Annotated in this window: 52 protein-coding genes; 16 read left to right on the forward strand and 36 right to left on the reverse strand. The window is 63.5% G+C overall.

Features of this window, described 5'->3' with window-relative positions:
- Positions 1-76: 76 nt before the first annotated feature.
- Positions 77-595 carry a hypothetical protein gene (locus I6F38_RS08295; protein WP_225159917.1) on the reverse strand — a complete coding sequence of 173 codons (519 nt, stop codon included), beginning with the start codon at positions 593-595 and terminating at the stop codon, positions 77-79.
- Between the two features lie 610 nt (positions 596-1205).
- On the opposite strand from I6F38_RS08295, the gene I6F38_RS08300 reads away from it, so the two are divergent.
- Positions 1206-2570: an MFS transporter gene (locus I6F38_RS08300; protein WP_225159919.1), complete on the forward strand. Its 1365-nt coding sequence runs from the start codon at positions 1206-1208 to the stop codon at positions 2568-2570.
- A 22-nt stretch (positions 2571-2592) separates the two neighbouring features.
- Here I6F38_RS08300 and I6F38_RS08305 read toward each other — a convergent pair whose 3' ends face one another.
- The 8 genes from I6F38_RS08305 to I6F38_RS08340 all read right to left on the reverse strand — a co-directional run bounded on the left by I6F38_RS08305 (position 2593) and on the right by I6F38_RS08340 (position 8955).
- On the reverse strand, positions 2593-3138 hold the full coding sequence (locus I6F38_RS08305) for a DUF1993 family protein (protein WP_225159921.1): 546 nt from the start codon (positions 3136-3138) through the stop codon (positions 2593-2595).
- Between the two features lie 165 nt (positions 3139-3303).
- The gene (locus I6F38_RS08310) at positions 3304-3879 is read right to left on the reverse strand and encodes a cytochrome P460 family protein (RefSeq protein WP_225159922.1); all 576 of its coding nucleotides are present in this window, start codon (positions 3877-3879) and stop codon (positions 3304-3306) included.
- Positions 3880-4183: 304 nt separating this feature from the next.
- Complete coding sequence (locus I6F38_RS08315) at positions 4184-4921, reverse strand: peroxiredoxin-like family protein (RefSeq protein ID WP_225159923.1); 738 nt, start codon at positions 4919-4921, stop codon at positions 4184-4186.
- The gene (locus tag I6F38_RS08320; protein WP_225159924.1) at positions 4918-5853 is read right to left on the reverse strand and encodes a LysR family transcriptional regulator; all 936 of its coding nucleotides are present in this window, start codon (positions 5851-5853) and stop codon (positions 4918-4920) included. Before I6F38_RS08320 ends, I6F38_RS08315 begins: the two co-directional genes overlap by 4 nt.
- A 419-nt stretch (positions 5854-6272) precedes the next feature.
- The gene (locus I6F38_RS08325; protein ID WP_225159925.1) at positions 6273-6959 is read right to left on the reverse strand and encodes an antibiotic biosynthesis monooxygenase; all 687 of its coding nucleotides are present in this window, start codon (positions 6957-6959) and stop codon (positions 6273-6275) included.
- Positions 6960-7083: 124 nt separating this feature from the next.
- The gene (locus I6F38_RS08330) at positions 7084-7830 is read right to left on the reverse strand and encodes a ferredoxin reductase (RefSeq protein WP_225159926.1); all 747 of its coding nucleotides are present in this window, start codon (positions 7828-7830) and stop codon (positions 7084-7086) included.
- Positions 7823-8428 carry a sulfite oxidase-like oxidoreductase gene (locus I6F38_RS08335; RefSeq protein ID WP_225159927.1) on the reverse strand — a complete coding sequence of 202 codons (606 nt, stop codon included), beginning with the start codon at positions 8426-8428 and terminating at the stop codon, positions 7823-7825. Before I6F38_RS08335 ends, I6F38_RS08330 begins: the two co-directional genes overlap by 8 nt.
- Before the next feature lie 113 nt (positions 8429-8541).
- The gene (locus tag I6F38_RS08340; protein WP_225159928.1) at positions 8542-8955 is read right to left on the reverse strand and encodes a cupin domain-containing protein; all 414 of its coding nucleotides are present in this window, start codon (positions 8953-8955) and stop codon (positions 8542-8544) included.
- 402 nt (positions 8956-9357) lie between these two features.
- Between I6F38_RS08340 and I6F38_RS08345 the strand changes: the two genes are divergently transcribed.
- From I6F38_RS08345 to I6F38_RS08355, 3 genes are read left to right on the forward strand one after another with little or no spacing between them, the layout of a single operon-like run.
- The gene (locus tag I6F38_RS08345) at positions 9358-10425 is read left to right on the forward strand and encodes an ATP-binding protein (protein ID WP_225159929.1); all 1068 of its coding nucleotides are present in this window, start codon (positions 9358-9360) and stop codon (positions 10423-10425) included.
- Positions 10426-10456: 31 nt separating this feature from the next.
- Positions 10457-12325: a Na+/H+ antiporter NhaA gene (gene nhaA, locus I6F38_RS08350; protein WP_225159930.1), complete on the forward strand. Its 1869-nt coding sequence runs from the start codon at positions 10457-10459 to the stop codon at positions 12323-12325.
- A gap of 40 nt (positions 12326-12365) precedes the next feature.
- A complete protein-coding gene (locus I6F38_RS08355) occupies positions 12366-12770 on the forward strand; it encodes a host attachment protein (RefSeq protein ID WP_225159932.1) in 405 nt (134 codons plus the stop codon).
- Positions 12771-13205: 435 nt separating this feature from the next.
- Here the strand turns inward: I6F38_RS08355 and I6F38_RS08360 are convergent, their stop codons facing one another.
- A complete protein-coding gene (locus tag I6F38_RS08360; RefSeq protein WP_225159935.1) occupies positions 13206-14003 on the reverse strand; it encodes a helix-turn-helix transcriptional regulator in 798 nt (265 codons plus the stop codon).
- 162 nt (positions 14004-14165) lie between these two features.
- Here I6F38_RS08360 and I6F38_RS08365 point away from each other — a divergent pair, with 162 nt between their 5' ends.
- On the forward strand, positions 14166-14357 hold the full coding sequence (locus tag I6F38_RS08365) for a hypothetical protein (protein WP_225159937.1): 192 nt from the start codon (positions 14166-14168) through the stop codon (positions 14355-14357).
- Positions 14358-14402: 45 nt separating this feature from the next.
- Positions 14403-14573, forward strand: a complete 171-nt coding sequence (locus I6F38_RS08370; RefSeq protein ID WP_225159940.1) for a hypothetical protein — start codon at positions 14403-14405, stop codon at positions 14571-14573.
- A gap of 116 nt (positions 14574-14689) precedes the next feature.
- On the opposite strand, the gene I6F38_RS08375 is transcribed toward I6F38_RS08370, so the two are convergent.
- From I6F38_RS08375 to I6F38_RS08445, 15 genes are all read right to left on the reverse strand, one after another.
- Entirely contained in the window at positions 14690-14875 is a 186-nt protein-coding gene (locus I6F38_RS08375) for a hypothetical protein (protein ID WP_225159942.1), read from the reverse strand.
- A gap of 334 nt (positions 14876-15209) precedes the next feature.
- Entirely contained in the window at positions 15210-16193 is a 984-nt protein-coding gene (dhaK, locus tag I6F38_RS08380; protein WP_225159944.1) for a dihydroxyacetone kinase subunit DhaK, read from the reverse strand.
- Between the two features lie 36 nt (positions 16194-16229).
- Positions 16230-16652: a hypothetical protein gene (locus tag I6F38_RS08385; RefSeq protein ID WP_225159946.1), complete on the reverse strand. Its 423-nt coding sequence runs from the start codon at positions 16650-16652 to the stop codon at positions 16230-16232.
- Positions 16645-18279 (reverse strand): phosphoenolpyruvate--protein phosphotransferase, encoded by a 1635-nt coding sequence (gene ptsP / locus I6F38_RS08390; RefSeq protein WP_225159947.1) that lies wholly within the window; start codon positions 18277-18279, stop codon positions 16645-16647. Before ptsP ends, I6F38_RS08385 begins: the two co-directional genes overlap by 8 nt.
- On the reverse strand, positions 18266-18568 hold the full coding sequence (locus I6F38_RS08395) for an HPr family phosphocarrier protein (protein WP_225159948.1): 303 nt from the start codon (positions 18566-18568) through the stop codon (positions 18266-18268). Before I6F38_RS08395 ends, ptsP begins: the two co-directional genes overlap by 14 nt.
- A gap of 31 nt (positions 18569-18599) precedes the next feature.
- A complete protein-coding gene (gene dhaM, locus I6F38_RS08400; protein WP_028163196.1) occupies positions 18600-18992 on the reverse strand; it encodes a dihydroxyacetone kinase phosphoryl donor subunit DhaM in 393 nt (130 codons plus the stop codon).
- A complete protein-coding gene (gene dhaL / locus I6F38_RS08405; RefSeq protein WP_057021013.1) occupies positions 18989-19612 on the reverse strand; it encodes a dihydroxyacetone kinase subunit DhaL in 624 nt (207 codons plus the stop codon). Before dhaL ends, dhaM begins: the two co-directional genes overlap by 4 nt.
- Before the next feature lie 21 nt (positions 19613-19633).
- On the reverse strand, positions 19634-20659 hold the full coding sequence (locus I6F38_RS08410) for an ABC transporter ATP-binding protein (protein WP_225159949.1): 1026 nt from the start codon (positions 20657-20659) through the stop codon (positions 19634-19636).
- Positions 20652-21749, reverse strand: coding sequence for an ABC transporter ATP-binding protein (locus tag I6F38_RS08415; RefSeq protein WP_225159950.1), 1098 nt, complete (start codon positions 21747-21749; stop codon positions 20652-20654). Before I6F38_RS08415 ends, I6F38_RS08410 begins: the two co-directional genes overlap by 8 nt.
- Positions 21750-21753: 4 nt before the next feature.
- Complete coding sequence (locus I6F38_RS08420; protein WP_225159951.1) at positions 21754-21972, reverse strand: hypothetical protein; 219 nt, start codon at positions 21970-21972, stop codon at positions 21754-21756.
- The gene (locus I6F38_RS08425; protein ID WP_225159952.1) at positions 21969-22946 is read right to left on the reverse strand and encodes a carbohydrate ABC transporter permease; all 978 of its coding nucleotides are present in this window, start codon (positions 22944-22946) and stop codon (positions 21969-21971) included. The genes I6F38_RS08420 and I6F38_RS08425 overlap by 4 nt, the downstream gene beginning before the upstream one ends.
- Positions 22943-23917: a sugar ABC transporter permease gene (locus tag I6F38_RS08430; RefSeq protein WP_225159953.1), complete on the reverse strand. Its 975-nt coding sequence runs from the start codon at positions 23915-23917 to the stop codon at positions 22943-22945. Before I6F38_RS08430 ends, I6F38_RS08425 begins: the two co-directional genes overlap by 4 nt.
- 66 nt (positions 23918-23983) lie before the next feature.
- Complete coding sequence (locus tag I6F38_RS08435) at positions 23984-25342, reverse strand: extracellular solute-binding protein (protein WP_225159959.1); 1359 nt, start codon at positions 25340-25342, stop codon at positions 23984-23986.
- 523 nt (positions 25343-25865) lie between these two features.
- Positions 25866-27083, reverse strand: a complete 1218-nt coding sequence (locus tag I6F38_RS08440; protein WP_225159960.1) for an MFS transporter — start codon at positions 27081-27083, stop codon at positions 25866-25868.
- 109 nt (positions 27084-27192) lie between these two features.
- Positions 27193-27684 (reverse strand): cupin domain-containing protein, encoded by a 492-nt coding sequence (locus I6F38_RS08445; RefSeq protein WP_225159961.1) that lies wholly within the window; start codon positions 27682-27684, stop codon positions 27193-27195.
- 510 nt (positions 27685-28194) lie between these two features.
- Here I6F38_RS08445 and I6F38_RS08450 point away from each other — a divergent pair.
- A complete protein-coding gene (locus I6F38_RS08450; protein ID WP_225159962.1) occupies positions 28195-28902 on the forward strand; it encodes a peroxiredoxin-like family protein in 708 nt (235 codons plus the stop codon).
- 33 nt (positions 28903-28935) lie between these two features.
- On the opposite strand, the gene I6F38_RS08455 is transcribed toward I6F38_RS08450, so the two are convergent.
- The gene (locus I6F38_RS08455) at positions 28936-29835 is read right to left on the reverse strand and encodes a LysR family transcriptional regulator (RefSeq protein ID WP_092086010.1); all 900 of its coding nucleotides are present in this window, start codon (positions 29833-29835) and stop codon (positions 28936-28938) included.
- Positions 29836-30002: 167 nt separating this feature from the next.
- On the opposite strand from I6F38_RS08455, the gene I6F38_RS08460 reads away from it, so the two are divergent.
- Together I6F38_RS08460 and I6F38_RS08465 are read left to right on the forward strand one after the other, a co-directional pair.
- A complete protein-coding gene (locus I6F38_RS08460) occupies positions 30003-30827 on the forward strand; it encodes a 3-hydroxybutyrate dehydrogenase (protein ID WP_092086013.1) in 825 nt (274 codons plus the stop codon).
- A 66-nt stretch (positions 30828-30893) separates the two neighbouring features.
- Positions 30894-32048, forward strand: coding sequence for a patatin-like phospholipase family protein (locus I6F38_RS08465; protein WP_225159963.1), 1155 nt, complete (start codon positions 30894-30896; stop codon positions 32046-32048).
- Positions 32049-32323: 275 nt separating this feature from the next.
- Here the strand turns inward: I6F38_RS08465 and I6F38_RS08470 are convergent, their stop codons facing one another.
- The gene (locus tag I6F38_RS08470) at positions 32324-34369 is read right to left on the reverse strand and encodes an adenylate/guanylate cyclase domain-containing protein (protein WP_225159998.1); all 2046 of its coding nucleotides are present in this window, start codon (positions 34367-34369) and stop codon (positions 32324-32326) included.
- A 390-nt stretch (positions 34370-34759) separates the two neighbouring features.
- Between I6F38_RS08470 and I6F38_RS08475 the strand changes: the two genes are divergently transcribed.
- From I6F38_RS08475 to I6F38_RS08490, 4 genes are read left to right on the forward strand one after another with little or no spacing between them, the layout of a single operon-like run.
- Complete coding sequence (locus I6F38_RS08475; RefSeq protein ID WP_038377692.1) at positions 34760-35059, forward strand: DUF2282 domain-containing protein; 300 nt, start codon at positions 34760-34762, stop codon at positions 35057-35059.
- A 50-nt stretch (positions 35060-35109) separates the two neighbouring features.
- Positions 35110-36021 carry a DUF692 domain-containing protein gene (locus I6F38_RS08480; RefSeq protein ID WP_225159964.1) on the forward strand — a complete coding sequence of 304 codons (912 nt, stop codon included), beginning with the start codon at positions 35110-35112 and terminating at the stop codon, positions 36019-36021.
- On the forward strand, positions 36008-36793 hold the full coding sequence (locus I6F38_RS08485) for a DNA-binding domain-containing protein (RefSeq protein WP_225159967.1): 786 nt from the start codon (positions 36008-36010) through the stop codon (positions 36791-36793). The genes I6F38_RS08480 and I6F38_RS08485 overlap by 14 nt, the downstream gene beginning before the upstream one ends.
- The gene (locus tag I6F38_RS08490) at positions 36790-37299 is read left to right on the forward strand and encodes a DoxX family protein (protein WP_225159969.1); all 510 of its coding nucleotides are present in this window, start codon (positions 36790-36792) and stop codon (positions 37297-37299) included. The genes I6F38_RS08485 and I6F38_RS08490 overlap by 4 nt, the downstream gene beginning before the upstream one ends.
- Positions 37300-37404: 105 nt before the next feature.
- On the opposite strand, the gene I6F38_RS08495 is transcribed toward I6F38_RS08490, so the two are convergent.
- The 7 genes from I6F38_RS08495 to I6F38_RS08525 form a co-directional block, all read right to left on the reverse strand.
- Positions 37405-38442: a tagatose 1,6-diphosphate aldolase gene (locus I6F38_RS08495; RefSeq protein WP_225159971.1), complete on the reverse strand. Its 1038-nt coding sequence runs from the start codon at positions 38440-38442 to the stop codon at positions 37405-37407.
- The gene (locus I6F38_RS08500; RefSeq protein ID WP_225159973.1) at positions 38439-39326 is read right to left on the reverse strand and encodes a sugar kinase; all 888 of its coding nucleotides are present in this window, start codon (positions 39324-39326) and stop codon (positions 38439-38441) included. Before I6F38_RS08500 ends, I6F38_RS08495 begins: the two co-directional genes overlap by 4 nt.
- A gap of 68 nt (positions 39327-39394) precedes the next feature.
- Complete coding sequence (gene ugpC, locus I6F38_RS08505) at positions 39395-40468, reverse strand: sn-glycerol-3-phosphate ABC transporter ATP-binding protein UgpC (protein WP_225159975.1); 1074 nt, start codon at positions 40466-40468, stop codon at positions 39395-39397.
- Between the two features lie 6 nt (positions 40469-40474).
- Complete coding sequence (locus I6F38_RS08510) at positions 40475-41479, reverse strand: zinc-binding dehydrogenase (RefSeq protein WP_225159977.1); 1005 nt, start codon at positions 41477-41479, stop codon at positions 40475-40477.
- Between the two features lie 7 nt (positions 41480-41486).
- Complete coding sequence (locus I6F38_RS08515; RefSeq protein WP_028335651.1) at positions 41487-42314, reverse strand: carbohydrate ABC transporter permease; 828 nt, start codon at positions 42312-42314, stop codon at positions 41487-41489.
- 4 nt (positions 42315-42318) lie between these two features.
- Positions 42319-43206 carry a sugar ABC transporter permease gene (locus I6F38_RS08520; protein WP_225159979.1) on the reverse strand — a complete coding sequence of 296 codons (888 nt, stop codon included), beginning with the start codon at positions 43204-43206 and terminating at the stop codon, positions 42319-42321.
- Positions 43207-43264: 58 nt separating this feature from the next.
- Positions 43265-44566 carry a sugar ABC transporter substrate-binding protein gene (locus I6F38_RS08525; RefSeq protein WP_225159981.1) on the reverse strand — a complete coding sequence of 434 codons (1302 nt, stop codon included), beginning with the start codon at positions 44564-44566 and terminating at the stop codon, positions 43265-43267.
- Between the two features lie 182 nt (positions 44567-44748).
- Between I6F38_RS08525 and I6F38_RS08530 the strand changes: the two genes are divergently transcribed.
- The 3 genes from I6F38_RS08530 to I6F38_RS08545 all read left to right on the forward strand — a co-directional run bounded on the left by I6F38_RS08530 (position 44749) and on the right by I6F38_RS08545 (position 48580).
- Positions 44749-45783 (forward strand): LacI family DNA-binding transcriptional regulator, encoded by a 1035-nt coding sequence (locus I6F38_RS08530; protein ID WP_057021071.1) that lies wholly within the window; start codon positions 44749-44751, stop codon positions 45781-45783.
- 15 nt (positions 45784-45798) lie between these two features.
- On the forward strand, positions 45799-46533 hold the full coding sequence (locus I6F38_RS08535; protein WP_225159983.1) for an SDR family oxidoreductase: 735 nt from the start codon (positions 45799-45801) through the stop codon (positions 46531-46533).
- 256 nt (positions 46534-46789) lie between these two features.
- Positions 46790-48580 (forward strand): chloride channel protein, encoded by a 1791-nt coding sequence (locus I6F38_RS08545; protein WP_225159988.1) that lies wholly within the window; start codon positions 46790-46792, stop codon positions 48578-48580.
- A gap of 10 nt (positions 48581-48590) precedes the next feature.
- On the opposite strand, the gene I6F38_RS08550 is transcribed toward I6F38_RS08545, so the two are convergent.
- Entirely contained in the window at positions 48591-49313 is a 723-nt protein-coding gene (locus tag I6F38_RS08550) for a GntR family transcriptional regulator (protein WP_028335658.1), read from the reverse strand.
- A 28-nt stretch (positions 49314-49341) separates the two neighbouring features.
- The coding region (locus I6F38_RS08555; protein WP_249794107.1) for a GMC oxidoreductase at positions 49342-49913 on the reverse strand (572 nt) is incomplete at its 5' end.

Genomic DNA, 49913 nt, shown 5'->3' on the forward strand with positions numbered 1-49913 from the left:
GCCCGCTCGACATCACGCCAGTGGTTATGGGTCGCTTCCAAAAGCGAAGATGGAAGAGCGCTTTGCCAGTGGAGCATCATAGTAAGGAGTCGACGGTCCATCGATTCGAGCCGGCGAGACCCAGAAACAGGGCGCAGCACATCGCAGCGAATACCGAGTAGTCGAATGGCGACTTGATCCCAAACGAGATCGCCATGGCTGAACCGAACAGGAAGAGCAGACCCGCGCTACCGAAAGCCGCCCACCGCAGCGCTAGTCCGAGTACCAGCGTAACGCCAAACAGGAACTCCAACACCGTCGCGGCCGTGCCGAGAAAGAGCACCATCCATGCTGGTGCGAACGCATTTACCTTGGCCGCGTAGTCCAAAAATCGCTCGAATGTCCCCCAGGAAACTCCGCGCTCGCCTGGATTGCCGTAGAACCCGAGCCGGTCGCTGACCGACAACAGGAACGAGGCCCCCAGTGCCGCGCGGCTTCCCAGCGAAAGAAGATCGAGGGCAAGAGGAGCTCGTTGGTCCGCGGATTCCAGCTTGAGGATGGGTTGGCTACGCGAAGTGCGCAGGACGCTGCGAAGCGTTTCGGTTGTTGCCATCATGGTGCAATCCTACGGATGGGTGGGAGCAGGAATCCCGGGGATCGATACTGTAAGCGCTCCGTCGTCGACATTGTCGGCAGTGATGGGCCAATCACAAACAATCGTGCCAAGGCAATGCCCAAGACAGCGACGATCCTCATGGCACTGCTCCCTGTGTTGGTGAACCGGTAGCGTTCTTGACTATTCACTTGTCCAGCAGTGGATAGAACTGGGTCCAGACATCGTCTTTCATTGATCGCAGCGCGGGGCTAAATTTTCCAATAGCCGGCATATATAGTTTCCATAGCGGCGGGGAATATTGCTGCGACGCTCCAAGTTGCGCAGGCCGCTACTGCATCAAGCCGCGCAGCGAGCCGATAACGATCGCCTATCGATTCTATGGCAAGACGTGATTTCCCTCGCCGGGATTCGACCGCCACAGTGTGGGACCGCTTTCAGAAGCACCTTCAAACCTGAAGCGAGACTGCAGATGACCACTCCTGCAAATCAGAGACGGCGAGCTTGTCGCCACGAGGCGCGGCTGCTTCTAGAGCCGTGCGGCCGCGGCGTTATCGATGCAGAACCCTGCCCGCGAGAGCTCGGGCGGGAAGCGTCGCCTCGGTGCCGGCGCATGGTGCTCACGGCCTGCGTGCTCGCGTCCTCGATGGCTTTCATCGATGGGACAGCGCTGCCCGTTGCCTTACCGAGATTGCGCGCTGATTTCGGAGCGGACCTCGCCTCCGTTCAATGGGTTCTCAACGGGTATATGCTGGCGCTCGCCTCGCTGACATTGATCGGCGGCGCGCTCGCGGATGTTTACGGCAAAGCGCGCATGCTGGCGATCGGTTGCGTCCTGTTCGGTCTGACGTCCGCGGCTTGCGCGCTGGCGCCTTCGCCCGCCTGGCTGATCGCTGCGCGCGTCGCACAGGGAGCGGCCGCGGCGATTGTCACCCCGGCCAGCCTCGCCCTGATCGGTGCCACCTATCCGCGCGCTGAACGGAACCGGGCGATCGGCGTATGGGCCGCGGCATCGGCTCTCACCACCGCCGGAGGTCCCGTCCTCGGCGGCTGGCTGACCGAGACCTTTGGCTGGCCATCGGTGTTCTGGATCAACCCGCCGCTCGCGCTGGTAACAGTGGGAGTCCTGCTGGTCTTCGCCCCGAAAGATAGCCGCATCCAGCTCAGGTTCGACGTGGTTGGCGCCGCGATCCTCGCTTCGGCGATCGGGGCTCTCACCTGGGCGCTCAGCCAGGTCGGCCCCCGTGAAGCTCAGGCCGGTGCGGGCACACCAGCCCAGCCGGACATGGTGCTCGCGATCGCCGCCGGGCTTGGTGTTGTCGGGCTCGCCGTCTACGCGTTGTGGGAACTCAGAAGCGAACACCCGATGACGCCACCCCGCCTGGTGGAGAACCGCGCCTTCCTCGGGCTGAACGTGGCCACCCTGATGGTCTATGCGGGGGTCTCGATCATGTCCTTTCTGCTACCCTTTGACCTCCTCGATCGCCGCGCCCTGTCGCCGACCGATGCCGGGCTGTCATTCCTGCCCTTCACGCTCGGCGTGGGGCTCTTGTCGAATCTCTTCGGCGGGTTGGCGGACAAGATTGGCGCGCGGACCATGCTCATCGCGGGACCGGCGGGTGCGGCGCTCGCGTATGTCTTGATGGCGCTCGGCCGGGAAGAATCCCTGATGCTCGGCGTGATCGGACCCATGACCCTTCTGGGCCTGTCCTTCGCTGTGCTTGTGGCGCCGCTCACTGCGTCGGTCATGTCGAGTGTGGATCAGGCCGACGAAGGACTCGCCTCCGGCATCAACAATGCGGCGAGCCGGATCGCACAGCTTGCCGGGGTGGCACTGGCCGCCGGCGTCGCGTCCTTCGCGTCCGGCTACGAACTCGGCCTCGCCATAGCCGCCGCGACCTCGATCGCTGGCGCCCTTACAGCCTCGATGACCTTGACGCCGGCCGCGGCGAAGGCGGACGGCTCGGGAGCGGCTTAGACTGCAGCAGCGCGTCCGCCGCTCACGAGTAGTCACCGCCGCTCTGCTGACTGAGGTTGCCGAGGTAATCGCGCTTCCCGATCTTCGCTCCGAGGTGCCGAAGGATCGCGTGCGCAATCGATATGTGAAAGAAGAAGTCGGGCAGCACCAGGTGCCGAATGTAATCGCCGCCGCCGAACCACCCGCGCACGATTGGCGGTGTCAGCTCGTATGTGTGGGACTGCGCGCCGGCAATCTCGTCCGGCCGCACGTTTTGCAAGAAGTCGCGCGTCTCGAGGAGCCGCCCCTTCAATGCAGGGTACATCATCGGGGTATTGTGCGGTGCTGGCGCGTCGCGCTGCATCAGCTTCGCCATGTGTGCGTAGACCTTGTTGCAGCTCACGGAAAACTGTTCTCCGAAAGTCAGCATGTCGGGCGCGAGCCGCTCGCTAAGGATCCTCCCAGGCTCAATCCCCCTGATCCGCTCGAGGGCTTGAGCGTGATCGAGATAGTCGTCCATCACGTTCAGTCCGTGCACAATGAGAGGAACCGTGATGTCATAGACCGAAAAGGACACGTCGAACTCCATGCGCTCGTTTGTACTCTGAACGACGATCGGACCTGCAAGGCCGATAGCCGAAACGAATGGTCACAACGGGCTCTTCAATCTTCCAGCTTGCCGCACGAGCTTGCGGGATTCGACATTACCTCCGCGAAACTGCGGCAAAAGGAGAGCGCCCACGCATACGGTCGCCTAGTGACGCAGGACGGGGTATCCATTCACATAAATCCAGTCCGTGGCCTGGGCCGGCACGTGGCAACCCTGGCAATCGGAATGGTAGTCCGTCGAGGTGGTCTTGAGCGGCTTGTCCACGTCGAACCACGACCATCCCCACCCGTCGCCCCACAGCGGGTTGCCGGGATGCGTTCCCTTGCTGTCTTTCACCATGACGAACCAGCCCTTGAGCTTGTCGGCGTGGCTTACTGTGCCGGTGGTCATCTCGTTCGTCGAGGTTTCGAAGACCTCCTTCACCAGAACGGCGCCGTCCGGGAAGTGTCCCGTCTTCCGGTAGGCGTCGATCGCCCCCGGGGATGCGTAGACGGCGTGGATTTCTTTCGAGCCCTGGCCGCTGTCGGCGGCGATCGCCCAGTTGCCGAGTGCCTGGTAGAGGGTTCGGTAGTCTGCCGGCACGCGCAGGTGCCCGGCGGCGTCCACCACGTTCGCGGTCGGACCGGCTGGAGCCGCTCCGCTGATCTGCGCGAGTGCGGCCACGGTGGCGGCGACCAGCGAGACGGCGACAGCCAGGCCGACAGTGCTCGATAATTTCATGGGGGGTCTCCTTTGCTGCCCGCGCACGGCACGGCGGCTCGGCGCAATCGTTTTGATCCTTGTCGAGGCGACCGCGTGTGCTCGGCCGGCCCAGTGGACCTCAGGATCGGACGCAGCCGACGAAATTAGAAATTCCCTTTGGACATGCATTCGATAGGCATGGGGTATCGTCTAGAAGCGTTGTGTGCGCGTGCGTCCCGTCGGTCTGCGGCCAGCCATCGAGGAGCGCGCTGTCGCCTCGGGGCATTTCAACCCGGCTTATTGCCGGATTATCCCGGATGTCGCTCTCCACCTCCTGCCTTCCTCAGTAGGACGTGGAAGCGGCCCGGCGCAGCGAGGCCAAGATCTGCGCGGGCTCCTCCCGTATCGTGAAGTCGGGCTCGACGGACGCGCTGCGGATCCGGCCTTCTGCGTCGATCACGTAGGTCGCGGGAATGGGCAACATCCACACCGGTGACCCGTGCCGGGCGCCGAAGTCAAAGCCTAGCCTGGAATAGTGCGCTTTGGTCTCATCGGGCACCCGGAACAGCACGCCATACGACATGGCAACGCCGTAGTCGACGTCGGAGAGAACCTTCAGGTTCAAGCCCAGGTCTCGCATGAGCTGCCGCGGGAAGTCCCTCGTCTCGGGTGTCACGACTGCGAGGGTCGCGCCGACGCTCTCGAACTCATCCTTCGCGGCCTGGAGGGCGCAGAGCTCAGCGGTGCAGAACGGGCACCAGCCGCCTCGGAAGAAACTCAGGACGAGGGGTCCGTTGCGGCGCAGCTGTTCGGAGGAATGGAGACGGCCGTCAGCGTCCGGCAGGAGGAAGTCCGGCGCTTCGTCTCCGACCTTCAACGCGTGCGATGCCACGTCTGTATCCCGCAGCCAGCCCACGAGGTGGTTGTATGACTCCCAGTCCGCGGCGCTGAACGTCGTGAACAGCTCGGTGCGAATCCGGGCGAGTGTCTTGTCGGTCTGGTTTGGCATCGGTGAGGCGTCATCAGGCTGAGGATCGATTGGCTGGAAGCGGTCGGCCGCCGGCGTGCGTGTCGTGGTCATGCGGGCGCCTTCGCCATCTCCGGCACCGCGGCGCGCGGTACACGCCGGTCGGGGACTTCGAACGACCAGTCGCGAAGCCGCGCGACCTTGACGAAAGCGTCCAGCGCCGGTGAGTAGCGGCGCCCCTGCACAGCCAGTAGCCGCACCTCGCGCGAAACCGGGTCGCCTTCGAGCGGAATGGTCTTGAGCGTCGGAAGGCGCGGCATGTGCTCGGGCGCCAATATCACGCCGAAGCCGGCGGCGGCCATGTGCTGCAGGTGTGAGTCGTGACCGCTGCAGTGGCCGAGGTTAGGCGGTTCCTCGGGGAAGTACGACCGCTGGATCTTCGGGGCGACGTCGCATCCAGCGCGCTCCAGCAAGACGGTCTCACGGAGGTCGTCGATGCCGATGGAAGGACGGTTGGCGAGGTGGTGTGTCGGCGCGAGAACCGCGACATAGCGCTCCTCAAACAGCAACCAGTCGTCGATGCGGTCGGGCATGTCCCCCACGTCCCCGACCATTGCGGCGTTGATCTCGCCCTCAAGCAAGAGGTCGACGAGCTTCTCCGCCGCGCCCTCGCGCAGTTCGACGTGAAGTCCAGGGACGAACTTTGCGATCTCCGCGATCGGATCGAGGACGAGCGACGCCGAGATGGATGGGGCGAGGCCGATTTTCAGTGGCGCGACGTCCTTGCGTTGGAACTCCTGGGCCCGGCGACGCACCGCCTCTGCCGAGGCCAGGGTGCGCTCCAGCATCGGAAGGACTTCCTTTCCAAGGTCGGTGAGTTGAGTCAGCTGGCGTTCGCGGTAGATCAACTGGCCGCCGAGCTCCTGCTCGAGCTTCTGCACCCCCTTGGTCAGGGCGGGCTGCGTGACATTGCAATGTTCGGCGGCGCGGGTGAAGTTGAGCGTGGACGCGACGGCGAGGAAGTAGCGAACCTGATGAAGCTCCATGGGTTGTTCTGTTCTCCGTCAAGGTGCGGCTGTCGATACTGACGAGCCTTCACTCGACGACGTGTCGGGCACGTCGCAATCATGGGACGTAGATGTAACTTGCGTGCACGGGTTGGAACGGCTCGGCCTATTGATTTGGACGCACGGACACGTTTTCAGGAACTTCTGAGAGCCGGGCCAGTGCGCTGCGAGGTGGGCGAGAACCGCACGGGCCGCCGCGCCGCGTGTACGCGATCGCAAGGCATGATCGTCAGCGCTGAGATCAATCGTTCGACAACAAGCGGAGCAAGCCCCAACGACAATTCGTCAACCGCCAATACGTCTGGGCGAGCCATGATCCGAAGAACCTACTTTAGGCGGGTTGGCGCCATCCGCTGGAAGGGACCACGATTTGGCTGGCTCTTCCCGAAGGCGCGGTGTCAGCCGTGGATGGTCTCGCCGCCCCCGGCATCTGCGTAGTACTGAGGCGCCTCGCGACGGTCGTATTTCCCGTAGTCGCGGACGATCCGTACTCTCCGGATCCTCGCCTTGTCATTCGGCGCGGAAGCATCCTCGTAGGCCTGCGCCGCAGCAGCGTCCTTCCAAGATATGAGCAAAATCAGGTCGCCAGGCGCCAGCATGGCGTCGAAGATGTCCCAGGACGTGCTGTCGGCAGCCCACGGATTCAGGCCGAGCCACTCGGCGCAATCGTAGGGGTTGTTGGTCTGCTTCCACTCCGCGGGGCGCGTCGCGTTGATCAGCGTGACCGTCGTTCCCTCCCCTACTTCGGTCTCGTCGAGCCGCTGCTCCGTGAGTGCGTACCCCGCGGGCACCTGGTTGTCGGCAGTGATCTGGCCTACGCGGAGGTGATAATCTGCGAGGATTTCGTCGCGGCCCTTCTGCTGGGCCTCGTGATGGCGCATGCGGGTGCGCCAGCGGACGAGCGACTTCTCATCCCGCCAGTTCGAAACCGAAAGGATCCAACCCTCGCGGATCAGGCTCTTGTAGCGGATATTGTCGACGAAGCCCTCGACCTGCTCCAGCTCGGGGCGCAGCATCTTGGCGTTGTCGAAGTAATCATCCCAGTTCTCTTTATTGAGGAGAGCTTCGAAAATCACTGAAAACATGGTCGTATCCCGCTTCTGGAGTGCTGCGTATCCTTGCATTCATCGCCGCCGTGATCGCCGCAGGCCGCACGAATAATCTGGCGCTTGCGAAATTACCCTCGCGCGAAGTGAGAGGGATCATCTCTCAAGCGCCGTAGCGTTCGGTCTTGATCGCCCCGGCTTCCAGTCCCAAGGCGAGCGCAGCGTCCGCCGCGATGTCGACGAAGGCGTTCGACCCGCACACGAAGGCGCAGCCGGGGGACACAGGCAGCCGCCCCGCGACATCAGCGACCATCCTGCCGTCGATCCGCCTGCTGAAGTCGGTGCGGCGCAGCGCCGGCTCGCGTGTCAGAGCCAAGGCGAGCACGAAATCGGGAAGCGAGCTCTCGAGCTCGAGGAGTTCGTCCCTGAACAGCACGTCACCCCAGGTCCTGGAGGAGAGCAACAGCGCGACAGGCACTGGCTCTCCGCGAGCCTTCCGATGCCGGATCATCGCCATGAGCGGCACGACGCCGGAGCCAGCACCGATCAAGAGAACTGCTTTGTTGGAAGGCCCCGGCCAGAGAAAGTGTCCGCCAAGCGGCCCGCGAAGCTCGATCATGTCGCCTACTTGGGCGACGTCGTGGAAGAACGGGGAGACCTCGCCGTCCGGGAGGCGCTCGATCGCCAGCTCGATCACCTTGGACTCGTTCGGGACCGAGGCGATCGAGTAGCTACGCATGGCAGTGTAGCCGTTGGGCGCAGTCAGCCGCACGTCAACGTGCTGTCCGGCCGTATAGTCGAACGTTTCGGAGAGGCGGAGAAAGTAGCTCTTGATAGCCGGCGTTCTCGCCGCGATCTCAACAATCGCACAGCTCTGCCATCGCGCGGTTGCGGCAATCGCTTCAGTCATTCGTGTATCGCTGCTCATTCCACGGATCGCCGTACATGTGGTATCCGCGCAGCTCCCAGAAGCCGGCCTCGTCGCGCTCCGTGAACTGAAGCCCGTTGACCCACTTCGCCGACTTCCAGAAGTAGAGATGCGGCACGAGGAGACGCGCCGGCCCCCCGTGGTCGCGCGGCAGCGGCTGACCTTCGTACTTGAGCGCAACCATCGCCTTCCCCGTTGCGAGGTCGGCGAGCGGCACGTTGGTGGAGTATCCGTCGTAGCAATGTGCGAGTGCAAACGGAGTGGGTGCGCCAAGGCCAGCCTCGGCGAGGATGTCGTCGACGGCCACGCCCTCCCAGACGGTGTTGAGCTTCGACCACGAGGTGACGCAGTGGATGTCTCGCGTCATCTTGGTTCGTGGGAGCTCGTTGAACTCCGACCAGCTCCACGCTTTGACCGGACGAGGTCCGACCTTCAGTGTGAAAGTCCAGTCCGCGGGCTCGATTCGCGGCGTGGGGCCGGCGGTAAGCACCGGGAAATTGTCGACGAGGTGCTGTCCCGGAGGAATCCGGTCCGATAGTTCTGATCCGGATTGGCGGCCTGCGAAACCACGAGTGACCATAGCGGACTTCCTCCGTTGACGAGTGAAAGGAACATTTGGCGCGGTCGCGCGCGGCCGGCGCCCGGGCCCGCGCGGGCGCACGGTCACGAACGCCACGCGCAGCGGTCCCCGCCCTAGGGAAACGTCAGGCCGAAAGCGGCCGGATCGGGCTGCTCGCCTTTCCGGGGGACCAGGAAGCGCTCCAGCCCACCCGGCACGAAGCTGAGCAGCAGGGTGGCCTGGTCGCCGACCACCTCGATCGTATGCGGCACACCGCGGGGAAGAGCCGCGTAGGCGCCCGGCCCCACCTCGACACGGGCATCGCCGACCCGCGCGATTAGCTTCCCCTGCACCACATAGAGCAGTTCGTCCTCGCGCGTGTGGGTGTGCAGCGGCGGCTCCTCCCCGGCCCGCACGGTCCACAGGACAGTGCCATATTCGCCTCCGGACTGGTTGCTCTCCACTTTCATCTCGACGCTCGAGCCCCCGCTCGAGGTCACCGTCTCGCCGCCGCGCGGCGCCGTGAGAACCGGCTGCTTCACTGACATTTGTAGCCTCCTGATTGTGGACCCTTGTTCGGGTGTCGGAGTGGCGACGAAAGGTTGCCGCTCACGCTCGTCAACATGGAATTGCGCGCGGCGAATGGGAAATGACGTCACGCCATGAACTCGATAGCCGCGCGTTATGATGGGTAGGCGCGTGAACATCTCTTCGCGGTCACCGAGAGTTCCGCTCGGGCGAGTGCTCGCAGACGGAAGCGCCGCACTCCTTCCGCAGCGGCGCCAAGCATCTCTCAGCCATTCCCGATAACGGTCGGCTATCGACTCCATGGCGAGAGGTGATTTTCCTTCAGACCGTCATGGACTCAATCTTCGAGCTGTAGTCGCCCGCCCTCATGTGCGGGCCGAAGTCGGCGTTCCGTTGAACGATCGCAAGCCAGGAGATCCGACATGCAGATCAAAGAGACACCCCACGTTTCCTTCCCCGGCCTGGTCGAGGGCCCTTCGCTGGAGGATGTCGTCGTGCTCGCGGACAGCGCCGGCGTCGCGCTTGGCGTACCGCGCGCATTCGGTGCGAGGGTGCGGAGCGTCCGCAATGACCGCAGCGGCTTCATCGCGTCCAGGTGCGTGGAGATTCCGCTCGTCGGGCGTGACGGCGAGATCTCCGGGGTCCTGTACCGGACCGCCCCACGGTCCGACACGCGCGGCGTGTTCTCCTCCCGCGGGCCGCAGGGGGCGGGGGCGAACGGGGACGTGGCGCAGTTCGTGGTCCACGACATCAACAACCTTCTCGCTGTGATCGGCAGCGGCCTGCGGCTACTTGAGTGCCAGAGCGACGCCGCATACCGAAAGGCCATCGTCAGCAAGATGCAGCACGCGATCACGCAAGCAGCCTTGCTCAGCCGTCAGTTCCTAGACGCTGCGCGACCACGCGCCGATTCGATCGGCGGGTTCGTCGCAGGCGTCCGACTTGCAGCGCTGGCGGGCGCGCTGGACCAGGCGTCGCGCCTCGACATCACAGTCCGCACCGATATCGCTTCTGATTTGTGGGATTTCGACGCTGGCCCGGAGGAGCTGTACTTCGCGCTGCTGAACCTCTACCGAAACGCGGCCGATGCGATCCCGGACGGCGGCGCGATTACCGTCGCGGCGCGGAACGTCGAACCGTCCGCCGGCGCGGCCCGCGGATTCGTCGAGATCGTCGTCGCCGACGACGGGGAGGGCATGACCGAGCAGGTCCTCTCGCAGGCGTTCACCCCTTACTTCACGACAAAAGCCGCTGGCAGCGGCACGGGCCTCGGACTCGCCCAGGTCCAGCGCTTCGCCGAAGGGCGAGGCGGCGCGGTCGGTATAGAGAGCAGGCTGGGTGCCGGCACACTCGTGCGCCTCTTTCTCCCGCGCGTCGGCGACGCGGCAGTCCCGAGCAACCTCGCCGGCAGGGAGATCACCTACACGCCGTCACCCAGCGGCGGCGCATTCCACATCGTCAACCCAGCGAAGGCTGCGCCGACGTCGTAGCCAGCGCGAACACCTGGAGACCGATTCAGCGATGGAGCTCATGATTCCGCCCGGCCGCCTCGACCGTCCGGTCGACCACCAGACGGACCACGTGCTCGGCCCCACCGATGCCGAGATTACGCTCGTCGAGTACGGCAGCTACGCGTGCCCGCACTGCAGGGCCGCCAACGAGCGCATCGCGCAAGCGCGCGACCAACTCGGCGATCGCGTCTGCTACGCCTTCCGGCACAGGCCGCTCCCGGACAACAGCCTTGCCTTTCGGGCTGCCGAGCTCGCTGAGCTTGCCCAGACGCCCGAGGCGTTCTGGTCCGCGCACATCAAGCTCATGACGAGGTCGATGCAGCTCACAGAGGACGACCTCGTCGCGGTAGCCTGCGACCTCGGCGTGGACGCCGATTTCGCACTCAGCGACAACGATGCCGTGCGGCACGCGAGGGCGAGGGTGGAGGCGGACATCGCAAGCTCGCGCGCAAGCGGCGTGAGGTTCACGCCGACCTTCTACATCAACCGCCGGCGCTACGACGGGCCCTGGGACGAGAGCTCTCTCGTCGACGCGATGCTTGGCACACTCGGGCACCGTGTCCGCACGGCGGCCCTGGACTTCGCGAGCTGGGGACCATCCGCTGGCATTTTGCTGGTCCTCGCGACCGCGGCAGCGATCGTCCTGACGAACTCTCCGATCGGGCCGGCGTTCGAAGCGCTCTGGCGCCAGGAGTTCGGTGTGAGCTTGGGCGATGCAGCCTTTCGGATGCCCATCCTCCATTGGGTCAACGACGGCCTGCTGACGGTGTTCTTCCTCGTCGTGGGGTTGGAAGTGAAGCGCGAGATGACGGTCGGCCACCTCGCAAGCCGCCGCTCCGCCGCGCTTCCGATCGCGGCCGCGCTCGGCGGCATGGTCGTGCCGGCGCTTATGTATGCGCTGGTCATCCCTGCGGGACCGTGGTCGCACGGGTGGGGCGTTCCGATGGCGACCGACACCGCGTTCGCGATCGCCCTGATCGCCGTGATGGGCGCTCGCGTCCCCGTCGAGATGCGCATCTTCCTCACCGCCGCGGCCATCGTCGACGACATCGGTGCGATCGTGGTCGTCGCTGTGTTTTACCCCGGCGATATCCATCCGGGCTACCTGGCCGCGGCTGCGGCGGTGGTCGTTGCGCTGGCGCTGCTGAGCCGGTCGAGGGTCTACCTTCTCTCGCCTTACATCCTGCTGGGCATCGCGTTGTGGGCGTTCGTCTACGCGGGCGGTCTCCACGCGACGCTGGCCGGTGTGGCGCTTGCGCTCTTTATTCCGACGCGGCCGCCTGCCGACCTGGCCGCCCTGATGACGCAGGCCAGCACCATCATCGCCTCCGAGGCCCGGCACGAGGGCGAGGTTCTCAGGCACGGCCCCTCCACTCCGGCGCTGCACGCGCTCGACGCAATCTATGACAGAATTGAATCGCCCGCCGACCGGCTGCTGCGGCACGCCGGCGCGCGGTCGAGCTACGCTGTCCTCCCTATCTTTGCACTGGCAAATGCGGGTATGGCGATCAACCCGGGTGTCTTCGTTGGGCATGGCTGGCTCATGGCCGCGATCATCGCCGGCCTCGCCATAGGAAAGCCGCTCGGCGTGTTCCTCGCGGCCGCCGCGGCCGTGCGCGCAGGCATTGCTGTCAAGCCGGCGGAATACACGTGGCGGCAGTTGGCCGGGGCGGGTGCCCTCGCCGGCATCGGCTTCACGATGTCGCTCTTCATCGCCGGGCAGGCGTTTCCAAGCGCCGCCGACTTCTCGGCCGCCAAGATCGCCGTGTTTGCCGCGTCGATTCTTTCGGCCGTCGTTGGGACTGCCCTGCTCTGGGGAGCTTCGCGCCAGGAACCGATCGAAGAGGCGCCGCAGAGCGCCGGCATGCAAGTATCATAGGCCGCCGGGGTTTGTGCGGATCGTGAATGGAGGGCTTTCGATGATTCTACCTACCGGTACGACAGTAGCAGTCGCTGACGGCGAGACGATGCGCCTGTTCCACAATACAGGCGTGAAGCCTGGCGTGCATTTGGTCGAGATCACGGCGGCTCTGCCTGCGCCCGCGCACTCAAGCTCGGGTGCGCGTCATCACACCGGCTCTGCCAACCCCGACGGCAGGCGGCTCATCGAGGACGACTTCGCGGCAGCGACGGCCGCGTTCCTGAACAAGCTCAGCCTGGACGGGACCATAGAACACCTGGTCGTTGTCTCCGATCCCAGGACCCTGGGGGAGATGCGCAAGCACTACCACCGCGACCTGAGAGGCAAGATCATAGGCGAACTCGCGAAGGACTTCAGCCGGCGTCCGCTCGAGGACATTGCCTCACTGATCGCCGACGCCTGACGCGCCTCTCGAAACGGCTCCCGGCGCAGGCCTGTTTAGTCATAACCTGCGAATAGCGGCTGCGACCGATACTGAAGACAGCCCCCTTAGAAGCGAACGAGCCGGTCGTTGCTCATTCGCCACCCTCGCGACAACCGCTACCAGCAAGCGCACGAAAATCGTAGAAAATCGTAGTTCGGCGTACAAAATCGTGCAAATGGCGGAGAGAGTGGAAGTCGAACCTACGAGCCAGGCCGTTCGGCGGTCGGGATCGGAAGCTCGGCCAACCGCACCAGTTTCGCACCAGAAACGATCCCTCCAAGAGCGATAAACGCGGCCAACCATCACAAAAAATGCTGAAAAATCAACGGCCGCATCCCTTGTCCTGCCGCTCATAACGGTCTGGTTGCAGGTTCGAGTCCTGCCGGGCCCACCAGCAAATCAACTGTAAGTTCGTTATCGCAGCTTGCCGAGCCACAGCGCGGTGAGCGCCGAGCGATTGCGCACGCCGAACTTGGCGTAGATCGACTTGACGTGGAAATGCGTGGTGTTGGGACTTTGGTCAAGCTTCTGCGCGATCTGCTTTTCCGTGTGCCCGTCGAGCAGTGCGAGCAACACCCTGCGTTCAGCAGGTGTCAGGGGTGCATTGGCGATGAGCAGGCCGTGGCTGAGCAGTTGCTGACGGTGAAACCATCTCAACCCGCGCATCACGAAGCCCAGACGCTGGCCGTCCTGTGCCGAGAAGCGAGGGGCCTCCGCATCGCGAAATACGAACAGGCGAATCCTCACGTCGTCATTGAGCGCAATGCGCACGGAAATGCTGTCGGCGAAGCCGACGTCCAAATAGTGCCGCCGATAGTGCTCGCCCTCGAACCATTCCGGCGGCAGCGCTTCGAACAGCAGGCGGACGCGGAACGGCTCATCTCCTGACATGGAAAGGATCTGAGACAGGTCGACGTCGCGGGACCAGAGCGTATCGAACTGCTTCTGCACGGATGCTGCCACCGCCGGTATCGGGTCCAGCACCCGGACGAGGCGCGGACGCCAACCGAGCAAGGGATCGGCCCGCTTCGGCGAAGGCAATCGCACGACCACACCCCATAGCACATTGCGTGCCGACAACATGGTACGCAGTGCGGCTAGCAGATGTGTCAGTGCGGCGTCGCCGTCGCCGACGGAGAACTCGGCCAGCCGATCCCAGAGTGCATAGACATCTTGATTCTGCGGATTGGTGGAATCCGTGGATAGATACATGTCCCCCCCGAAACGAGTGCGCAGGTCACCGACCTTCGAGCAAGCATAGGAGACACCGGACCACCTTTCTAGGTAGTTCCCAGACGCATCAAGTGGCGAGATATTCAGTGCGGGTGTTGGGAAGACTGGCCTTCTCACCGTCACGATATTCGGAGATTAACGATGCGCACAGCAACGGGCGCGCGCCGGCTTGACACGCCAGACGACGGCCGGACGGAGCGGCGGTGGCGTCTCGGCTTTTTCATCGCCCTATTATGCGCCGTTTTGATTGCACTCGCGGCCTTCGCGCAGGAGCAACCTGCTAAAGCGTTGATCCGACCCACTGGCCCGCTGCCGGCGATCAACATTCCCTGATCGAGGCGCTGTTGGCGCACCATTTGCCAACTCCTGGAGATCATCATGCGCGCCGCTGCAGTTGCTGCGATTGCAAACGCTTTTGTCCGGGTATTCCCCGCATCGTCATTGCAGGCAAACGTCCTCAAGCAGACCGGGTTGTTCTGTGGAGCCGCCCTCTTGGTGTGGCTGCTGTCGGTGAGTTATGGGCTGGATCTCAGTGCCGGATTCTTCTAGCCGATCAGCATCTGATTTTTGCGTTTGCTTCGGTATCCAGGCCCGTTGAGCCACAGGTGCAGGCGTCGTCGCGCTCTTCACGGGCAAGTTCATAGAAAGACGCGGAAATGCGCTGCTCAGACGTTTTGCTCTGCGGCTCGAAGTCCTGGGTTGAAGCCGCCGGCTATCTCGCATCTCTTCTCGTCTTCGCCACGTTTTGCATGAAGACGATGCTCCAGCTCAGGATCACGGCCATCTTGAGCAATGTCGCGTTCATCGCATACGCGTTCTTCGACGGCTTGTATCCAATCCTCATCCTTCACTCGGTTCTGCTGCCTCTTAACGCCGTCCGAACAGTCCAAATGCTCCGCGTCAGGCGAATTGTGGAGCAAGCATCCAAGGGCAAATTCACAACCGAACCGCTATGCCCGTTCATGGTTGCAGGTTCGAGTCCTGCCGGGCCCAGCAATAAATCAATGGCTTGGCACTCACGATCGCCGGATATCCTGTCTACTCCACGCAAAAAAGATGCCGCGCCCGAAGGACACGGCAAGTTTCAGGGAGGGTGAACCGGCAGACTTCCGGTGCATGCCTGAGACCCCGGCCCATCGTCGGTCAGGGCGCAATCTGAAAATCAGCGGCCGCCCGCCACGGCGGTCACCATTTCAATGCGGCCGTGCGCACGGGATGATCCCAGAGCGCGGTGAACTCGCTGTCGAGCAGGCTCACGGTGAGCGAGCAGCCCGCCATGTCCAGCGATGTGACGTAGCTGCCGACCAGCGAACGGGCGATGCGCAGGCCTCGCTCCTCGAGCATCCGGCGCGCCGCGTTGTACATCAGATAGAGCTCGATTGTCGGCGTGCCGCCGAAACCGTTGACGAGCAGCAGCGCCTCGGAGCCCGCGGGCGCCGCGAGATCGCCGGCGATCGCTGCCGTCATTTCCGATGCGATCGCATCGGCCTCCGCGAGCTTGACGCGGCGGCGGCCCGGCTCGCCGTGAATGCCGACCCCCATCTCTATCTCGTCCGCGCCGAGCGCGAAGGTCGGCGTGCCCGCGGCCGGAACGGTGCAGCTGGTCAGCGCCACGCCCATCGAGCGCGTCTGTGCGTTGACGCGCTCGCCGAGCGCCACGCAGGAGGCGAGATCAGCGCCCTTCTCGGCCGCGGCGCCGACGATCTTCTCGACAATCAACGTGCCGGCGACGCCGCGCCGCCCGATACTGTAGGTAGACTTCTCGACCGCGACATCGTCATCGGTCACGATGGTGGCGATACGACCCTCGGCGATCTCGGCTGCCATCTCGAAGTTCATGCAGTCGCCGGCATAGTTCTTGACGATGAAGAGAACGCCGGCATCGCCCGCGACCGCCTGTGCGGCCTCGACGATCTGGTCCGGCGTCGGCGAAGTGAACACCTGGCCGGGACAGGCGGCATCCAGCATGCCGTAGCCAACGAAGCCGGCATGCAGCGGCTCGTGCCCGCTGCCGCCGCCCGAGACCAGAGCGACCTTTCTGCCGTTCAGCTCGCGACGTCGAACGAATTTGCGCTCAGCACCGAGCACGACCAGATCGGCATGTGCAGCCGCGAAACCATCGAGGCTTTCGCCGAGCAAGTTGTCGACCGCATTGATGAATTTCTTCATGATGTCCTCCCCGCTTGGTCCGTTCGGCGTTTTCGCCTATTTCTCCCGCATGATGCCAATCAGGCGCCGCGTGAACTCCTGGAGCAGCGTGTCGAGCTCGGCATTGCGCTTGGCGCTGCCGAGATCCGGCAGATGCAGCGTCAGCGTCCGCTCATGCGATCCTTCGCTCAGCCGGCCGACGCGGCGCGGATGCGCGCGCGCATAGGCGCGCAAGAAGGCAGCCTTCGCCTGTGGCGGGAAGTGGCAGACATCGAAGATCGTGTTGAGATGCTGCACCGGGATCGGCACGGGATAGGCGGGATTGCTGATCTGGCTGACGAAGCTGCGGTTCTTTCCCATGGCATGGGCCAGCCGCAGCCGCATGCCGGACGGGCGGCTCTCAAGGACTTCCTTGAAGATGCGCTTGTAGACTGCGACCGCGCCGGCTTCGGGCGCGTCATCGGCCGCCGTGTCAGCCAAGGCCGCCTCCGCTGCTCAGCCGGTCGATGGTGTGCTTGATCTGCGCCAGCGCCGATGCATTGACGGAGAGTTCGCGCAGGCCACAATTCAGCAGGGCCGGCAGGCAGCGCGGATCACCGGCCATGTCGCCGCACAGGCTGACGCTGATGCCGGCGCGGCGGCCGTGCTCCGCGGTCCGCGCGATCAGTTCGAGCACTGCGGGATGCAGAGGGTCCACCAATGGGGCGAGAGCTCCGTTGGAACGATCGCAAGCCAGGACATATTGCGCGAGATCGTTCGAGCCGATCGAGAAGAAGGCGGCCTTGAAGCTAGATACCGCAAGGGCCGCCGCCGGGACTTCGACCATGATTCCCAGCTCGGGAAGCATCGCGGCAATACCGTCCGCCTGCAAGCGCTGCACGACATCGGCGAACAGCTTCCGTCCCGCCTCGAGCTCGTCCGCCGATGTGACCATCGGGAACATGACCTTGAGATTGCCGCGCACCGCGGCCCGCGCCAGCGCGCGGAGCTGAACCGCAAAGATCTCGGGCCGGGCGAGGCACAGGCGCAGGCCGCGCACCCCGAGGAACGGATTGGCTTCGCCGTCCACCGTGAAGCCCGGCACCGGCTTGTCGCCGCCCGCGTCAAACGTGCGAATGGTGACCGGTCGCCGGTCTGCCCAACGCAACACCGCATCGTAAGCCTGAAACTGTGTCTCTTCGTCGGGCAGACTACCGCGCTCCGTCAGCAGGAACTCGGTGCGCATCAGGCCGATGCCGTCGGCATATTGCGCGTCGGCATGCTCGAGATCTTCGACGCGCTGGATATTGATGAAGAGCTTGATCCGCTCGCCGCGCCAGGAGGCTGTCGGCCGCCGCAGGATTGCGCGCGCGGATGCCCTGCTCTTGAGATGGCTGTCGCGCCGCTTCTCGAAAGTACGGATCTGTTCGGCATTGGGATCGAGTTCCAGCGTCGCGCCTTCGCCGTCGAGCAACGCCATGGTGCCGATGTCTGGAATTGAACCGAGCTGCACCACCATCGGGATGCCGCGCGCGCGCGCCAGCATCGCGACATGGCTGGTCGGGCTGCCGCGCAACAGCGCCAGGCCGCCGCCGCCGGACCAGTCAATCTCGAGGAATCGTGATGGCGGCAGATCGTCAGCGCAGACCACGCCCCCGCTCGGGACCTTCAGCGGCTGCCCCTGGTCGCCGCGCAGAATGTGGACCACGCGGTCGCGCAAATCCGCAAGATCGGAGGAACGCGCTTTCAGATAGTCGTCCGGTGCGGAATTGTAGTCGGCGATGTGCGCGTCGAGCGTCGAACGCCATGCGATATCGGCTGGACGTCCCTCGCCGATCGACGCGAAGATCGTCTCGATCAAATCCTCGTCCTCCAGCAGCGCAACCTGGAATTCGAGAATCTGCGCAGCTTCGCCGCCGGCGCTGGCGGCAAGATCCGCGATCTGGCCACTCGCGACGTCGATCGCATTGCGCAAGGCCAGCGCCTCCTCGACCAGTGTGCCGGCCACACGCTCGCCGGCCGCGCCCGCATCGACACGGACGAACGGGCCATGGGCAAAGCCGATCGAGGCGGTCCTGCCGCGGTAGGCCAGCCCTGCAGCGCCGCCCTGCATGCTATGGTGCTCCATCCGGAAAATCGCTCGCGATCAGATCGACCAGCGCCGCGACCGCGATCTCGGCATCGCTTCCAGAGGCCTTGATATCGATCGTGCTGCCATGTGCCGCGCGCATTGCCATGATCTTGGCCACGCTCTTGGCATTGATCCATTCCGGCGCGCCCGCGACCCGCACGGAGATCTGAGCCTGGAACTTCTTGGCGAGCTTGGTCAGCTTGACCGCGGGGCGCGCATGCATGCCAACTGCGTGCACCAACCGCACATTGCCGGTGAAGATCTGTTCGTCCGCTTTATCAAGCATGCTCATCATCCATCGTCGCTTCGCCGCTGCCTCAATCGGCAGAGAGTTCCTCGGCCACGGCCCTGACCTGGGCCAGCGAGCTGCCGCCCGCAGCTTCCGTCGCCGCCATGACGGCGCCCTCGACGATCGGCGCGTTGCAGACGACAACGAGATCACGCCGCGCCGGCTCCAGCATTTCGACCGCCATTTCGCTGTTCGTCTCGGCGCCGCCGAGGTCGACAAGCACAGCAACGCCTTTCGACGACCAGGCATCGTTGATGGCGTCGATGATCAGCGGCACGCTGGTGCCGAGACCACCATCGGGATTGCCGCCGCAGAAGGCGACCTTGACCTCGCTGCCGACCATCTGCCGCACCATGTCCGCGGTTCCCTTGGCGATATCCCGGGAATGCGAGACGATCACGATCCCTACAGTATCGGTCATTGCCGCGCCTCCAGGCCAGCGCACACAGCGTGCAGCAGAACGCAGCTCGATCGTGCCCCGGGATCGACATGACCGACGCTGCGCGCACCGAGGAACGACGCCCGGCCCTTGGTGGCTTGCATCGGCACTGTGCGCTCAACCGCTTCAGCCGCGGTGATGCGCACCCGCTCGATCAGATCGGGCTGGCCGGCGCCCGCTTTCAGTGTCTCCAGCACCGGAACGAGCACATCGAGCATCGTCTTCTCGCCGGCCTGCGAGCGGCCGCGCGCGCTCACCGCGTCCACTCCGCTACCGAACACGTCGGCGAGATCGTCGGGCAGGTGTTTGTCTTGCGACAGCGCCTCGCCCGCGGCGAGAAAGAAACTGCCATAAAGCGGGCCGGAGGCGCCGCCGACCGTCATAACAAGGGTCTTGCCAATCGCCTTGAATGCCTCGTTGAGCGGCTGCGCCGAGATGGCATCGAGCTTGCCGAGCACGGCTTCGAAGCCGCGCTTCATGTTGGTCCCGTGGTCGCCGTCGCCGATCGCCTGGTCCAGGCTCGTGAGCTCCGGCGCGCTGGCGATAACCTGCTCGGCGGCCGCCTTGAGCAGCGACTTGAATGTCTCCGGTTGCACAGACATCTATCTGAACCTCTCGCTCCCCTATTGGACCATCGCGCCGATGCGTTGCCCCGCCCGGTCGAAACACAGCGGACGCACCAGTTGCAATTCAACCTCCTGGCCGGCCCGCAGCGGTTGGTGCGGATCCGCCAGCGTCACCAGCGTTTCGCCCTTATAGTCGAGGTGAACGTGATTCTGCTCGCCGAGATGCTCGACGCGATGCACCCGGCCGACCATCTGCCCGCCGTTGCGCGCGGCGATCTGAAGGTGCTCGGTGCGGATGCCGACCGTCTCCGTTTCCGGCGGTATCGCCACATCGGACAGCAGCCGTGCGAGCACGAAATTGATCTGGGGCGTCCCGAGCCGCGACGCGACGTAGCTGCTGGATGGATTTTCGTAGATCTCCCTCGGCGTGCCGAGCTGAAGCAGCCGGCCGTCCTTGATCACGCCGATCCTTGACGCCATCGTCATGGCTTCGACCTGGTCGTGGGTCACATACAGGATGGTCGCGCCGAGCTCGAGCTGGATCCGCTTCAGCTCGAGGCGAAGCTCGGCGCGAAGCTTTGCATCCAGCGACGATAGCGGCTCGTCCATCAGATAGATCGAGGGATCGCGCACCAGCGCGCGGCCGATCGCGACCCGCTGCATCTCACCTCCCGACAGGCGGGTGGCGCGATTATTCAGCTTGCTGGCGATATGCAGGAGCTCCGCGGTCTGCTCGACGCGCTTGCGGATCTGTGGCTCCGGAACGCGCCGCGCCGGAGAGCGCAGCGGGAACGCGAGGTTGTCATAGACCGACAGATGCGGATACAGCGAATATTGCTGGAACACGAATGCGATGTCCCGTGCACCCGGCGGATCATGCGTCACGTCGCGCCCGCCGATCATGACCGAACCGGCGTCGGGGCTCTCGAGCCCGGTGATCAGCCGCAGCGTCGTGGTCTTGCCGGCACCGCTCGGCCCGAGCAGGACGAGGAACTCACCGTCGTTCACCGTCAGTGAGAGGTCGCGCACCGCCTCCACCGCGCCGAAGCGCTTGCTGATGTTGCGCAAGCTGACGTCAACCATGGCGCCCTCCCTCCTCGCCGGCGGTCCTGATTGCAAGGCCGCTGCCGGCATCGAACAATGAGAGTCGACCGGAGTTGAATTCGAGGCCGACGGTCTCTCCGATCCGCACCGAGGCGCTCGACGGCAGCCGCGCCGCAACCCGTCCATAGGCGGTGTCGATTGTGACGATCTGCGTCGTGCCGAGATATTCCGCGCCGAACACCTCGCCGCGAACGGATCCGGCGTCGGTGAATCGAATATGTTCTGGACGAATCCCGAGGGCCAGCGCGGCGCTGGCGCGGTCCTCGCGGATCTCGGGCACCACGAGCCTGGTGTCGTGAAAATTGATCGCCCGGTCACCAAATCGCAGCCCGCCCTCGAAGCGCAGGAAGTTCATCGGCGGCGAGCCGATGAAGTCCGCGACGAACATGCTGGCGGGCCGGTCATAAACCTCCTGCGGCGTGCCGATCTGTTCCACGCGCCCCTTGTTCATGATCGCGATCTGGTCGGCCATCGACATTGCTTCGAGCTGGTCGTGAGTGACATAGACCGTGGTCGCCTTGATGCGATCGTGCAAATCGCGCAGCTCGCCGCACATCAGATGACGAAACTCGGCGTCGAGCGCGCCCAGCGGCTCGTCCATCAGGAAGGCCTTCGGGCGCCGCACCATGGCTCGCCCGAGCGCGACACGCTGGCGGTCGCCGCCCGAGAGCTTCGATGTCTTGCTCGACAGCAGATGCTCGATCCGCAGCATCCGCGCGGTCTCCTGCACCCGCTCGCGAATCTCGTGCCGCGCCATGCCCTGGCACTTCAGCGGGAAGCCGATATTCTGCCCGACATTCATGTGCGGATAGAGCGCGAACAGCTGGAACACGAACGCGATATCGCGGGCGGCGGCGCGGTGGAACGTGACGTCCTCCCCGTCGAGCAGGATCTTGCCCTCGGTCGGCAGCTCGAGGCCGGCAATCATGCGTAAGGTGGTGGTCTTGCCGCAGCCGGAAGGGCCGAGCAACGCAAAGAAAGTACCGTCGTCGATGGTGAAGGTCGACCCTTCCACCGCGGTGAACTGATCGAACGACTTGCGAAGATTTTCGATGCGGATCTGAGCCATGTCCCTATTCCGGAAAGTGGCTGACGACGACGAAGCCTACCGTGCCGGCCAGAATCGTCACGAATGAATAGCTGTAGAGATCGATCGAGAAGGGCTGCACCAGCATGAAGATGCCGCCCCCGATCAGGGTCATCGCAACGGCCTCCCAGCGCCCGCGACTGAAGAAGCGATGCAATGCCCCCTTGGTTCCCTTGGCCCCCTTAACAACAGCAGAACCGTTCATTTGCGCACCGCTCCGAAGGTGATGCCACGCAACAGATGCTTGCGCAGCAGCACGGTGAACATGACGATCGGGACGACGAACAGCGTGGTCGCGGCGGCAACCGCCGGCCAGTCCTGCCCGCCCTCACCGATGATGAAAGGGATGAAGGGCGGCATGGTCTGCGCCTCGCCGCTGGTCAGCAGAACCGCGAAGGCGTATTCATTCCAGGAGAAGATCAGGCAGAAGATCGCGGTCGCCGCAATTCCGGTGACGGCCTGCGGCAGCACCACCTTGCGCAGCGCCTGCAGCCGCGTGTAGCCGTCGACGAGGGCCGCCTCCTCGTACTCGCGTGGGATCTCGTCGATGAACCCCTTGAGCAGCCAGACCGCGAGCGAGACGTTCACGGCGGTATAGAGCAGGATCATTCCGAGCCTGGTGTCGGTCAGGTTGAGCTGCCGGTACATCAGATAGATCGGGATCGCGACCGCGACCGGCGGCATCATCCGCGTCGACAGAATAAAGAACAAGAGATCGTCGGCCAACGGAATGCGGAAGCGCGAGAAGGCGTAGGCCGCGAGCGTACCGAGGAAGACGGCGAGGAAAGTCGAACCGAACCCGATGATCAGTGAGTTGACGAAGCGCGGGACGACTTTGGACGGTCCGGCAATAACCATGTCATGCTTGCGGACCAGCTTGTCGTACCAGGTCTCCGGGCGCGGCAACTTGGCGATGAAATCAGGTGTCTGGCGGGTGCGCACCGTGAACAGGTTGACATAACCTTCGAGCGTCGGCTCGAAGATCACCTTGGGCGGATAGGCGATCGCATCGCTTTGCGACTTGAAGGCGGTGGCAACGATCCAGACTAGCGGCAGGATCGTGATCAACGCATAGAGGATGACGAGAGCACCAGCGAATGCCTTGGTGCGCGGCGAGGCCTCGACGATCGAGTGTGCGCTGGATCTGGCCAGGACCGATTTGGCTACGGCAGCGGTCATCGTTGCTTCACCTTGTTGAGCGCTTTGACGTAGATGTTGGCGGCCCCGAACACGGTCACGAACAGGATGATGGCGAGCGCGGACGAATAGCCGGTGCGCCACTTCTCGAATGCCGCACGCTTCAGGGTGATCGATACGAGCTCGGTGGTCGACCCCGGCCCTCCCGAGGTCAGCAGGTTGACCATGTCGAACATCTTGAAGTTTTCGATCGCGCGAAACAGCACCGCCAGCATCAGGAACGGCACCGTCATCGGCAGCGTGATCGACCAGAACTGCCGCCAGGCCGAGGCACGATCGACTTCGGCGGCCTCGTAGATGTAATCCGGGATCGAGCGCAGCCCGGCGAGGCAGATCAGCATCACGTAGGGCGCCCACATCCAGGTGTCGACGAGCACGATTGTCCATGGCGCGAGCGCGACTTGCCCTGTCATGCTGAAAGAGCTCGGCGGCACACCGGTGAACAAGCTGATCAGATAGTTGAACGGGCCGATCTGCGGCTGCAGCAGCAGCGTCCAGAAATTGCCGACAACCGCCGGCGACAGCATCATCGGCAGCAGGATGATCGTGGTCCAGAAACTGTGGCCGCGGAACTGACGGTTGATCAGAAGCGCGAGCCCAAAGCCGACCACGACCTGCAAGGCGACCGAGCAGATCACGAATTGCGCGGTGGTCTGGAGCCGGAACCAGACGTCCTCGTCGTTGAGTATGTCGCTGAAATTGTCGAGCCCGACAAACCGCAGCGGCAGATAGGACATGCTGAGGTTGAGGCTGGTGAAGGACAGCCGGATCATCCAGACCAGCGGGAAGATGTTGATCGCGAGCAGCAGCGCAATCGTCGGCGCGACGAACAGCCACGCGATGGTCCGGTCGGACAGACCATGGCCGCGGCGCACGGCGCGGGATTTGGCTGGCTCGCTCACGCCCGGGATCGTAGCATGCTCGGGTTGCAGGATCGTCGTCATCTTGTCCATCGGCTGGTTCGGCTTCCCCGAGGCTGACCTCGGGGAAGCCAGTTCAGTTGGGACGCGGCGTTCGGGCTATTGCGAGGCGACTTGCTTGCCCTGTTCCTTGAACACCTTGGTCCAGTCCTTGACCAGGAGATCGAGCGCCTGCTGCGCCGTGCCCTTGTCGGCGACGACGTAGTCGTGCACCCGCTTCTGCATATCAAGCAGCAGCTGGGCGTAGGACGGCTCGGCCCAGAAGTCCTTGACGATGCCCATCGACTCCAGGAATTGCGGCGCGAACGCCGCGCTCTTCGGGAAGTCCGGCGCGTCGACCACCGCCTTGAGCGCCGAGTAGCCGCCGATCTGCCACCATTTCTGCTGCACGGCGGGCTGCGCGAACCACTTGATATAGGCGAGCGCGTCGTCCTTGCGGTCAGAGGTCGCAACCACCGAGATGCCCTGTCCGCCGAGCTGGGTGAAGTGCGCGTTCGGGCCGGCCGGATTGACGAAGAAGCCGATCTTGTCGCCGCCGACATTCGGATCCTTGTACAGGCCGGGGAAGAATGCGAACCAGTTCATTTGCATCGCCACCTGGCCCGACTTGAAGGCATCGAGCCCTTCCTGCATGTAGGCGTTGGTCATGCCCGGCGCGGTGCAGCACTTGTAGAGCTCCTTGTAGAATTCGAGCCCCCTGGCCGCCTCAGCAGAATTGACGATGCCCTGCATCTGGTACGGCTTCTTCGGATTGTCGTAGCTGAAGCCGTAATTGTAGAGCACGTTGGTCACGCCCATCGTGATGCCTTCGGAGCCGCGCTCGGTAAAGATGTAGGCGCCGTAGACCTTCTTGCCGTCGATCTCGCGGCCCTGGAAGAACTCCGCGATCTGCTTCAACTCGTCATAGGTTTTCGGCGGCGCCAGATCACGACCGTACTTGGCCTTGAAAGCCGACTGAATGTCGGGCCGCGAGAACCAGTCCTTGCGATAGGTCCAGCCCACGGCGTCGGCCATCGCCGGCAGCGCCCAGTAATTTGCCGAATTCTTCGGCCACTGCGAATAGCCGACAACGGTCGCCGGGACGAAGTCGTCCATCGAGATGTGCTCTTTGTCGAAGAAATCGTTGAGCTTGACGTACCACTTGTTCTCGGCGGCGCCGCCGATCCACTGGCTGTCGCCGATGATCAGGTCGCAGAGCTTGCCGTGGGAGTTGAGCTCGTTGAGGAAGCGATCCGCGTAGCTCGTCCAGGGGACAAACTCGTACTTCATCTCGATGCCGGATTGCTTGGTGAAATCCTTGCCGAGTTCGACCAGCGCGTTGGCCGGATCCCATGCCGCCCAGCACAGCGTGAGCTGCTTACCCTGGGCCGCAGCTTCGCCCCCGCCAAATATCCCCAGCAGCGCCGCCCCGAGAACCGTGGTGGCCGCTGAGCTTCTCAGCCAATTAAATGTCCGCATATCCGTTTCCTCTCTCGTTGAAGCGTCCAACCCGCTCAGCGCGCCCTGCCGGGGCGACGCCAAGACCCTGAAACCGAGTTTGAGGAGCGATGAGTGAAGGACGAGACGGACCGCTGCCGGAGACGGCTCCGGCATGGCTTGGGCTCCTCCTGCACATCGGCGCTCGATGCGCGATGTTTAGTTTTTTGTATTACTAAACGTAGTACTAAATTTTTTGGCCCGTCAAGCCGGTTCTCGCGACCCTGGCGAAAATATTCGCGACGCTCGCACGGGCACGCGTCGATGTTCGCAATGCAACAAATTGCCCGAGGATTGCAGCGAATTCGGCGAACAACGACTGCCGGCCTGGTCCAGCGGACGCAATTCGGCCCGTCCCGATAACAGGAAAGCCAGAAGGTTAGCCCCAGCCAGAATGTTTAGTATGCGACTTTACTGAACGTTCAACAGAGCGATTGAGCGCGCGAGCAGCCTCCGTGTCGGCCGAAATTTGCCATGCCGCGAACTGCCGGGCCCACCACTCGTGTTATCGACCGGACACCGGGATCCTGAGGCTTGCGGTCAAAATGCACCCCAATGCCAACACCACGCCCACGCCTGCGACACAGGCGAGCCATCCGAAGTGATCGAACAATTGACCAAGCACCGCGCTGCCGACCAGGCCGCCGAAGAAATAGCAGGCAAGGTAGGTGCCGCTGGCAACCCCGCGGTTTGTTCGCGCTGCTTGCCCGACGAAGCCTGTGGCGCAGGCTTGCGCAAAGAACGTGCCGACCCCGATCAGCACCATCCCCGCGAGCACGTCCGCAAGGTGCGATGAGAGCATCAGTGGCAGGCCTAGAGCGGCGATTGCGAGACCGCCCCAAAGTGACAGGCGCATGCCGAACAGTGCCACCGCTTTGCCAGCCAGCAGCGTCGTGACGACGGAGGGGAGAAATACGAAATAGACAAAACCCACCCCCATCATACCGAGCGACAGTGGGGCACGGACCAGGATGAAGTTGACGTAGGTAAAGGTGCCGATGAACGCGAACAGGATGCAGAAGCCAAGGCCGAAGGCCGCGCGTAGGGCCGGCTCCTGCCAATGCTCTATCATTGCCGAAAGTGACGATTGCGCCGGGCCGATGGAGTGCATGGGCTGGACGCGCTTGATTGTGAAGTAGACCAGCAGCGCGCCTGCGAGATTGAGCACGGCAAAGAAATAGAAATTCGTCGCCAGGCCCAGATTGTCGGACACGGACGCCGAGATGAGACGCCCGATCAGATTGCTTGCGACGTTCCCGGTGATATAGGCGGCGAAGGCGCCGCCAGCATCCATTGCGCTGCACTGTTCGCCCAGATAGGCAAGGGTTAACGTAAAGGCTGACGCCATGCAGAGACCCTGCATGATGCGAAGAATGGTGAAGACGGTAAGGTTCGGTGCGATGGCAAGCAAGCTCGTCGGAATCGCGAGCAGAAGCAGGCTTGCCAGAATGCCGGTCCTGCGATCGATGTGCGGGCTGAAGGATCCGACCGCCAGTCCTGCGACTGCCATACCGATCGTGCTGGCATTGACGGCGAAGCCCATCGCACCAGGCGTGACGCCGTAGTGCCGCGTCAGAGTTGGCAGAATTGCTTGCGTTGCGAACAGGTCGACGACGGTCAGGAATGCGGTGAGGCCGATCACCAGAGATCGCAGCGCCACGCCGGTCGAATGACCGTGCTCTTGCATTGGTTTTGCTGTGACTTCCATCGGCATATCAGTCATCGCCGCAGCTCCTGTGATCGAAGGGGGATGTGACGCCCGGGCGTGCGGGGCCAACACGTGGCTCCCGGGTCGTCACATCCGGTAACGAGGCGTGGGGCTGGAGCACTCGTTACATGTTGTGGTCAGTCGGATCCTTGCGAACGTCGCCGACATAGAGAATGACGGTCTCTTTGCCGAGGTTCTTCCACCAATGCGAGGTGCCGTAGACCTCCGGTCGCAGGTCACCTGCCTTGTGCACAATTGGGTCGACGCAGTTGCTGGCGTATTCGACGACCTCGCCCTGCTGGACAAAGATCAGCGCCGGCCGATCGTCATGGCTGTGCCAGGGCACGATGCCACCGGGCTCGATGGTCAGCTTGCGGAAGCGCAGTTCGCGTCCCTCGATATGCGCGGGTTGCTTGCCGAGATCGATGGAGCCAAGCGTCACGTCGGTAACACCAACCGGCTTGTAGTCCACCATCGAGCGGGCATTGGCCTTCATCTTGTCGGCGGGACATTCGCCGGCGAAAGCCGCGGATGCTGTCGCGAGCGAAATGGCAATGGCGCTCGCGACGCCGAGAGCTCGCCGGATCTTGCGCGAGGTTGCGATGTCATTGAACATGTTGTTGTCTCCTTGATGTCGCGGCCCCGAAAGGCTGGCCGGCGTGTCAGGAGCATCGCGCAAGGCCCTTGCTTCGGGAAATGCCGGTTGGCTGTTGAGCCGATAGCGGCGAGCTATGCGACTCAAGCGCGGCCGCGCATGTGCTTGATGTCGGACGCGAAGGTCGGACAGGCGGAGATGTGGTCACGAAGCTCGCTCCCGCGGGTGCCGAGTTTCATTGCAAGGCCGAACATATCTCCAAGTTCATGACCGGCATGGCCCACGATGGACATCAGGAAAGGAACGGTAGCGAATTTGCCAATTCACAGTACGTTATAGCGGGACATAGAAAACCCCTCGGGGGACGGCCATCCCCGCTCAGGCGTCCAACACGAAATGCGGGCCCGCTCTGATATCGATAGCCCAATGCTATCGTGCTTTGTGCAATGCTCCTGGCGGAGACAAAGGCGCCTCTGGTGGGCGGTCCGCGCAGGAATTGCCATCTGAAGGTCAAACATACGGGAGCAAGGGATGACATCGCTTTCCCCAGCCGACGCCGAGCGGCTCAAGGTCGCCTTTCAGCGCTGCCGGGAGATGGAAGGCACTCTCAACGAGCAGCTCCAAGCCTATGCGGCAGCAGGCCGGGAAATCTTTCCGGCCTATGGCGACGCAGTCGATCGCCTCGTTATCAGGGTCAACGAAAATGGCGGCGGCGAAAACGCGCCGCGTCCTGGCGAGCCGATGCCACCTTTCGTGCTACCCGACGAAAGCGGTCGCCTAATCGCCTTGCCCTCTCTGCTCGAGCGAGGCCCGGTGGCGGTGATGTTTTTCCGCGGCCATTGGTGCCCGTATTGCCGACTCAATGTCAGGGCCGTGATCAAGGCCTATGACCGCATCAAGGCTCTGGGGGCGGACGTCGTCGCCGTCATGCCCGAGACACAGGAATATGCGGCAGAATTCAAGTCCGAAGCCGGAGCACCGTTTCCAGTGCTGACCGATCTCGACAATGGCTATGCGCTGTCCCTCAACCTGGCGATCTGGCTTGGTGCAGAGATTGAGCGGCTTCTCTCTTATCTCGACATGCCGAGCTTTCACGGCAACGACGGTTGGGTGTTGCCGATTCCTGCGGCCTTTGTGATCGGATGCGATGGCATCGTCAAAACGCGTTTTGTTGATCCCGACTTCCGGCGCCGCATGGCGATCGAGGATCTACTCGAAGCTCTGAAGGACGCGAGGTAGGCACTTCCGGGCGACCCACGTGCATTGGTACTCTCACGCGGCTCGGCTCTTCTCCAAAAACTGCCGCCAATCGGTGCCACGCAGCATGCGCATGACGGCAGATGCGACCGCAGTTCGCTCGCGACCGGCGATGCCGTAGAGATTGACCGTGCGTCGAGCATCGAGTCCCTCGACCGAGGTACGTTTGAGCGTCTGCGGTATCCGCGAGGTGTCAGGAACCACGGCGATGCCGATACCGGCCTCAAGCAGCTCAATGAGATCGCGCTCGCTCGAGATTTCGTGGCAATGATCGACGTCTATGCCGTGCTCTCGCAAGACGGTGTTCAAACGCGGGCCATACTCGCAGTACCCACGCGACAAAAGCTGTTCGGAACGCAGATCATCGAGGTCGATGCTGTCCTGATCGGCAAGCCGGTGGTCAGCGTTGACGACGAGCTGAAAGTCCTCCGTAAATAGCGGCCAGGTGTCGAGCCGCTCCCAATTCGGATCGAGCTCAGCCGCGATTCCAAGCTCCGCCTCGCCTTTCTTCAGCATGTCTCCGACTTCGCGGCCATTGCCGCGGAGAAAACGGAATTCCAGCCGATTGAACTGGCGCTTGATCTGATCGAGGAAGGGAATTAGCAGACACAGATCGATCGAGTGGGTGAGCGCGATTCTCAGGGCGCCGATTTCGCCGCTTTTGAATGACGAGGCGAGCGAGCGCGCGCCGGCGGCGGCCTCGTAGCATTGCTTCAGCAAGGGGTGCATGCGCTGACCGAGCTCGGTCAATCCGGCCGGACGCTCGCGGCGAAACAGGTCGCCGCCAAGCTCTGCCTCGAGCTGCTTGATTGCTCGCGTCAGCGATGGCTGGGTGACATTGCACTCATCGGCAGCACGCGTGAAGTTGAGCGTCCGCGCGACCGCGAGGAAGTACCGAACCTGATGCATTTCCATGGCCGAACTCCCCTGATCCGGCCAGCAGTCTAGCCGATTGAGGGCCACGGCGGCCATAGCGCGCACCTATGGTTTTGGAAGCCAAAGGGTATTTCCGTGAATCGGTTTTGCGATGCAGATTTTGGCGATCGCGGGATACCGCCGACGACGCAAACGAGATTGAGAAGATGAATCTCCAGATCAAATCGCATGCCGCAATGGACGCAAGAATGCTCGATGGCAGAGTAACCCTGGTGACCGGCTCAACCAGCGGGATCGGGCTTGGCATCGCCCGCGCGCTTGCCGCGGCTGGCGCAAACGTGATGCTGAATGGCTTCGGAGCCGCGGCCGAGATCGCCAGGACGAAGGATGCGATAGAAGCCGATCATGGCGTCAAGGTCGGCTATTCAGCGGCCGATATGACGTCGCCAGATGCGATCGCCGAGATGGTCGCGGTGACGCTGGCCGACTTTGGTCGGCTCGACATTCTCATCAACAATGCCGGTATTCAGCACGTCGCACCGCTCGACCAGTTTCCGGTCGAAAAATGGGATCAGATCCTTGCGATCAATCTATCGTCCGCGTTCCACACCACGCGGCTGGCACTGCCGGCGATGCGCAAACAAGGATTCGGCCGCATCATCAATGTGGCATCTGCGCATGGGCTGGTCGCCTCGCCGTTCAAGGGGGCCTATGTCGCCGCCAAACACGGCATTGTCGGCTTGACAAAGGTAGCGGCGCTCGAAATCGCCGAGGAAGGTATTACGTGCAACGCCATATGCCCTGGCTATGTCTATACCCCGCTGGTCGAAGCTCAGATCGATGGACAAGCCAAGGCGCATGGAATCTCTCGGGATCAGGTGATCCGCGACGTGCTGCTGGCCCAGCAACCGAACAAACGCTTTGCGACAGTCGAGGAGATCGGTGCGCTGGCGGTTTTCCTGGCGAGCGAAGCAGCCGCGTCGATTACCGGAATTGCTTTGCCGGTCGATGGCGGTTGGACAGCACATTGAGACGACGCTCGTAACAGAGCCGGGCGCGCTTGCGAATATTAGACCAGGCCGGAATGGGAGCACAACATGCAGGACAGAACTTCGTCGCGAAATATCAAATCGCTGGCCAAGGATCTCCCCGGCCAGGTCGTTCTGGTGTTGCAAGGCGGCGGCGCCTTGGGCTCGTACCAGGCAGGTGTCTATCAAGCCTTGCACGAAGCAGGCATAGAGCCGGACTGGATCATCGGCACATCGATCGGCGCCATCAATGCCAGCCTCATCGCCGGCAATCCGGTCGAGAACCGGCTGTCACGCCTGAAAGAGTTCTGGAAGCGGATGGAGCAAAATCCGGTCTGGAACATCCGGACGGCCTTTCCCGACTTCAATGACCGGCTATCCTACTGGGCGACCATCACCCACGGAATTCCCGGCTTTTTTCGTCCAAATGCCCTTGCTCATGCGGGTGACAACTACCCGCTGGGTGCCGAACGGGCCGGCTATTACTCGACCTCGCCGCTGGAGCAGACCCTGTGCGAACTCGTCGACGTCAAGCTGCTCAACAGCTGTTCGCCGCGCCTGACGGTCGGGGCCGCCCACGTGCGGACCAGCCAGATGCACTATTTCGATAGCCGCGACGGGGAACTCACCATCAGGCATATTATGGCCTCCGGCGCATTGCCGCCGGCCTTTCCCGCCGTCCGCATCGACGGCGAGCTCTATTGGGACGGCGGTATTCTGTCCAACACGCCGACTGAAGTCGTGTTCGATGACAATCCCCGCAAGAACTCGCTGATCTTCGCTGTCCATCTGTGGAATCCTGCGGGCCTGGAGCCGACCACGATGGCGGAGGTGCTGAATCGACACAAGGATGTCCAATATTCCAGCCGCATCATGAGCCACATCGCACGCCAGCAGCAGGCGCATCGGTTGCGTCACATCATCAACCAATTGGCCAAACGGCTGCCCGACAGCGAACGCAACACCCCGGAGGTGCGCGAACTGGTCGGTTACGGCTGTCAGACACGCATGCACGTCGTGCGTCTGCTTGCGCCGCAGCTTGATCGCGAAACCCACACCAAGGACATCGATTTCAGCCCGCGCGGCATCATGCAGCGGTGGGACGCGGGTTACTCGCACACCAGAGCAGCCCTTGAACACGCGCCGTGGGTTGGCGAGTTTGATCCGCTGTCGGGCGTGATCCTGCATGAGCAGATGGAATTGATGCCGGTGGCGGCGGAATAAGGTGCGCGCCAGGAACAGGATTGCGCGATGGGGAAATTACTCGTCCGATCCAGCTTCCGCAGCGAAGAGGTCCTTGTCGGCAAGAGGGACGTCACCTAGCCACGCCGATCTCATCGCCTCGTGGACGAGCGAACCGACGGCCAACGGATAGGGTATTTCCCGCCAGAACTCAGGATTGACTAGCGGGCCGGCAACGACGTCCTTCTTCGATGTCGAATGCTGCCGCTTTCGAGCATAGCCAGCATCCAGTTGTCTGTCTGGTACCGGCGTGTCGGCTATTTCGATTGAAGTGTCACGACAGGTGACCACGTGTCGTCAACACCCGACCGCTCGAGGAGCTTGCAGCGGTCGAGCATCAGTTCAGTCGGCCTGTCGTGAGGACGCTGGCGCAAGACAGCCTCGAAGCAGCATATGGCGCCGGCGAAGTCGCGCTTGCGATATTCAAGTAGTCCCTGTTCGTAATCGATGATCCAGGCCGGGTAAGCGTCGCCTGTAGCCGAACCGATCAGTTCATGCACGGCGAGGCCTTCTGTCTTGCCGTAGACGGCTATGCGATCGATCTCGCGTGTGATCATGGCCCCCTGAACGAGGCGCTTGGTCTCGGCGCCGATCAGAATTTGCGTCTCATAGTGCTTGTTGGCGCCTTCGAGGCGGCTCGCCACGTTCACGGCATCGCCAATCACCGTATAGTTCAGCCGCAATTCGGAGCCGACATTGCCAACCAGCATGCGGCCGGAATTGATGCCGATCCGGATTTGCAGGGGATGGCCCTGGTCGTCCCTGACGCCCGCGGCCTCAATGCCTTGGCGGCAGACGAGTGCTGCACGGCAACAGAGCAGAGCATGTTCGGCCTGCGCTGTCGGCGCGCCCCAGAATGCCATCACAGCGTCGCCAATGAATTTGTCGATGGTGCCGCCGTGGGCGACGATGACTTCGGAGGCGACGTCGAGATATCGCGACAACAGCGGCACAACCCGATCCCCCATGCGCTCGGAAAGCCCGGTGAAGCCGGCCACATCGATAAACATTACCGTCAGCTCCTGGATCGAGCCGCCAGGTTTCGCCTCGATGCCCTGGCGAAGGAGCGACCGGACCAGATCGGCAGGAATGAATTTGCGGAAAGCAGACAAGCCCTGCGCCATCTCGGCTATCGCGCCCGAAAGGCTCGAAATCTCGGCGAGCCGCGACGGGTGGCGGCGCACCTGTTCCAGCGCAAAACTTTCCACATGTCGGATTTCGCCGACCACACGGGCGAGCGGTGCGGCGATCACCGACCGCGCCAGCATCGCAGAGAACAGGGCGGCGAGCAGCGCACCGATGGCAAGACCGATGATGAGCCGTCGCAGCGTGGTTTCGACCGGGCCAAGAAACTCAGCCTCAGGGATCACGGTCGCCAGGCACCAGCCGGTAAATGGTAGGGGCGTCAGCCCAACCTCATAGGCTGCGCCATCGAGGGTAAGCCGCCGCCGCCAGGCTTCCTTGCGACCGTCCTCGCCGGCCAGTGTCAGAGCCATGCGCGCCAACGGCAACAGATCGATCCGGCTGTGCGCGGGATGCAGTTCGTCGGCGTTCTTGTCGGGAGCCGCGATCAATTCGTCGCCGGCACCGAGGATGAAAGCCGTTCCGGTGCGGCCGACCTCGAGCTGGGCGAGGAAACGGGAGAGCCTGGTGTATTCAATGATGATCGCAAGGACGCCCTGACGTTCCTGATAGACATCGATCGGCCCCGCGAAGGCGATCGATGGGCGCGGGCCGATCGGATGGTCGACGACCCCGAACCACTGCGGGCCCTTGGCCTCCATGCCGATCTTGAACCAGTCCTGCATCGTGACGCTAAAGTCTGTGGGTTCGAAACGGCGGGATTCAAATTCGATGTCGCCGGGGATAACCTGATATTCGTCGATCCGGCGCTGGCCGACATGGTCGATCTTCGAGATCTCCATCATCTCGAGATGACCGTCACCGAGCTTATGTGCGGCGAAGAAGGAACCGTCGGGCCACCCGAAGGCGACCCAGGAGATCGTCGCTTGCGACTGCAATTGTGATAGGAACACGAACTCGCGCTTGTCGGCCTCGCGGGTATCGAGCACGTTCTGCAGGAACAGCGTGCGCACGGCAGTGTGGGCGGCGCGCGCTTCATTGACGATCGCAGACACCTCTTTGCGAACGGCAGCAACGATCTGTTCGTTGATCGTCGAGGCGAGCTGCCGGCTGATCGATTCGGCCGTGCGCCACCAGAGCAGGCTCGAGGCTGCTGCGGTGAGCAGGATCGCCGTAAGGACCAGCGCCGAGACGGCAAGACGAATGCTGATCGTCAGCATCCTCGCCGAAGACGGTGACCGCGGTCGTTCGAGGGCGCTTGAGCGTTCAAAGGCGTTCATGTTGGCCTTCGCCGGCGGTCGGAGGGCTTGATGGCGATACGCTTGCGTCCGGCAGATTGTTACGTCTCGGAATTATGACAGGCGGAGCGTTGCCATCGCCAATGCTCGACCCGCCCGGTTTCCATAGCGACAAGGCATTGGAGGCTCCGGTCGATGCCAGCGTATTTGATTGGCACGCAGACGGCACAAGAGCCATTTGCGGGACACCTGCAGCGAAGTCACGGATTCGTGAGCTGCCAAAACCGTAACGGCGGCAGCGAACGGAACGAACCTTTCGATGCGCCCCCGACGCCTCAGGAGGCGACGCAAAATAACGATGTGGAGAGATCTATGAAGAATGTCATCAGCTCGCTTGTCCTTGCCGGCGCCGTTTCGACTGCGCTTGCAACCCTTGCCACCGCCGCTCCCCTCACCAAGGCCGAGGCGGATGCAGCGACCGCGGCCCACAAGGAGAAGTGCTTCGGCGTCGCGCTGAAGGGCCAGAACGATTGCGCGGCCGGCCCCGGCACGACCTGCCAGGGCACCTCGACGGTCGACTTTCAGGGCAATGCGTGGAAGTTCGTGCAGGGCGGCACCTGCACCAGCATCCAGCTTCCGAACGGGAAGACCGGATCGCTCAAGCCGGTCTAACCGCACCGCACGGCAGACGTTCACGATCATAGGGAAAGCGGAGAGACGACATGAACGCTGCGATCTCGTCCCGGTTGCTCGCGGCCGAGCCTCCCCGCTTTCCCGCGCTTGCCATACATGGCCTGGCTGGCACCAGCTTCAAGCCCGAGCACCTTGCTGCGATCCTTGGCGCAGGACGGCAGCGTGGCTTCTTCGAGGTGCATGCAGAGAATTACATGGGCGCGGGCGGGCCGCCGCATCGCGCGCTGGAAGCCGTGCGCCGCGACCATCCGCTGTCCCTGCATGGTGTGTGCATGTCGATTGGCGGCGAACGGCCGCTCGATAAGGCGCATCTGAAGCGCTTCCGCGATCTCGTCGAGCGTTACGAGCCCGCGCTGGTATCGGAACATCTCGCCTGGTCGACCCACGACACCACCTGCTTCAACGACCTGTTGCCGCTGCCCTATACCGAAGCGACGCTCGCACGGGTCTGCGATCATATCGATCAAGTGCAAGACGCCATCTGGCGGCCGCTGCTGCTGGAAAATCCGTCGACCTATCTCGCATTCACCGAATCGACGATGAGCGAGACCGAGTTCATCCGCCGCGTCGCGGAGCGCACCGGATGCGGACTGCTGCTCGACATCAACAATGTGTTTGTCTCGGCAAACAATCACGGCTTCTTCGCGCTCGACTATCTCTCCGACTTTCCGTTGTCACGCGTCGGCGAAATCCATCTCGCCGGTCATGCCGAGCAGCTCGACGATGAAGGCGACCTGCTCCTGATCGATAGCCATGACGGACCGGTCACGGACGCGGTGTGGAAGCTGTTCGAGATCGTCGTCTCGCGCTGTGGTCCCGTCCCGACGCTGGTCGAATGGGACAGCAAAATTCCGGACTGGCCCGTGCTGAAGGCCGAAGCGGCCGCGGCGCAAGCAATCCTCGACCGCCACCAGCGGGAGATGCGCTATGCTGCCGCTTGAGGAGGAGCTCTCGTCCTACGCGGCGCGCTTCGCGGCTGCGCTGATCGACCCCGGGCGCGAGACACCCTCGCTCGTCACCGGGCCGAACGGAAAGGCGGCGGTCCGGCGCTACAATGTCTATCGCAACAACGTCACGGTCAGCCTGATCGATGCGCTTGCCGCGGTCTACCCTGCGGTCCAGCGCATCACGGGCGTCGAGTTCTTCCGTGCCATGGCGCGTTTCCATGTCCGGGCCTCGCCGCCAACATCGCCGCTCTTGCTCGACTATGGCCGCGACTTTCCCGCGTTCATCGAAACCTACGAATATGCCTGTGCCATGCCCTGGCTAGCGGATGTCGCGCGGATCGAGCGGGCCTGGCTCGACGCCTATCATGCCGCCGATGCCGCGCCATTGTCACGGGATGTGCTCGCTCTGGTTCCGCCGGAGCGGCTGGCGGATGTGGTGTTCACCGCACATCCCGCAGCAGGAATCGTCCGCTCGCCTTTCGCGGCGGTGACGATCTTCGCCGCCAATCGCGGCGGAGAGATGCCGGGTCAGATCGACGCGGGAACGCCGGAAGATGCTCTGATCACCCGGCCCGAGATGGACGTCGTCGTGCGCCATCTGCCCGAGGGCGGCGCGGTGTTTCTGACAAACCTGATGTCGGGACGGCCGCTTGGCGACGCCGCAGCGTCGGCACTTCAGTCCTCGCCCGGATTCGACATCGCGGCGAACATCGCGGGCATGATCGAGGCGGGTGCTTTCACATCAATCAATTTCGGAGAAGCATGATGGTCATCGATCGGCATTTTGGCGCCAGTGAACGCCACCGGCTGAGCCACCTCGCTGACAAGGCCGAGCACCTGATCCAGACAGTGGCCTTGCCGTCGCTGGTTCAATTCGTGATGCGCGTGGCGCTGGCGGTGCCGTTCTGGAAATCCGGCATCCTGAAATGGACCGGCTTCCTCAAGCTTAGCGACACGGCGGTGACGCTGTTCACCGACGAGTTCATGCTGCACCTGCCGGGCGGGCCCTATCACTATCCGCTACCTGCGGTGATGACATTCCTGTCCGGATGCGGCGAGATCACCTTTCCGGTGCTGCTGGTGCTCGGCCTTGGCACCCGCTTTGCCGCACTCGGGCTGTTGTTCATGACCATAATTGTCGAACTCACCGTGCCCGACGGCTGGCCGATCCACCTCACCTGGGCGGCGATGGCGCTCGGGATCATGGCTTGGGGACCGGGACGCATCTCGACGGATCATCTGATACACGGATTCCCTCGGCAAGCGAACTGAGCACATCAAGCTCACGACCGCATCCCTTTTCCGGCCGCTCATAACGGTCTGGTTGCAGGTTCGAGTCCTGCCGGACCCACCAAGACACGTTGCGCCGTTACCATTTCAATAGGCGCGCGCGAAGTCACCCTCCTGCTTGATGTCAGTGAATACAGGGAAGCGCGCCTTCCACGGCGTGCCCTTCGCCGTCGTCAGCTTGTTGAGCCGCTCAAGCACGCCGAGGCCATCCTTGCGCAGGCCCGCCGAGACCGCCGCAAGGTCCGGGAAATTCTTCAGGACGGCATCGAGCCAGATGGTGCGACCGGCCAGGAAACCGCCCGCGCCCGCGGCATAGGCGAAGTCGAGGACACGCTCGAATTTTTCCGGCGCGGCGCCGCCCGACAGCAGGACCCAGGGAATGCTCCGCTCGCGGCAGATATCGCCGATCGCATCGAATTCCTTCTGCGCGGCCTTGGCTTCCGCGCTGCCGTCACGGGCCGGCAGACTGTTGGCCGCGAGAGGGCTCTCGAGCTTCAGGAGATCGACGCCGTATTCGGACTTGGCAAACTCGCGCACGCTATCGATGACGAGGCCCGGCAGCTTGCCGGGCGATTCCACGTAATCGGCGGTGTGATTGGCGCTGCCAAGGAACGGATAGACCAGCAGTTCAAGAACATAGGGAACGTCGTGGCGGGCGCACTCCTCGCCGATCTCGCGCACGAAGCGCTTCTGATGCTCGTTGACCGCGGCGTCCGCATCCGGCCGATACCAGGCCAGCACCTTGACGGCGTCGCCGCCCATGGCGCGAATTTTCTCCACACTCCAGTTGGCGATCGCGCGCGACTTGCGACCGCCCGCGGTCTCCTCGACGCGATGCTCCTCCAGCGTCATGATCAGGCCGCAGCGCGGCGGCAACAGATCGATCGCGGCGGGCACGGCAAAATTCGGGTCGAACAACATCGAGCTGCAATGCGGTGCGAGGTTCTCCACGAGGAGCCGCTTGGCCGCCGTGACGTCGGAATATTCGACCTGATCCCGCGTGATTCCCTTCGCCTTCGCAATGGCATCGAACAGCGGCGGCCGCTGATCCAGCGCGACCATGCGAAAGTGGCCTTCCGCGTCAGCAAGGCGTCCCAGCCCGCGGTTCTTTCCAATCGTTCTCATGGCTTCGTCCTCATGAATGCAAGACAGTCGTTGATGGTGGGGATTCCGTTGCGGCCACCGGCGTGGCGACATTTCATCGCGGCCGTGGCTGCAGAAAACGCCATGGCGTTGCGCACATCGAGGCCGACGCCGATCGCAAGGGCATAGGCGCCATGGAAGACGTCGCCGGCGCCGGTGGTATCGACGACATCGACGGCATAGGCGGCGTGCCGGTGCAGCTGGCCATTCTCGTACCAACTGACGCCGCCCTCGCCGCGCGTGACGGCGATGACACTGCAGCCGAAGCGCGCCAGTGCTGCGAGAGATTCGTCTTTGGCAGATCCGGCGAACGAGGCGAGCGCAGGCTCGGAGAAGATCGCGTGGTCGGTCAGGGGCAGCAGTCGCTCGAATACCTCGGCATCAGCCATGTCGCCGTCGAGCACCGTCGGAATGCCGCGCGCACGCGCCTCGCGAAACAGCGTCGCGGCACCCTGCACCCAGCGCGGATCGGCCAGCACCGAGGATGCGCGAGCGACGGCTTCAAGCGGAAGCCAATCGGCCGCTTCCGGAAAGAGACCACGGAAGTTCACGATCTGCCGCTCGCCCGAACTGTCGACGATGATCCCCGAGACCGATGAGCGGCCATCAGGGAACAGCCAGAAATTCTCGACGTCGACGCCTTCGGCCGCAAAAGCCGACCGCATCTCGTGCCCGGCGGCATCGTCCCCTGCCCGCCCCCAGAACGCGACGGAGGCACCGAGCCGCGCGACCGCGACCGCGGCATTGGCGGCCATTCCGCCGCCAAGGGTACCGTAGTCGATGGCCTTTATCTTCTCGCTGTTGCCCGCAAAGAGCTGATCGACACGCCAGACCTGATCGAGCGCGGACAGCCCAAGGCAGATCACCTGGACGCCCCTGGCTCCCGACGCCACATCCGCGAGCGCTGAAAGAGCTGCTATGTTCGCCGATGCGCTCACCGCAAAACCTGCCCGTTCGCTGCATCGAACAAATACGTCTTGCCCGGCTGCGGCCGCAAGCTGAGGCGATCGCCGGGCTTTGGTCGCAACGCTGGATCGACCCTTGCGATCGCGGAGACGCCGGCGAGATCGAAATGGATCAGGGTATCCGAGCCGAGCGGCTCGACCAGCTTGACGTTGATGGCGATGCCGTCCGCCGCATCGATCGTGACGGCAAAATGTTCAGGACGGATGCCGAGCACGGCATTTCCCGCCTGCTGCAGGCGGCTTGCGGCCTCACCGTCCAGCGGCACCGCCGTTGCGCCTTGCGAAAGGATCGCGCGCTCCTCACGCCATTCGACCGGGAAGAAGTTCATGGCGGGCGAGCCGATGAAGCCGGCGACGAACTGGTTGGCCGGCCGCTCGTAGACCGTCTCGGGCGTGTCGTATTGCTGGATCGTACCGTTCTGGAGCACCACGATCCGGTCGGCCATCGTCATGGCCTCGATCTGGTCATGGGTCACGAAGACCATGGTGGTCTTGAGCTCCTGCGATAGCGCCTTGATCTCGGCCCGCACCTGCCCGCGCAGTTTTGCGTCGAGGTTGGACAACGGCTCGTCGAACAGGAACGCCTTGGGATTGCGCACAATCGCACGGCCCATGGCGACGCGCTGGCGCTGTCCGCCGGAGAGCTCCTTCGGCTTGCGGTCGAGATAGGGCTCGATGTGCAGGAGCGCGGCGGCACGCTTCACGCGCGCATCGATCTCCGCCTTCGGCGTTCCCCGCAGCTCCAATGCGAACGACATATTGTCGTAGACGCGCATGTGCGGATAGAGCGCGTAGTCCTGGAACACCATCGCGATGTCGCGCTGCGCAGCCTGCACGCCGTTGACGCGCTTGTCGCCGATGTAGAGGTCACCCGACGTAATCGGCTCGAGACCCGCGATGATTCGCAGCAGGGTCGACTTGCCACAGCCGGACGGCCCCACGAAGACGACGAATTCATGGTCCGCGATCTCCAGATTGAGATCGGGGATCACGGTGAAACTGCCGTAGCGCTTGACGAGGTTGCGGATCGAGATCGAGGCCATGATCGCTTAATCCAGCGCCAGTACCGGCTTGATCAGCTCGCCCCTGGCAAAGCGGGCGAAATTCTCAGGCAGGGCCGACAAGCCGAACTCGCCGTCGACGAGGACGCGGTATTCGTCCTTGAACTTGCGCAGCAATTCGATGTTCGGCTCGAAATCCGAGACCGGAAAGTAGAAGGTCCGGATCATGTAGAAGTCCTTGCGGCGGAACACCTTGCCCTCTTCGATGGTCCAGGGCGCGGCGTTCTCGCCGACCAGCACCAGCGCGCCGCGCGGCAGGACGAGCTCGATGCCGAGGTTGCGCGCCGCATGCGCGCCGGAGCATTCCATGATGAGAGCAAAGCGCTTCGAGGTGTCGCCCACGGGATGCGCCTTCGCGCCGAAGGATTGCGCGATCTTCAACCGCGTCGCATTGGGGTCGGCAACGTAGATGTCGTTGTAGCCGAGCGCACGGAGCGCCAGCACGACGCCGAGGCCGACCGGCCCGGCGCCCATGACAAGAACAGGTCCGGCCTCACCGGGCGGCACCACGCGGCTGACGAAACGCACGGCGTGACCCGACGTGCCGATGGTGTCGAGCAAGAGCGGCGCGAGGCTGTCCTCGATATCGTCAGGCACCGGCAGCAGGCAATTCTCCGGCACCGGCACGTATTCGGCGTAGCCGCCCGGCCGGTTCCAGCCGATCAGGCTGGAGACCTCCAGGCACATCTGGGTATCGCCGCGCTTGCAGGCCGCGCAATGGTCGCAGTGGAGTGGAATATAGACGGCACAGCGGCGACCATGCAGCCGGTGACCGGGCTGCTCGACCACGCCGAAAATCTCATGGCCGGCGGTGAACTCTGCGCCCTTGTGCCAGAGCTTGAAGTCCGAACCGCACAGCGCGGTGCGCGAAACGCGCACGAGCACTTCACCTGTGCCGACGTCAGGCATTGCCACGCGCTCGATGGTGATGCGGTCGCCGCCGTGGAAGACCGCGGCCTGCATGATCGAATTCGGACGGGGTGATACGTTCATCAGATACCTAGCCTTTCACCGCACCGAGCGTCAGTCCCGATACCAGCCAGCGCTGAACCAGGGCAGCCAGCACCAGCGGCGGCAGCGCGATCAGCGTCGCCGCGGCCATGAGGGCGCCCCATTGCGTCGAGCCTTCGCCGATGAAGTTGAAGGCCGCCGCGATCAGCGTCTTGGTGTCGCCGTTGGAGAGCACCAGCGCAAACAGGAAGTAGTTCCATGAGAAGACGAAGGCGAGGATCGCCGAGACGGCGACGCCGGACGCCACCAGCGGCAGCGCGATACGCCAAAGGATGCGCGTGACGCTGCACCCGTCGACCTGCGCCGCCTCGAAGACACTGCGCGGGATGCCGTCGAAGGACGGCAGCAGCACCCAGATCACGATCGGCAGCGTGATGACCGCGTGGCTCAGGATCAGCGCGGTGTACGAGCCGATCATCCCGACCTGCCGGAACATGACGTACCACGGCAGCAGGAACAGCGTGCCGGGCGCCATGCGCGCGGCGAGCGTCAGGATCGCCGGCCACGAGATCCGTGTCCAGGAGACGGCGAAGGCGGCGGGGATGCCGAACAGTAGTCCGAGCGCTGTCGAGCCGACGGTGACGATGAGGCTGTTGAGCGCATAGCTGAGGAACGGCGTGGTCTTCGTCAGCTCGACATAATTGTCGAGCGTCGGCGTGAAGATCAGCGTCGGCGGATAGGCCGTCACCTCGAACGACGGCTTGAACGAGGACAACACCATCCAGACCGTCGGCGCCATGATGAGCACGCCGGCGAGCACGAGCTGCACGGTGTTGAGCCAGCGGATCCAGCGGTCGGTGTTGGCGGCATCCGTCATGACATCACCACGCCACGGCGCCGCGCAGGCGGTTGAAGGCGAGCACGGCACCGAACACGATCGCCGTCAGCGTCAGCATCAGGGCGCTGGCGTAACCGATGTTGAAGAACTCGAAACCCACCCGGAAGCCGTAGATGTTGAGCGTGTTCGAGGCGTTGCCGGGGCCGCCCTGGGTCGTGATATAGATGATGTCGAAGAAGCGCAGGAGATCGACGCTGCGCAGGATGGCCGCGGTGACGATGGTCGGCAGCAGCAGCGGCAGCGTGATGCGCTGAAAAGTCTTGAACGGCGATGCCCCGTCGATCTGCGCGGCCTCGTAGACGCTCGGCGGCAGCGATTGCAGGCCGCCCAGCACGATCAAGGCGACGTATGGCGTCCACTGCCAGCTGTCGATCAGAGCGACGGTCGGAATGACCCACGTCGGCGACGCCAGCCAGTCCGACGACGGCAGGCCGAACGACTGGAGGACGTAGTTGGCCGCGCCCAGCGAGGGATCGAGGATCACCAGCCACATCATGCCCGCCACCACCGGCGGCATCATGAACGGGGAGATGAACAGCGAGCGCACGATTCCCGGCAGGCGCCTGGCGTGAAACAACACCAGAGCCAGCCACACGCCAAAGACGAGCTGGAGCACCAACGATAGCACATAGAGCGCTATGGTGATCCAGAGTCCGTGCCAAAACTCGTAGTCGGAGATCAGCTTTGAATAATTGGCGAGGCCCGCAAAGGACTGCTTGCCGGTCGAGGAGAATGTCTGGAAGCCGAGCCAGATCGTATAGACGACCGGAAACGCGATCATCGCGACCGTGAAGATCACGGCCGGCGCCGAGAGCGTCGCCATTTCCAGCTTCTGCCGGTCCTGCGTGAGTGTCGCAGCCGCGTCCGACATGCGTCCGTTTCCTTGAGAGTGAGGAGCCGGCAGGCATAAGCCTGCCAGCATCAGGCGGTTACTTCTGGGCGATCAGCGCATCGAGCGCCTTGTCGGCATCAGCACAGGCCTGGTCGATCGGCTTCTGCTTCAAGATCAGGTCCTGCACGGCCTGGCCGATGAATTCGCGTGATTCCGGGTTGGCGATGATGGGATAGCCGACCTCGGAGGAGCCCTTGGTCGCAAGCACGTCGAGCGCAGCCTGCCATTCCTTGCGGACCGGCTCCTCGTCGATCCATTTGCGGTACTCAGGATCCTTGGCAACCGACGGCCGCGGCGGGGCAATGCCCTGGAGCGCCATTTTCTTCTGCACCTCGGGGCTGGTTGCCCACTGCACGAAGTACCAGGCCGCGTCCGGCTGCTTGCTGTGCGAAGACACCGCCATGCCCCAGCCGATCGTGGTCGGCACCTGGCCGGCCTCGCCTGCCGGGAACGGCAACAGGCCGGTGTCCTTCAGGCGCGCGCCGCCCTCCATCACCGTGCGCAACTCATTCGAGGATTCGAACGCCATCGCGGCGCGGCCGCTGCGGTAGAGCGCCGAAATCTGCTGGAAGCTGTAGTTGACCACACCTGGCGGACCGAAGTCGCGCAGCAGCCGGCTATAGGTGTCGAGTGCTTCCTTGCCCTTGGCCGAGCAGAGGTTCGACTTGCCGCCTGCGATGTAGCTGCCTCCGATGTTGTGCAGCATGTTGCTGAAGGTGTAGGCGACCGCGGGCTTGAGGCCACGCGAGACAAAAGGCGTGACAGCGCTGTCGCAAGTCTTGATCTTCTCGGCCGCCGCCTCGACATCCTTGATGGTCTTCGGCGCCTCAATGCCGCACTTCTTGAAGATGTCGGTGCGGTAATAGAAGATCGGACCTTCGATGTTCATCGGCATGCTGGTCAGCTTGCCGCCGAAGGTCGCGGCCTTGAGCAGAGCCTGGCTCAACCCGGCCGGGTCGTATTCCTTGGCCACCTCGTTCTTGGCCATCGCAGTGAGATCGCCGTACCAGCCCGCCGCAGCGAACTGCTCGCCCTCGCGCGAAGGCAGCGTCATGAACACGTCAACCTCGTCGCTGTTCGCATTCATGACGGTGACCAGACGCTGGCGCATCTGTTGTTCCTGATAGCCGTCGACCTTCAGGGTCATGCCGGTCAGCTTCTCGAAATCGGCCCTGTAGGTCAGCAGCGCCTGCGCGACCGGATTGTTATTGGCGAGAAAGGTGACGGTCCTACCCTTGAACTTCATCCAGTCGAAATCGGCCGCATGAGCCTGCGCGCTGACGGCGACAATCGCGAGAACGGGCAACGCGACGTGCGTCGCGAGCATCCTGACCTTCATCGAACTCTCCTCCCGGCTGGCCGCCTTAAGCTGGCGGGCCATTTTGAACGCCACTTGAAAACGGTTACAATTTAGACCTCACATCGGTTGTGTCAAGCAATGGACAAACCGGATATTCTGCGGCAAATTTACGAGATTACCGCTGCCACGCGGTTTGCCCTGTCGAATGTAACGTTACATTGATGCGATTGACCAACGCCAAATCCGTGAAACAGGGCATCCGCGCCGTCGCAGCCCGTGCCGGCGTCTCAACGGCCTCGGTGTCGCGCGCGCTCAACAATCCCGATGCGGTGAGCCCTTCCCTGCGGGCGCGCATCGAACAGGCCATCGACGCGCTCGGCTACATTCCGCATGCGCCGGCGCGCATCCTGTCGTCACGGCGCTCGCGCACGCTTGGCGCGATCGTTCCGACCATCGACAACACGATGTTCGCGCGCGGCATCGCCTCGCTGCAGCAGTATCTCTCCTCGGTCGGATACATGCTGTTCCTCACCACGAGCGGCTACGATCTCGACGTCGAATTGCAGCAAGCGCGCAATTTGATCAGCCGCGGCGTCGATGGACTTGTGCTGCGCGGTGACTGCCATCACGAGGGACTGCGCAAGTTGCTTGCGGACAACGCGGTTCCCTTCATCAATGTCGGCATCTACCAGCCTGATCGACCCCACCCGTGCGTCGGAACCAACAACGAAGCGGCCGCCCACCGCGCCGCCGCGCACGTCATCGAGCTTGGCCACCGCCGCATCGGGATCGTCTCGGCGCTCCAGCGCAACAACGACCGCGCCAGCGCTCGCGTCGCCGGCTTTCGCCGCGCGCTCACCGAGAACGGCCTGGAGCTTCCGCCGCAATGGCATGTCGAGGTGCCCTACACGCTGGACGACGCGCGCGAAGCGGCCCGCTATCTCCTCAACCTGAAGGATCGTCCGACCGCCGTCGTCTGCGGCAACGATGTCATCGCCTACGGCGTATTGCTCGAGGCGGAGCGCGATGGATTTTCGGTGCCGCGTGACCTGTCGGTGGTCGGCTTCGACGATCTCGACTGGAGCCGCCACTTACGGCCGAGCCTGACCACGATCCACGTACCGACCGGAGAAACCTGGCAGCGCGCCGGGGAATATCTGGTGCGCAGCCTCGCCGGCGAGCAGACCATCATGCATCGCGAGATCGACTTCTCCCTGGTGGTCCGTGAATCGACGGCTCCCCCACTCAAATCCTGAAGCGAGATCCCTGCAATGCGCTCAAATTTCTCTCTTGCGCCCGGCTTCCATGCCGTGGTGATCGGCGGCGCCGGCGACATTGGCGCCGCGATCAGCAATCAGTTTTGCGACCTCGGCGCGACGGTGACCGCAACGGCGGCCAACGAGACCGATCTGGCGCGCACTTTGCTGAAATCGCGCGCCGGACTCGCACTCGCGACGCTCGACGTCACGAACGACGACGCTGTCGCTTCTTTTGCCCGACAGCAAAAGCGCGTCGATGCGCTGGTCAACTGCGCGGGAATTCTCGCCCGCGACAAGGAATACGAGATCGAGACCTTCATGAGGGTGCTCGACGTCAATCTCACGGGCACTTTTCGAACCTGCACGGCGTTCCGCCCGCTTCTCGCCGAGAGCAAGGGCGCGATCGTCAATCTTGCCTCGATGAATGCGACATTGGCGCTGCCGCGAATCCCGGCTTATTGCGCCAGCAAGGGCGGTGTCGTGATGCTGACCAAGGCGCTCGCCTTGGCATGGGCCGAGCAAGGCATCCGGGTCAATGCGGTTGCCCCCGGCTATATTGAAACGGCGATCAATGCGGCCGGCCGCACCGATCGCGCGCACTATCAGCGCATCGCCGACCGCACCGCGTTCAAGCGCTGGGGTCAGCCGGAGGACATTGCGGGAGCCGTCGCGTTCCTCTGCATGCCGGCATCACAATATGCTACCGGCACCGTCGTCGCGGTTGATGGCGGGTTTCTTGCCGGATGAGCCAGGAAACCAACGGATACGGCCTGCATAATGTCGCCGAAAATGTTTGGGAATGGTACGAGGACCGCCTCGCACCGTCGGGAGTCCCCTTGAATCGCGAGCCTGCACCGAACTGCTCGACGCGCGGTGAATCCTGCCTCGAGTCCTACGGCAACCGCCGCCGCTTCGCAGCGAGACCCGAGCGCGTCGGTCGGCTCGTCGAGCAAGATCGGCTTCCCTGTCGTGCGCACCGACCAGCTGCGGGATCCGGCATAGGATGACGCTGGCGACAAATGCCGCGAAGCCGGCCCCTGCTCCCGGCACCCGTCTGTTGCCGCAGTTCTTGCGCAATTTCGTGCGCAATCGCGAGACCGGCCTCGTGCTGGTCGGCATTGTCGTCGGGTTGCTGAGCGGCGTCCTCGTTGCCGCGATCTCGGGCCTCAGCCAGGCTTCGCACGCGCTGCTGTTCGACATTCCCCTCGACGCACATCTGAGCGCCACCGGCGTGATTTCCTGGCAGCGCACGCTGCTGATCCCGGCAGTCGGCGGCCTGGTCCTGGCGCTGATCGGGCTGTACTTCGCGCGGCGCGTGAAGGGACAGCAGCTCGCTGACGCGATCGAAGCAAACGCGCTCTATGGCGGCCGGGTGTCCTTCCGCGGCAGCCTGCTGATCTCGATCCAGACTCTGCTGTCCAACGGATTCGGCGGATCGGTCGGACTGGAAGCGGGATATACGCAGATCTGCTCGATGTTTGGCTCCCATGTCGGCCAGCGCCTCGCCGCCCGCCGCAACGACATGCGGCTGTTGGTGGCCTGCGGCGCGGCGGGGGCGATCAGCGCAGCGTTTTCGGCTCCGCTGGCCGGCGCCTTCTATGCCTTCGAAGTCGTGCTGGGAGCCTACACCTCGGCCGCCCTCGTGCCCGTCATCGCCAGCGCCGTCACGGCCTGGCTGGTGGCGCGGGGGTTGACGCACCAGTCCTTTCTGATGGTGCCCGGCTTCCCATCGCCCGTGTCCGTCGAGATGATCGGACAGACCGTGCTAATCGGCATCATTTGCGCATTCGTCAGCATCCTCGTCATGCTCGCGGTCGCATTCTCCGAACGTTGCTTTCAGTGGGTCACGCTGTTCAGCGGCTTCGTGCGTCCGATCCTCGGCGGCCTGCTGCTCGGCGGCCTCGCCCTGCTGACGCCGACCGTGCTCGGCGCCGGCCATGGCGCAATGCAGATCCTGCTGGTCAGCAATCCGAGCTGGCTCCTGCTCACGACGACCATCGTGCTCAAGATTCTGGCATCGGCCATCTCGCTCGGCTCCGGGTTTCGCGGCGGCCTGTTCTTCGCCTCGCTGCTGCTCGGCGCGCTGATCGGGCAGCTCTACAGCGTCGTGCTGACCGGCCCCTTCCCCACGCTCGCGCTTCAGCCCGGGACCGCCGCCATCGCGGCTCTCGCCGCACTCGGAACCGGTGTGCTCGGCGCACCGTTCAGCATGGTTTGTCTCGCGCTCGAGATCACCGGCGATTTCTCCGTGACCGTCGGGGCCGTGGTCGCATCATCGGTCTGCGCGCTGATCGTCCGCGAGTTGTTCGGCTACAGCTTCGCGACATGGCGCTTCCACCTGCGCGGCGAGGTGATCCGCGGTCCGCAGGACATCGGCTGGGTCCGTCAGATGAGCGCAGCGTCCCTGATGCGCGCCGACTTCGAGAATGCACTGACGACCATGCCGATCGGCGAGGCGCAGAAGCTGTTTTCGCCGGCGCAGGTCCGACAGGTCGTGCTGCGCGATCCGAACGGCAGCTATGCCGGCATCGTTGCGGCGGCGACGCTGCATTCCGTCACCAATCGGGACGACGATCCGCTCGGGTCGCTGGCCCAGCAGCAGGATGAGTATTTGCTTCCGACCACGTCGGTTCGCGAGATCCTGAAGGCCTTTGAACGGAGCGAAGCCGACGTCCTCGCGGTCATCGACCGTGCCGACCATCGCGTCACGATTGGCACCTTAAGCGAATCCCATGTGCTGCGCACCTATGGGGAAGAGCTCGAACGCCGGAACCAGGAGCTGTTTTCGCGGTGATGCTTGCGCGCTATGGCCTTAGATCCATATCGATCCGCACAAAATCGCCGCGATAGGTGACTTCACCGAGATAGATCACGGTGCGATCGCTCGCCGTGAAGACACGGCGGACTTCGGCGACCGGCGAATTCAAAGGCACGCGCAGCAGCCGCGCCGCCTCGATATCAGCGGTTCCGATCGTCAATGTCTGTCGAGCGCTGGCGATCGCCGGATCCCTGAGGTCGTTGAGGATCGGGATCACCGTCTCGTTGCGAAAGCGCTTGGGAGATCTGCGAAAGATCTTCTCATCGAGATAGATGGAAATGACGCAGTAAGGCTGCTTCTGGCGCGAGTGCAGACGGCGCATGAAGACATATTTCTCGGCCGGCTTGCCGTCTTCGGGAAGCAACGGCGCATCGCTCCGGCTTTCCGAGATGTTGATGATCTCCGGCGAGGTGTCGCGGTACATGTCCGCGAGATCGGACAGTGTGGTCTCGACCTTGAGCCAGCGGTCCTGTCGCACAGTCCCGGTGACGAAGGTGCCGCGGCCTTGCTGCGCCTCGATGACACCGTCGCGGGCGAGCAGTTCGACGGCCTGCCTGATGGTGACGCGCGAGACGCCGAACTCGGCCGCCAGATCCTCGTTGGCCGGCAGGCGAAAACCTTGACTCCAGACGCCGCGCGCAATCCGCTGGCGAAAGATATCGGCAATCTGCGCGTATTTGGGGACGTGACTGTCGGAACTCAATTCCATCTCGCCCTCCGGAAATCAAGCGGCCCAATCACGGCATGATAAGGGCTGCACCGCGTTCCCCGATCATCAGGCTGGTCGCATTGGTATTGGCCGAGGTGATCTGCGGCATCACCGAGGCGTCGATGACGCGCAGCCGCTCGACGCCGCGCACCCGCAGCTGCGGATCGAGGACTGCCCGCTCGTCGCTGCCCATGCGGCAGGTGCCGACGCAGTGAAACACCGTGCCGCCGGTGTTGCGCGCAAAATCCCACAGCCCCGCATCGCTATTTGCGGCCTCGCCCGGCACCATTTCGACGTCCCAGAGCGGGCGGAACGCCTTTTGCTGATAAATCTCGCGCAAGATCTTCAGGCCGGCAACAATGGTCTTGCGGTCGATCTCCTCGGCGAAATAATTGGGCGCGATCAGCGGCTGCTCGAACGGATCGGCCGAGCGGATCGCGAGCTGTCCGCGCGACCGGCCGTGGCATTGCCAGACCGAGGCCGTGAAGCCGGAATAGCTGTGGAGGGGTTCGCCGGGCTTGTCGACGGAGAGCGGCATCACGTTGAACTGCACGTCGGGACGGCCACCGACCGCATATTCGGTACAAGCCGCTCCACCCA

This window comes from Bradyrhizobium sp. BRP56 (genome assembly GCF_020194035.1).
Taxonomy (GTDB): Bacteria; Pseudomonadota; Alphaproteobacteria; order Rhizobiales; family Xanthobacteraceae; genus Bradyrhizobium; species Bradyrhizobium australafricanum.

What these genes read in the sequence shown, in the direction of transcription:
- I6F38_RS08295 (WP_225159917.1), bottom strand. Translation starts at nt 595, where the DNA reads ATGATGGCAACAACCGAAACGCTTCGCAGCGTCCTGCGCACTTCGCGT.
- I6F38_RS08300 (WP_225159919.1), top strand. Translation starts at nt 1,206, where the DNA reads ATGGTGCTCACGGCCTGCGTGCTCGCGTCCTCGATGGCTTTCATCGAT.
- I6F38_RS08305 (WP_225159921.1), bottom strand. Translation starts at nt 3,138, where the DNA reads ATGGAGTTCGACGTGTCCTTTTCGGTCTATGACATCACGGTTCCTCTC.
- I6F38_RS08310 (WP_225159922.1), bottom strand. Translation starts at nt 3,879, where the DNA reads ATGAAATTATCGAGCACTGTCGGCCTGGCTGTCGCCGTCTCGCTGGTC.
- I6F38_RS08315 (WP_225159923.1), bottom strand. Translation starts at nt 4,921, where the DNA reads ATGACCACGACACGCACGCCGGCGGCCGACCGCTTCCAGCCAATCGAT.
- I6F38_RS08320 (WP_225159924.1), bottom strand. Translation starts at nt 5,853, where the DNA reads ATGGAGCTTCATCAGGTTCGCTACTTCCTCGCCGTCGCGTCCACGCTC.
- I6F38_RS08325 (WP_225159925.1), bottom strand. Translation starts at nt 6,959, where the DNA reads ATGTTTTCAGTGATTTTCGAAGCTCTCCTCAATAAAGAGAACTGGGAT.
- I6F38_RS08330 (WP_225159926.1), bottom strand. Translation starts at nt 7,830, where the DNA reads ATGACTGAAGCGATTGCCGCAACCGCGCGATGGCAGAGCTGTGCGATT.
- I6F38_RS08335 (WP_225159927.1), bottom strand. Translation starts at nt 8,428, where the DNA reads ATGGTCACTCGTGGTTTCGCAGGCCGCCAATCCGGATCAGAACTATCG.
- I6F38_RS08340 (WP_225159928.1), bottom strand. Translation starts at nt 8,955, where the DNA reads ATGTCAGTGAAGCAGCCGGTTCTCACGGCGCCGCGCGGCGGCGAGACG.
- I6F38_RS08345 (WP_225159929.1), top strand. Translation starts at nt 9,358, where the DNA reads ATGCAGATCAAAGAGACACCCCACGTTTCCTTCCCCGGCCTGGTCGAG.
- nhaA (WP_225159930.1), top strand. Translation starts at nt 10,457, where the DNA reads ATGGAGCTCATGATTCCGCCCGGCCGCCTCGACCGTCCGGTCGACCAC.
- I6F38_RS08355 (WP_225159932.1), top strand. Translation starts at nt 12,366, where the DNA reads ATGATTCTACCTACCGGTACGACAGTAGCAGTCGCTGACGGCGAGACG.
- I6F38_RS08360 (WP_225159935.1), bottom strand. Translation starts at nt 14,003, where the DNA reads ATGTATCTATCCACGGATTCCACCAATCCGCAGAATCAAGATGTCTAT.
- I6F38_RS08365 (WP_225159937.1), top strand. Translation starts at nt 14,166, where the DNA reads ATGCGCACAGCAACGGGCGCGCGCCGGCTTGACACGCCAGACGACGGC.
- I6F38_RS08370 (WP_225159940.1), top strand. Translation starts at nt 14,403, where the DNA reads ATGCGCGCCGCTGCAGTTGCTGCGATTGCAAACGCTTTTGTCCGGGTA.
- dhaK (WP_225159944.1), bottom strand. Translation starts at nt 16,193, where the DNA reads ATGAAGAAATTCATCAATGCGGTCGACAACTTGCTCGGCGAAAGCCTC.
- ptsP (WP_225159947.1), bottom strand. Translation starts at nt 18,279, where the DNA reads ATGGAGCACCATAGCATGCAGGGCGGCGCTGCAGGGCTGGCCTACCGC.
- I6F38_RS08395 (WP_225159948.1), bottom strand. Translation starts at nt 18,568, where the DNA reads ATGCTTGATAAAGCGGACGAACAGATCTTCACCGGCAATGTGCGGTTG.
- dhaM (WP_028163196.1), bottom strand. Translation starts at nt 18,992, where the DNA reads ATGACCGATACTGTAGGGATCGTGATCGTCTCGCATTCCCGGGATATC.
- dhaL (WP_057021013.1), bottom strand. Translation starts at nt 19,612, where the DNA reads ATGTCTGTGCAACCGGAGACATTCAAGTCGCTGCTCAAGGCGGCCGCC.
- I6F38_RS08410 (WP_225159949.1), bottom strand. Translation starts at nt 20,659, where the DNA reads ATGGTTGACGTCAGCTTGCGCAACATCAGCAAGCGCTTCGGCGCGGTG.
- I6F38_RS08415 (WP_225159950.1), bottom strand. Translation starts at nt 21,749, where the DNA reads ATGGCTCAGATCCGCATCGAAAATCTTCGCAAGTCGTTCGATCAGTTC.
- I6F38_RS08420 (WP_225159951.1), bottom strand. Translation starts at nt 21,972, where the DNA reads ATGAACGGTTCTGCTGTTGTTAAGGGGGCCAAGGGAACCAAGGGGGCA.
- I6F38_RS08425 (WP_225159952.1), bottom strand. Translation starts at nt 22,946, where the DNA reads ATGACCGCTGCCGTAGCCAAATCGGTCCTGGCCAGATCCAGCGCACAC.
- I6F38_RS08430 (WP_225159953.1), bottom strand. Translation starts at nt 23,917, where the DNA reads ATGGACAAGATGACGACGATCCTGCAACCCGAGCATGCTACGATCCCG.
- I6F38_RS08435 (WP_225159959.1), bottom strand. Translation starts at nt 25,342, where the DNA reads ATGCGGACATTTAATTGGCTGAGAAGCTCAGCGGCCACCACGGTTCTC.
- I6F38_RS08440 (WP_225159960.1), bottom strand. Translation starts at nt 27,083, where the DNA reads ATGACTGATATGCCGATGGAAGTCACAGCAAAACCAATGCAAGAGCAC.
- I6F38_RS08445 (WP_225159961.1), bottom strand. Translation starts at nt 27,684, where the DNA reads ATGTTCAATGACATCGCAACCTCGCGCAAGATCCGGCGAGCTCTCGGC.
- I6F38_RS08450 (WP_225159962.1), top strand. Translation starts at nt 28,195, where the DNA reads ATGACATCGCTTTCCCCAGCCGACGCCGAGCGGCTCAAGGTCGCCTTT.
- I6F38_RS08455 (WP_092086010.1), bottom strand. Translation starts at nt 29,835, where the DNA reads ATGGAAATGCATCAGGTTCGGTACTTCCTCGCGGTCGCGCGGACGCTC.
- I6F38_RS08460 (WP_092086013.1), top strand. Translation starts at nt 30,003, where the DNA reads ATGAATCTCCAGATCAAATCGCATGCCGCAATGGACGCAAGAATGCTC.
- I6F38_RS08465 (WP_225159963.1), top strand. Translation starts at nt 30,894, where the DNA reads ATGCAGGACAGAACTTCGTCGCGAAATATCAAATCGCTGGCCAAGGAT.
- I6F38_RS08470 (WP_225159998.1), bottom strand. Translation starts at nt 34,369, where the DNA reads ATGCTGACGATCAGCATTCGTCTTGCCGTCTCGGCGCTGGTCCTTACG.
- I6F38_RS08475 (WP_038377692.1), top strand. Translation starts at nt 34,760, where the DNA reads ATGAAGAATGTCATCAGCTCGCTTGTCCTTGCCGGCGCCGTTTCGACT.
- I6F38_RS08480 (WP_225159964.1), top strand. Translation starts at nt 35,110, where the DNA reads ATGAACGCTGCGATCTCGTCCCGGTTGCTCGCGGCCGAGCCTCCCCGC.
- I6F38_RS08485 (WP_225159967.1), top strand. Translation starts at nt 36,008, where the DNA reads ATGCTGCCGCTTGAGGAGGAGCTCTCGTCCTACGCGGCGCGCTTCGCG.
- I6F38_RS08490 (WP_225159969.1), top strand. Translation starts at nt 36,790, where the DNA reads ATGATGGTCATCGATCGGCATTTTGGCGCCAGTGAACGCCACCGGCTG.
- I6F38_RS08495 (WP_225159971.1), bottom strand. Translation starts at nt 38,442, where the DNA reads ATGAGAACGATTGGAAAGAACCGCGGGCTGGGACGCCTTGCTGACGCG.
- ugpC (WP_225159975.1), bottom strand. Translation starts at nt 40,468, where the DNA reads ATGGCCTCGATCTCGATCCGCAACCTCGTCAAGCGCTACGGCAGTTTC.
- I6F38_RS08510 (WP_225159977.1), bottom strand. Translation starts at nt 41,479, where the DNA reads ATGAACGTATCACCCCGTCCGAATTCGATCATGCAGGCCGCGGTCTTC.
- I6F38_RS08515 (WP_028335651.1), bottom strand. Translation starts at nt 42,314, where the DNA reads ATGACGGATGCCGCCAACACCGACCGCTGGATCCGCTGGCTCAACACC.
- I6F38_RS08520 (WP_225159979.1), bottom strand. Translation starts at nt 43,206, where the DNA reads ATGTCGGACGCGGCTGCGACACTCACGCAGGACCGGCAGAAGCTGGAA.
- I6F38_RS08525 (WP_225159981.1), bottom strand. Translation starts at nt 44,566, where the DNA reads ATGAAGGTCAGGATGCTCGCGACGCACGTCGCGTTGCCCGTTCTCGCG.
- I6F38_RS08530 (WP_057021071.1), top strand. Translation starts at nt 44,749, where the DNA reads ATGCGATTGACCAACGCCAAATCCGTGAAACAGGGCATCCGCGCCGTC.
- I6F38_RS08535 (WP_225159983.1), top strand. Translation starts at nt 45,799, where the DNA reads ATGCGCTCAAATTTCTCTCTTGCGCCCGGCTTCCATGCCGTGGTGATC.
- I6F38_RS08545 (WP_225159988.1), top strand. Translation starts at nt 46,790, where the DNA reads ATGACGCTGGCGACAAATGCCGCGAAGCCGGCCCCTGCTCCCGGCACC.
- I6F38_RS08550 (WP_028335658.1), bottom strand. Translation starts at nt 49,313, where the DNA reads ATGGAATTGAGTTCCGACAGTCACGTCCCCAAATACGCGCAGATTGCC.